The 57,671-nt window shown below is 67.3% G+C and carries 43 protein-coding genes and 1 tRNA gene; 19 read left to right on the top strand and 25 right to left on the bottom strand.

Features of this window, described 5'->3' with window-relative positions; all coding sequences use genetic code 11:
• Positions 1-89: 89 nt before the first annotated feature.
• Both ACERNI_RS12875 and ACERNI_RS12870 read right to left on the bottom strand, forming a co-directional pair.
• Positions 90-1,634 carry a porin gene (locus ACERNI_RS12875; protein WP_448833684.1) on the bottom strand — a complete coding sequence of 515 codons (1,545 nt, stop codon included), beginning with the start codon at positions 1,632-1,634 and terminating at the stop codon, positions 90-92.
• A 282-nt stretch (positions 1,635-1,916) separates the two neighbouring features.
• Positions 1,917-3,116 carry an ABC transporter substrate-binding protein gene (locus ACERNI_RS12870; protein ID WP_448833683.1) on the bottom strand — a complete coding sequence of 400 codons (1,200 nt, stop codon included), beginning with the start codon at positions 3,114-3,116 and terminating at the stop codon, positions 1,917-1,919.
• Between the two features lie 313 nt (positions 3,117-3,429).
• Here ACERNI_RS12870 and ACERNI_RS12865 point away from each other — a divergent pair, with 313 nt between their 5' ends.
• Both ACERNI_RS12865 and ACERNI_RS12860 read left to right on the top strand, forming a co-directional pair.
• Positions 3,430-4,923: an AMP-binding protein gene (locus ACERNI_RS12865; protein WP_448833682.1), complete on the top strand. Its 1,494-nt coding sequence runs from the start codon at positions 3,430-3,432 to the stop codon at positions 4,921-4,923.
• A 592-nt stretch (positions 4,924-5,515) separates the two neighbouring features.
• On the top strand, positions 5,516-6,826 hold the full coding sequence (locus ACERNI_RS12860) for an MFS transporter (protein WP_448833681.1): 1,311 nt from the start codon (positions 5,516-5,518) through the stop codon (positions 6,824-6,826).
• 163 nt (positions 6,827-6,989) lie between these two features.
• Here the strand turns inward: ACERNI_RS12860 and ACERNI_RS12855 are convergent, their stop codons facing one another.
• The 8 genes from ACERNI_RS12855 to ACERNI_RS12820 form a co-directional block, all read right to left on the bottom strand.
• The gene (locus ACERNI_RS12855) at positions 6,990-8,006 is read right to left on the bottom strand and encodes a cyclase family protein (protein WP_448833680.1); all 1,017 of its coding nucleotides are present in this window, start codon (positions 8,004-8,006) and stop codon (positions 6,990-6,992) included.
• A gap of 352 nt (positions 8,007-8,358) precedes the next feature.
• Positions 8,359-9,684 (bottom strand): MFS family transporter, encoded by a 1,326-nt coding sequence (locus ACERNI_RS12850; RefSeq protein ID WP_448833679.1) that lies wholly within the window; start codon positions 9,682-9,684, stop codon positions 8,359-8,361.
• Positions 9,685-9,969: 285 nt separating this feature from the next.
• Positions 9,970-10,827 (bottom strand): ABC transporter ATP-binding protein, encoded by an 858-nt coding sequence (locus ACERNI_RS12845; RefSeq protein WP_448833798.1) that lies wholly within the window; start codon positions 10,825-10,827, stop codon positions 9,970-9,972.
• A 135-nt stretch (positions 10,828-10,962) separates the two neighbouring features.
• Entirely contained in the window at positions 10,963-12,291 is a 1,329-nt protein-coding gene (locus ACERNI_RS12840; protein ID WP_448833797.1) for an ABC transporter substrate-binding protein, read from the bottom strand.
• A gap of 105 nt (positions 12,292-12,396) precedes the next feature.
• Entirely contained in the window at positions 12,397-13,473 is a 1,077-nt protein-coding gene (locus tag ACERNI_RS12835; RefSeq protein WP_448833678.1) for a branched-chain amino acid ABC transporter permease, read from the bottom strand.
• Positions 13,474-13,484: 11 nt separating this feature from the next.
• Entirely contained in the window at positions 13,485-14,435 is a 951-nt protein-coding gene (locus ACERNI_RS12830; protein ID WP_448833677.1) for a branched-chain amino acid ABC transporter permease, read from the bottom strand.
• A 128-nt stretch (positions 14,436-14,563) separates the two neighbouring features.
• Positions 14,564-15,379: an ABC transporter ATP-binding protein gene (locus tag ACERNI_RS12825; RefSeq protein ID WP_448833796.1), complete on the bottom strand. Its 816-nt coding sequence runs from the start codon at positions 15,377-15,379 to the stop codon at positions 14,564-14,566.
• A 26-nt stretch (positions 15,380-15,405) separates the two neighbouring features.
• On the bottom strand, positions 15,406-17,340 hold the full coding sequence (locus ACERNI_RS12820; RefSeq protein ID WP_448833795.1) for an AMP-dependent synthetase/ligase: 1,935 nt from the start codon (positions 17,338-17,340) through the stop codon (positions 15,406-15,408).
• A gap of 484 nt (positions 17,341-17,824) precedes the next feature.
• Here ACERNI_RS12820 and ACERNI_RS12815 point away from each other — a divergent pair, with 484 nt between their 5' ends.
• Both ACERNI_RS12815 and ACERNI_RS12810 read left to right on the top strand, forming a co-directional pair.
• Positions 17,825-18,466, top strand: a complete 642-nt coding sequence (locus tag ACERNI_RS12815; RefSeq protein WP_448833676.1) for a DUF1007 family protein — start codon at positions 17,825-17,827, stop codon at positions 18,464-18,466.
• 54 nt (positions 18,467-18,520) lie between these two features.
• Complete coding sequence (locus tag ACERNI_RS12810; RefSeq protein ID WP_448833675.1) at positions 18,521-19,570, top strand: nickel/cobalt transporter; 1,050 nt, start codon at positions 18,521-18,523, stop codon at positions 19,568-19,570.
• Between the two features lie 14 nt (positions 19,571-19,584).
• On the opposite strand, the gene ACERNI_RS12805 is transcribed toward ACERNI_RS12810, so the two are convergent.
• Positions 19,585-20,778 (bottom strand): amidase, encoded by a 1,194-nt coding sequence (locus ACERNI_RS12805; RefSeq protein ID WP_448833674.1) that lies wholly within the window; start codon positions 20,776-20,778, stop codon positions 19,585-19,587.
• A 457-nt stretch (positions 20,779-21,235) separates the two neighbouring features.
• Between ACERNI_RS12805 and ACERNI_RS12800 the strand changes: the two genes are divergently transcribed.
• Positions 21,236-21,493, top strand: a complete 258-nt coding sequence (locus ACERNI_RS12800; RefSeq protein ID WP_448833673.1) for a hypothetical protein — start codon at positions 21,236-21,238, stop codon at positions 21,491-21,493.
• A 135-nt stretch (positions 21,494-21,628) separates the two neighbouring features.
• Here the strand turns inward: ACERNI_RS12800 and ACERNI_RS12795 are convergent, their stop codons facing one another.
• The 5 genes from ACERNI_RS12795 to ACERNI_RS12775 all read right to left on the bottom strand — a co-directional run bounded on the left by ACERNI_RS12795 (position 21,629) and on the right by ACERNI_RS12775 (position 26,352).
• Positions 21,629-22,585, bottom strand: coding sequence for a 2-hydroxyacid dehydrogenase (locus ACERNI_RS12795; RefSeq protein ID WP_448833672.1), 957 nt, complete (start codon positions 22,583-22,585; stop codon positions 21,629-21,631).
• Positions 22,586-22,814: 229 nt separating this feature from the next.
• Entirely contained in the window at positions 22,815-23,642 is an 828-nt protein-coding gene (locus tag ACERNI_RS12790) for a MarR family winged helix-turn-helix transcriptional regulator (RefSeq protein ID WP_448833671.1), read from the bottom strand.
• Positions 23,643-23,799: 157 nt separating this feature from the next.
• Positions 23,800-24,582: an ABC transporter permease gene (locus ACERNI_RS12785; RefSeq protein ID WP_448833670.1), complete on the bottom strand. Its 783-nt coding sequence runs from the start codon at positions 24,580-24,582 to the stop codon at positions 23,800-23,802.
• The gene (locus ACERNI_RS12780) at positions 24,579-25,319 is read right to left on the bottom strand and encodes an ABC transporter ATP-binding protein (RefSeq protein ID WP_448833794.1); all 741 of its coding nucleotides are present in this window, start codon (positions 25,317-25,319) and stop codon (positions 24,579-24,581) included. The genes ACERNI_RS12785 and ACERNI_RS12780 overlap by 4 nt, the downstream gene beginning before the upstream one ends.
• Positions 25,320-25,365: 46 nt before the next feature.
• Entirely contained in the window at positions 25,366-26,352 is a 987-nt protein-coding gene (locus tag ACERNI_RS12775; protein WP_448833793.1) for an ABC transporter substrate-binding protein, read from the bottom strand.
• 345 nt (positions 26,353-26,697) lie between these two features.
• On the opposite strand from ACERNI_RS12775, the gene ACERNI_RS12770 reads away from it, so the two are divergent.
• Positions 26,698-27,498: a creatininase family protein gene (locus ACERNI_RS12770; protein ID WP_448833792.1), complete on the top strand. Its 801-nt coding sequence runs from the start codon at positions 26,698-26,700 to the stop codon at positions 27,496-27,498.
• 76 nt (positions 27,499-27,574) lie between these two features.
• Here ACERNI_RS12770 and ACERNI_RS12765 read toward each other — a convergent pair whose 3' ends face one another.
• Positions 27,575-28,171, bottom strand: coding sequence for a GNAT family N-acetyltransferase (locus ACERNI_RS12765; RefSeq protein WP_448833669.1), 597 nt, complete (start codon positions 28,169-28,171; stop codon positions 27,575-27,577).
• Between the two features lie 170 nt (positions 28,172-28,341).
• Positions 28,342-29,490 (bottom strand): type III PLP-dependent enzyme, encoded by a 1,149-nt coding sequence (locus ACERNI_RS12760; RefSeq protein ID WP_448833668.1) that lies wholly within the window; start codon positions 29,488-29,490, stop codon positions 28,342-28,344.
• A gap of 876 nt (positions 29,491-30,366) precedes the next feature.
• Between ACERNI_RS12760 and ACERNI_RS12755 the strand changes: the two genes are divergently transcribed.
• Together ACERNI_RS12755 and ACERNI_RS12750 are read left to right on the top strand one after the other, a co-directional pair.
• Positions 30,367-32,007, top strand: a complete 1,641-nt coding sequence (locus ACERNI_RS12755; RefSeq protein WP_448833667.1) for a glucan biosynthesis protein — start codon at positions 30,367-30,369, stop codon at positions 32,005-32,007.
• A gap of 120 nt (positions 32,008-32,127) precedes the next feature.
• A complete protein-coding gene (locus ACERNI_RS12750; RefSeq protein ID WP_448833666.1) occupies positions 32,128-33,567 on the top strand; it encodes an MFS transporter in 1,440 nt (479 codons plus the stop codon).
• 79 nt (positions 33,568-33,646) lie between these two features.
• Here the strand turns inward: ACERNI_RS12750 and ACERNI_RS12745 are convergent, their stop codons facing one another.
• Positions 33,647-34,249 carry a TetR/AcrR family transcriptional regulator gene (locus ACERNI_RS12745; RefSeq protein WP_448833791.1) on the bottom strand — a complete coding sequence of 201 codons (603 nt, stop codon included), beginning with the start codon at positions 34,247-34,249 and terminating at the stop codon, positions 33,647-33,649.
• A gap of 153 nt (positions 34,250-34,402) precedes the next feature.
• Here ACERNI_RS12745 and ACERNI_RS12740 point away from each other — a divergent pair, with 153 nt between their 5' ends.
• The gene (locus ACERNI_RS12740; protein ID WP_448833790.1) at positions 34,403-34,786 is read left to right on the top strand and encodes a VOC family protein; all 384 of its coding nucleotides are present in this window, start codon (positions 34,403-34,405) and stop codon (positions 34,784-34,786) included.
• A 168-nt stretch (positions 34,787-34,954) separates the two neighbouring features.
• Positions 34,955-36,733 (top strand): ABC transporter ATP-binding protein, encoded by a 1,779-nt coding sequence (locus ACERNI_RS12735; protein WP_448833665.1) that lies wholly within the window; start codon positions 34,955-34,957, stop codon positions 36,731-36,733.
• A 45-nt stretch (positions 36,734-36,778) separates the two neighbouring features.
• On the opposite strand, the gene ACERNI_RS12730 is transcribed toward ACERNI_RS12735, so the two are convergent.
• From ACERNI_RS12730 to ACERNI_RS12715, 4 genes are all read right to left on the bottom strand, one after another.
• Complete coding sequence (locus ACERNI_RS12730; RefSeq protein ID WP_448833664.1) at positions 36,779-37,624, bottom strand: MetQ/NlpA family ABC transporter substrate-binding protein; 846 nt, start codon at positions 37,622-37,624, stop codon at positions 36,779-36,781.
• 144 nt (positions 37,625-37,768) lie between these two features.
• Positions 37,769-38,434 carry a methionine ABC transporter permease gene (locus ACERNI_RS12725; protein WP_448833663.1) on the bottom strand — a complete coding sequence of 222 codons (666 nt, stop codon included), beginning with the start codon at positions 38,432-38,434 and terminating at the stop codon, positions 37,769-37,771.
• Positions 38,424-39,527 carry a methionine ABC transporter ATP-binding protein gene (locus ACERNI_RS12720; protein ID WP_448833662.1) on the bottom strand — a complete coding sequence of 368 codons (1,104 nt, stop codon included), beginning with the start codon at positions 39,525-39,527 and terminating at the stop codon, positions 38,424-38,426. The genes ACERNI_RS12725 and ACERNI_RS12720 overlap by 11 nt, the downstream gene beginning before the upstream one ends.
• Positions 39,528-39,896: 369 nt before the next feature.
• Entirely contained in the window at positions 39,897-40,079 is a 183-nt protein-coding gene (locus tag ACERNI_RS12715; protein ID WP_448833661.1) for a hypothetical protein, read from the bottom strand.
• Between the two features lie 201 nt (positions 40,080-40,280).
• Here ACERNI_RS12715 and ACERNI_RS12710 point away from each other — a divergent pair, with 201 nt between their 5' ends.
• The 4 genes from ACERNI_RS12710 to bluB are packed head-to-tail and all read left to right on the top strand — an operon-like array spanning position 40,281 to position 45,925.
• On the top strand, positions 40,281-41,792 hold the full coding sequence (locus tag ACERNI_RS12710; RefSeq protein WP_448833660.1) for an efflux transporter outer membrane subunit: 1,512 nt from the start codon (positions 40,281-40,283) through the stop codon (positions 41,790-41,792).
• 11 nt (positions 41,793-41,803) lie between these two features.
• Positions 41,804-43,063: an efflux RND transporter periplasmic adaptor subunit gene (locus ACERNI_RS12705; protein WP_448833789.1), complete on the top strand. Its 1,260-nt coding sequence runs from the start codon at positions 41,804-41,806 to the stop codon at positions 43,061-43,063.
• Position 43,064: 1 nt separating this feature from the next.
• Positions 43,065-45,071 (top strand): MacB family efflux pump subunit, encoded by a 2,007-nt coding sequence (locus ACERNI_RS12700; protein WP_448833659.1) that lies wholly within the window; start codon positions 43,065-43,067, stop codon positions 45,069-45,071.
• A gap of 38 nt (positions 45,072-45,109) precedes the next feature.
• Entirely contained in the window at positions 45,110-45,925 is an 816-nt protein-coding gene (bluB, locus tag ACERNI_RS12695; protein WP_448833658.1) for a 5,6-dimethylbenzimidazole synthase, read from the top strand.
• A 334-nt stretch (positions 45,926-46,259) separates the two neighbouring features.
• On the opposite strand, the gene ACERNI_RS12690 is transcribed toward bluB, so the two are convergent.
• A complete protein-coding gene (locus ACERNI_RS12690; protein WP_448833657.1) occupies positions 46,260-47,111 on the bottom strand; it encodes a MetQ/NlpA family ABC transporter substrate-binding protein in 852 nt (283 codons plus the stop codon).
• A gap of 733 nt (positions 47,112-47,844) precedes the next feature.
• On the opposite strand from ACERNI_RS12690, the gene leuA reads away from it, so the two are divergent.
• From leuA to ACERNI_RS12665, 5 genes are all read left to right on the top strand, one after another.
• Positions 47,845-49,518: a 2-isopropylmalate synthase gene (leuA, locus tag ACERNI_RS12685; RefSeq protein WP_448833656.1), complete on the top strand. Its 1,674-nt coding sequence runs from the start codon at positions 47,845-47,847 to the stop codon at positions 49,516-49,518.
• A 208-nt stretch (positions 49,519-49,726) separates the two neighbouring features.
• Positions 49,727-50,959: a bifunctional DNA-binding transcriptional regulator/O6-methylguanine-DNA methyltransferase Ada gene (gene ada, locus ACERNI_RS12680; protein WP_448833655.1), complete on the top strand. Its 1,233-nt coding sequence runs from the start codon at positions 49,727-49,729 to the stop codon at positions 50,957-50,959.
• Positions 50,960-51,137: 178 nt separating this feature from the next.
• Positions 51,138-52,193, top strand: a complete 1,056-nt coding sequence (locus tag ACERNI_RS12675; protein ID WP_448833654.1) for a hypothetical protein — start codon at positions 51,138-51,140, stop codon at positions 52,191-52,193.
• A complete protein-coding gene (locus ACERNI_RS12670) occupies positions 52,156-54,003 on the top strand; it encodes a Y-family DNA polymerase (protein ID WP_448833653.1) in 1,848 nt (615 codons plus the stop codon). The genes ACERNI_RS12675 and ACERNI_RS12670 overlap by 38 nt, the downstream gene beginning before the upstream one ends.
• The gene (locus ACERNI_RS12665; RefSeq protein ID WP_448833652.1) at positions 54,000-57,371 is read left to right on the top strand and encodes an error-prone DNA polymerase; all 3,372 of its coding nucleotides are present in this window, start codon (positions 54,000-54,002) and stop codon (positions 57,369-57,371) included. The genes ACERNI_RS12670 and ACERNI_RS12665 overlap by 4 nt, the downstream gene beginning before the upstream one ends.
• A gap of 85 nt (positions 57,372-57,456) precedes the next feature.
• Here ACERNI_RS12665 and ACERNI_RS12660 read toward each other — a convergent pair.
• A tRNA-Met gene (locus ACERNI_RS12660) sits at positions 57,457-57,533 on the bottom strand.
• Between the last annotated feature and the right edge of the window lie 138 nt (positions 57,534-57,671).

The raw sequence follows: 57,671 nt of genomic DNA, 5'->3' as shown, positions 1-57,671 counted from the left end.
ATCAGAGCCCCGACCGGCGCGACGCGCAAGATGGAAACCGGCCCCCGCCGCAACTGGAGCCGAAGCCGGGCGTGGGCCCTGGTCGTCCCTCAGAAGCTGCGCTCCACCCTAAGCTTGCCAACCCAGCCGCTATCCGACGCGCGCAGGGCTGGCGCCAGCCGGCGGCGCAGATCCGGACCTGGCCGGTTCAGCCGCAGCTCCGTCCAGGCAACCTCGGCCGCGACCGTCATTTCCCTGACCGGCGACCAGGCAAGGCGCGTGCCCGCCGCCCGCACCCGGTTGCCGGAGAGCAACCTGGGGAAGCCGGCGCGGCCCGCGACCGTCGCATCGAAGCCAGCCGGCGCGCCGCCGCCGAAGCTGACGCCGGAGATGCCGGCGAAGAAGCTCTGCGACAGGTCGGGCCGCCAGTAATGCTCGAACGCCGCGACGGCCGACCAGCTTTCCGAAAGGCGCAACCGGCCGCGGGGGCCCACATAGCCCTCGGCCATATCGGCGCCGACACAGCCAAAAACGCTGCCCGAAGCGCTGCCCTGCCCGGCCGGCGTGTTGGCGCCGGTGTAGCTGATGGCGCCGCGCGCCGCCGCCGCCTGCAGCCAGAGACGGTCGCCCGCGGCCAGCGCCGGCAGGCGCAGCATCAGGCCCGCCTGAACGGCAAACCCGTAACGGGCGCCCGGCCGCGCCGCCGCCACGGGAGCGCCCACTGCAGCGCCCGGATCCATGGTGGAGACGAACGGGCCAATGCTCACCTGGTGCATCGCGCCCGACAGTTGCGCCGCGCCCCAGTCTCCGTCCAGCCGCAGGGCGGCCGTCAGGTCCGGCGCGTTCAGGCGCTGCCGCACATCAACCAGGGCAAATGCCGGCGCCCCATTTGCCGGGCCGGCCGGAACCAGCGCAACCGGAACCCCGCCGCTCAGAAGCGTGCGCCCGCCCCACATGCGGGCAAAGGCAACGGGCGTGCGCCGCGATGTGGGATCTTCCGCCGCCACCGTGAGGCTGAGCCCGCCGGCAGCCTTGAATGTATAGGCCAGCAGGTTCACCGGCGGCGGATCCGAGGCGGGCGTGACCGCGGTCATCTCCGCGTCGTGCGCATAAAAATCATAAAAGGAATTGGCGCGGCCGGCGGTGAGGCCGCCAAACTGGACAAAGGCGCGATCCAGCAGCACGCCCTTTTGCGCCCGCCCGAAGGTATCGACGCCCGTGGCGCCAAAGCCGCCCGCCCGGCGCTCCAGCCCGCCCGAGAAACTGCGTCCCGTCAGGCTCTGCAGGCCAAAGCGGACGAAGGTGCGCGCCACGCCCCATTCCGTCGTGGAGCGGGCGTCGACGCTGATGCGGCCCAGCGTGGCAAGGCCGAAGCGGTCGCGCGCCTTCACCGGCAACGGCGCCGTGGCGTCCGCATCAAGCCTTGCGAGGCCCCCGATCCGCACGCAGGCGCCGGTTTCGGGAATGGCGAAGAAGCCCGCGCCATGGCCCCGGCACGCAGCCAGGGGCGGGGACTGTCGCCCCGGGATTTCCGGGCCTGGCAGATCCGCCGCCGCAGCGGCAGACAAGGTAACTGCGACAAACGGCGCAACAACGACGCCGACTCCTCGCCCGACCGCCCGCAGCGGCAGCAACAATGATACAGATTTTTTCATGTATATCACAATTGTTAGTAAAATTTTTTAAATATCTTCTATTTTATTTGAAAAATAACATCTATCAATGGCCTAATTTAACATTATTCGCGAAAATACGGTCATCAGAACAACATATCAACACCTACGTCGGGCAGGTCGATGCAAAAATTCCGCCGCGGCCCGGGCAACAAAAAACCGGGTCGCGACAACGTCGCGACCCGGCCAGCCCGATCAATCCATGCAGCCGCAAACAGGGTCTGGCGCCGTGGCGGCGTCAGACCCGCAAGCCTGCCCCGCCGCTCAGCGCTTCACCGGCTCGTTGCCGCGCACCCAGGTCTCGCCATTGAACTCGGCGAAGAAGAAAGTGCGCACCGGCTCATAGTCATCCGGGCTGATCTCGAACGTCACGCCCGGCAGGAAGTGGGCGGGCGCATAGCCGGACATGCCCATCAGTTGCTTCATCATGTTCTCGCGGGTCAGATTGTCGCCGCACCGCTTCAGCAACTCCTCGAGCATGCGGGCGCCGCCCCAGGCCATGAAGCCAACCGCGTCGCCGGGATCAACCGTCGGCGTATGCCTGGCGCGAAACGCCTGATATTCCTTCACCAGCGGATCGTTCTGCCATTCGGCGTCAGCCGGCTGCCGGATATAGACCAGCGAGCGCAGGCCCTTGGCGTTTTCAAAGCCGGCGGCCTTGAGCAGCGGCCGGCTGGTGGAGACGCCCACCAGATAGTGCAGCGGCTTCCAGCCCAGCTCCGAGGTCTTGCGGAGAGACTGGGACACGAACTTGCCGACGGTGACGTTGTAGAACACGTCGGCGCCGGAGTTGGCGAGCTTCACCAATTGTGAGTCGATGGTCGGATCGGTGATGTCGTAGCTCGCTTCGGCGACGATCATCCCCTTGGCTCTGTCGCCAAGCGCCTTCTTGAAGTCGGCGACGTACTCGCGGCCCAGATCATCGTTCTGGTACAGGATGGCGACTTTCGCATCCGGCTTGTGCCCGAGCAGCCAGCGTCCAAAGGCGCGCGCCTCGGTCGAATACAGCCCCAGGGCCGAGACGGTCAGCGGGAATTTCTTCGGCTCGTTCCAGTGCGGCGAGCCGGTCGAAACCATCAGCTGCGGCACTTTCTTCGAGAACAGGTATTTCTGGACAGCCACCTGCGGCGCCGTTCCCATGGAGAACCAGGTCGCGAGCACGCCATCGCTCTCGACCAGGCGGCGCGTCGCCTCCACGGTCTTGGGCGGGCTGTAGGCGTCGTCGAGCGAAATCAGCCTGACCTTGCGGCCATTAATTCCACCACGAGCGTTCAGATCTTCGAAATAGGGAACCTGGATGCGACCAATGGTGCCGCCATAGGAAGCCGGGCCGCTGTAGGGCACGGTCTGTCCGATGCGAATTTCTGTGTCAGACGCACCCTGATCGTATTTCTTTTCCGCCGCGTAGGCGGCGCTGGCCAGCATGGTCGCAAGGGCGACGCCGGCTCCAAACAAGGACTTCATGCTACCTCCCGTGGGCCGCTGCTATTTGACAGTCTGAGCCCAGGGCCTTCTGGCACAACGTCTGGTGAAAGTCACCGGCGCGGCGGCGCCGGCCCGCGCCAGTCAGCCAGGCCGGCGATGGAAACGCGCCAATTTATCGCGCGCGGGCTTTTCAGAAGGCCTGGAATGCGCTCTAGAACACGCCCCGGCCAAGCTGCTACTGTCCGGCCACAGAGCAACCACAAGCAAAAAATTCTGGCTCCGGGGCGCGCCCGCCGGTCTCACCGTGACCGGCGCATCCATCGCCACCAGCGCCAGATGGGCGAGGAAACACATGCTGCTACCCATGGGCGACACCCCGCGCTGGTACGCGGACCGCAAGGGTCACGACGCGCCAGCCATCATTCATTCCGGTGAGATCCTGACGTGGGGCCAGCTGGAGCGCGGCGCCAACCGTCGCGCCCGCGCCTTCATGGACCTGGGCGTGAAGCCCGGCGATTTCGTCGCCGTCGGCCTGCCCAACAGCAACACCTTCTACGAAAACACCTTCGCCATCTGGAAATGCGGCGCGACGCCCTGCTCCCTGTCATACCGCCTGCCGCCCGGCGAGGCGGCGGCCATTCTGGAGTTGCTGCGCCCCTCGCTGGTGATTGGCGGGGAATCCAACTGGAACGCGCCGAAATCCGTGCCGGCGAATTTTGTCCCGGAAGGTTATGACGACGCGCCGGTGGAGATGCCGGTGGCGCGCTACTGGAAGGCCATGACCTCCGGCGGCTCCACCGGCCGGCCCAAGGTGATTGTCGACCACATGCCGGCGATCCACGACACGGCGGCGGTCCCGGCGCTGGTGCATCAGGGCGCGCGCCTGCTCAATCCGGGGCCGCTCTATCACAATGCGCCGTTCATCATTTCCCACAGCGCCCTGCTTGGCGGCGGCCTGCTGGTCGGCATGCAGAAGTTCGACGCCGAAGAGGCCCTGCGCCTGATCGCCGAACACCGCATCGACTGGGTGAATTTCGTGCCGACCATGATGAGCCGCATCTGGTCGCTGCCGGAAGACGTGCGCAAGCGCTACGACGTCTCCAGCCTGAAGACCGTGTTCCATATGGCCGCGCCCATGCCGCAATGGCTGAAGGAGGCGTGGATCGACTGGCTGGGCGCGGAAAAGATCTTCGAGCTTTATGGCGGCACCGAGCGCCAGGCCTCAACCGTCATTCCCGGCACGGAATGGGTGAAGCGCAAGGGCTCGGTGGGGCGCGTCGAGAACGGCCAGGCCAAGGTGGTCGACGAAGCCGGCAATGAACTGCCGCGCGGCGAGGTCGGCGAAATCTTCCTGAAGGCCGCCGACGGTCCCGGAACGACCTACCACTACATCGGCGCCGACGCGAAGCGCGACGGCGACGGCTGGGAGTCGCTCGGCGATATCGGCCACATGGACGCGGAAGGCTACATCTGGCTGGCTGACCGGCGCTCGGACATGATCCTGCGCGGCGGCGCCAACACCTATCCCGCCGAGGTCGAGGCGGCGCTGATCGCCAATCCGGACATCCGCAGTTGCGCCGTCGTCGGCCTGCCCGATCCGGATCTCGGCGCGCGCATCCACGCCATCATCGAGATCGCGCCGGAAACCTTCGCCGACGCCATGCTGGCGGGACTGCCGGCGTTCCTCAGCGAACGCCTGAGCAAGCCCAAGCACCCGGAAAGCTACGAATTCACCAGCGCCACCGTCCGCGACGACGCCGGCAAGGTGCGGCGCACCATGCTGCGCGACGAGCGCATCCGCTGGATGGAGGAAGGTCGCGACTTCCGCATTCCTGCGCCGCGCTGAAGCGTGCGGCCATCAGCGCAACCGCTCGGCGGCCAGGCGAATGGCATGAACCGCCAAATGGCATAAATCGCACTGAGAAGCTGGACGGGCGCCCCAACCGGGGCGCCCGTTGTCGCATGCGCAATGCATGGTTGCCGGCGCGCGCGCCAGCCCCGACAAGAAGTCCACCGGCAAAGCCCGCGACCCAGCCCGCCATCCGGCTTGCCATCAGATCTGCCATGCCGTGCACGGGACCCTGCTGCTGCGAAAGAAGTATTGCAGCAGCGACGGCCGACATTTACGCAACGTGATGAACAGGTTTCCAGCAATCCGCGATGTTGCGGACGCAGACCATTCAGGTTGACGCGGCATTCTGTGCTCCGGCGATGACCCGGACTGCCATCCGCCCGGGAGCGGGCGATGGCAAAACGCCAGCGACAATCTGGTGCACAGCCGGCCTTGCGGCCAGTAATCTGCAAAGGCGACCTGTGAAATCAAGCCAGCCGGCGCCGGCCGGCGCGCAATCTCGTGCGCGTCCGCCCTGTTCCGGCTTTGCGTCGCCCAAAGAAACCCGTTTCCAGAAGCGGGCCGCCTCACCGCCGGAGCCCACAGCGTGTCCAGCCCGACAAAACCCCTGCCCGCCGGCAATTCCCCGGCGCGGGTTCTCGCCGCCAGCCTGATCGGCACGACGATCGAGTTCTTCGATTTCTATGTCTACGCCACCGCTGCGGTGTTGATCTTCCCGAAACTGTTCTTCCCCGCCAGCGATCCCACCAGCGCCCTGCTGCAATCCTTCGCCACTTTCGCCATCGCCTTTTTCGCCCGTCCCATCGGCGCGGCGATCTTCGGCCACTTCGGCGATCGCATCGGCCGCAAGGCCACCCTGGTGGCGGCGCTGATGACCATGGGCATTTCCACGGTGCTGATCGGGCTTCTGCCAGGCTATGAAACCATTGGCGTAGCGGCGCCGCTGCTGCTGGCCCTGTGCCGGTTGGGCCAGGGGCTCGGCCTCGGCGGCGAATGGGGCGGCGCGGTGCTGCTCGCCACGGAGAACGCGCCGCCCGGCAAGCAGGCCTGGTACGGCATGTTCCCGCAGCTGGGCGCGCCCATCGGCTTCATCCTCGCCAACGGCTCGTTCCTGGCGCTGGATCACATGATGACCAACGAGCAGTTCATGAGCTGGGGCTGGCGCCTGCCCTTCATCGTCAGCGCCGCGCTGGTGCTCGTTGGCCTGTACGTACGCCTGAAGGTGACCGAAACGCCGGCTTTCAACAAGGCGGTGCAGCACAACGAGCGGGTGCGCGCGCCCATGCTCGCGGTGCTGCGCGATCATCCCGGCGCCCTGCTGCTGGGCTCCATCGGCTCGATGGCCACCTTCGTGCTGTTCTATCTGATGACGGTGTTCTGCCTGAGCTGGGGCACCGCGCGCCTTGGCGTGCCGCGCGACACCTTCCTGCCGCTGCAGATGCTGGCCGTTGTGTTCTTTGGCCTCGGCATTCCGGTGTCCGCCGTGCTGGCTGACCGGCTGGGCCGGCTGCGGGTGCTGATCGGCGTCAGCCTGGCCATCGCCGCCTTCGGTTTCCTCACCGGCCCGATGTTCGGCTCCGGCAACCTCTGGCTGATTGGCCTTTACCTGGTGATCGGCCTTGCCCTGATGGGCTTCACCTACGGGCCGCTGGGCACGGCGCTGGCCGAACTGTTCCCGACCCCGGTGCGCTACACCGGCTCCTCGCTCACCTTCAATATCGGCGGCATTCTCGGCGCGTCGCTGGCGCCCTACATCGCCACCTCGCTCGCCGGCAATCACGGCCTCGCCGCCGTTGGCTGGTATCTGACCATCGCCGCCCTGCTGACCGCCGCCGCCCTTGCGATAGCGGCGCGGCGCATCGCCAGCTACAGCGTCGCCGTCAGCCCGGCGGAGTAAGCTGCGGCCGAAGCGCGCAAAGCGAAAGGGGCGGCCCAGGCCGCCCCTTTTTTGCTTTGCCGCCCCTTTTTGCCTTGGGGGGCCCGTCGCGATTTCCTCGCCCAGAGCCTTTGTTCTGAGCGAACTCCGGTCGATCAGAGGATCTCGTCTGATCGGAAAGCGCCTACCGCACCGCCACAGGCGTGAGAATGGCCTGGACGGAGCCGGTGATGCGTGGCGGCGACAGGATCACCATGAACTCGTTCGCCTTGTCCGCCGCCAGCTCCTTCGTGACGATGTTTTCCAGGATATAGGTGCCCTTGCGCGCCAGCAGTTCCTGGTGCACCGGGAACAGGTCCTTGGTTTCGCCCGGCAGCACTTCCAGCGCCGCCGTGTCCGAGCCGATGGCGATGACGCCCTTGCCGGTCAGATATTTGGCCCCGTCCATGCCGAGGCCAGGCTGCACGGCGATGTATTTCTTGTTGTCCTTGCCGATCATGTCGGCCCAGCCGGTGTGCAGCAGCACCACGTCGCCCTGGCGGATCTCGACGCCCTGCTTCTTCGCCGCCTCCTCGATTTCCTTGCTGTTGATCGGCGTGCCTTCCTTCAGCATGTCGACGCCCTTCAACGCCGCGATATCGAGCAGCACGCCGCGCGCCACCACGGGCGGGAACTTCTCAAGGCCGAGCTTCTTCAGGCCCTTGATGTCGGCGAATTCATGGATCTTGTGGCCATTGTAATAGACGTGGTCGACGCCCAGATGGCCAAGCCCGTCGATATGGGTGCCCGCGCCATTCCAGCCGACGATCATGTCGTCGTTGTAGGTGGCCTTGTTCGGGCCAAAAACGCCGTTTGGACCGGCCTGGGCCGGCTGCACCACCATGATCTCCATCTTGCGCGGCTCGTAAGCCGGCAGCGACAGGTTGGATTCCATGGCCAGGTTGTAGACCTTGCCGGTCTTGACCAGGTCGGCCGCCTTTTTCACCAGATCGGGCGTCTGGTAATTGGCCGCGCCCACCTCATCCTTTGGCCCCCATTTGGACTTCGTCCAGTCCTGTTCGGTTTTGCCAGCCGGAGCGGCGTCATCCTTCGCCAGAAGCGCCCCGCCCGGCGTCGCCGCCATGGCGAGCGCCAGCGCCGCCCCCAGACCTGCCCGCCTCGTGGCGGCTATCCGTCCCCTGGCCCCAAGCACAACCGTCATGCGATGTCCTCCCCGCAAACCTGTTTGTCCGCCCATCACGCCGGGCGGCTTGTGGTTCTTCGAGACGCCGTCGCGCTGCAGCGCTTCCCGCGCCTGTCCTGCGGCGCGCCGGCGCATGAAGTGTGCAGCGTCCGGCAAGCATTAATCAAGCTTCCCGCCGCCAAAACTTTCGTGTCCGACAAGGAAACCCGCCGTTTATGCCAGCCGCACCCACGTTTTCATGCATCAACACCTGAAATTTTTGTGATCACCGCCAAAACAAAACGGGCGCCCAGCCTGGCCGGAACGCCCGTTGTCGTTTGCCTGCTGTCACGATGGCCTCCGGCGGGCGCGCCGCCGCAGGCCGCCCGGCTTAGTGGATGCCCTCGCCGCGCAGATAACCTTCCTTGCGATTGTCCGGCATCAGCAAGCCAACCACCAGAACCAGCACGGCCATCACCGTGACATACCAGCCGAACCAGGACTCATGCCCGGCGTTTTTCAGCGCCAGCGCCACATATTCGGCGGTGCCGCCGAAGATGGCGTTGGCCACCGCATACGGGAAACCGACGCCAAGGGCGCGCACTTCCGGCGGAAACAGCTCGGCCTTCACCACGCCGCTGATCGACGTATAGAAGCTGATCATCAGCATGCCGGCCAGCACCAGCGCCCCGGCGACGAACGGCGTGGAAGCCGTGGCGATCCGCGTCAGCAGCGGCACGGTGCAGAGAATGCCGAGCACCCCAAAGATGATGATGCAGGTGCGCCGGCCGATCCGGTCCGAGAGCGCGCCGAACGCCGGCTGCGCCAGCATGAAAATGAGCAGAACCGAGGTCATCACCACGCTGGTGGCGGCGGCGGGCAGACCGGTGGTGTTGATCAGATATTTCTGCATGTAGGTCGACCATGTGTAGAACATGAGCGACCCGCCGGCCGTCAGGCCGAGCACCAGCAGGAATGCCTTGGGATGTTGCGCCAGCAAGGCCCTCAGCGAACCCGCCTCCTTGCGCTGGGCGTGATCGTCCGACAGCGTCTCGGTCAGGGAGCGGCGCAGGAACAGGGCGACGAGCGCGGCGATGGCGCCAATGAAGAACGGGATGCGCCAGCCCCAGGCCCGCATGTGCTCATCATCAATCGTGGCGTGCAGGATCAGCACGACCAGCGACGCCAGCAACTGGCCGCCAATCAGCGTCACATACTGGAAAGAACTGAAGAAACCGCGCCGTCCGGCCTTGGCCACCTCACTCATGTAAGTGGCGCTGGTGCCGTATTCGCCGCCAACCGAAAGCCCCTGCAACATGCGGGCGAGCAGCAGCAGGGCGGGCGCCAGAACGCCAATGCTCTGATAGGTCGGCAGCAGGCCGATCATCAGCGAGCCGCCGCACATCATCAGCACAGCGATGATCATTGAGCGCTTGCGGCCGTACCGGTCCGCGACCATGCCAAACAGCCAGCCGCCAATCGGCCGCATCAGGAAGCCAATGGCGAACACAGCCGCGGCATTCATCAGCTCAACGGTCGGATTGCTCTTGGGAAAGAAGGCGTGCGCGAAATAAACCGCCGTGAACGCATAGGCGTAAAAATCGAACCATTCGACCAGATTGCCGGAAGACGCGGCGAAAATCGAAAAAATGCGTTTTCCGTCAGACATTCCGCTGTTGTCGGACCCGGTCGCAATGGGCGTGGCGGCATGACTCATGAACAGCTCCTGCAATTCATTATCAACCCCCGCGCCCGGCATAGGGCCGTTCGCGGATAAATCAACAACAGGGTCCAGGTTTTCCCGGCCTGACGCCCATTCCTGAAGCAGTTCTCCAGAACCTGTCACAATCAAGCCACAAGCAGATCCAGACGGACACATTCAACATTGCCGGACTGCCTGACATATCCTGCCGCCGGCAAAGACGTCTGATCCGCCGCTTTCGCCACATGCTGCCAGATCACCGCCACAGGGCGCTGACGTCGCTTTTCTTTCCAAATTCCCCTACGTCAACCAGCGCTTGCGACGACGATAGCTCTTCACCGAACGGAAGGATTTCCGGTCGCCTTCCGACACCCCCAGATAAAACTCCTTCACGTCAGCGTTGGCGCGGAGCATGTCCGCATCGCCGTCCATCACCACCCGCCCGGTTTCAAGAATGTAGCCGTAGGTGGCGTATTTGAGGGCCATGTTGGTATTCTGTTCGGCCAACAGAAAGGATACATTCTCGCTGGCGTTAAGTTCCTTCACGATTTCGAAAATTTCGCCGACAATCTGCGGCGCCAGTCCCATCGAAGGCTCGTCCAGCAGCACCAGCGTCGGGCGCGACATCAGCGCCCGGCCGATGGCGCACATCTGCTGCTCGCCGCCTGACGTGTAGCCAGCCATGGATTTTCGCCGTTCGCGCAGGCGCGGGAAATAAGCGTAGACCTTCTCCAGATCCTGGCGGATCGCCGCCGCGCCATCGCGGCGGGTGAAGGCGCCGGTCAGCAGGTTTTCCTCGATGGTGAGGTGGCCAAAGCAATGGCGACCCTCCATCACCTGGATGCAGCCGCGCCGCACCAGTTCGTTGGGGCTCATCCGGTCAATCCGCTCGCCCTGGAACATGATGGAGCCGCGCGTCACCTCGCCCCGCTCCGCACGCAGCAGATTGGAGATGGCCTTCAGGGTCGTGGTTTTGCCTGCGCCATTGCCGCCGAGCAGCGCCACGACGCCGCCGCGCGGAACCTCGAGCGAGACCCCCTTCAGCACCAGAATGACATGGTCATAAATGACCTCGATATTGTTGACGGCCAGGATGACGTCGCGGGCGGCCTCGCGGTTGACGTCCCCTGGCGGCGCGGCGGCCGCGCCCGTATCCATCGCCATCGCCATGCTCCCCAGATGGAAAAGGCCGGCGGGCGGCGCGCCATGATCCGCCCGCCTTGCGGCCAGACCAGCGCATCGCCCGGCCGGGAGCTGGCGCCGGATTGCCGGCCCCAACTGTCCAGCCCCGGCCTATTTGCTGTCGCAGGCTTCCGAACGCTTCGGCCAGCCGGCGTTCTTCTCCACGTAATCCTTCGCCGCGGCGGCCGCGACCGGCCCCACCTTGTCTTCCATCGGTTTGATGGGACCGCCGATCTTCACATACTTCTCGCCGTCCCATTCCTGCACGAAGGCGGCGCCATGGCCGTTATGGTCGGCGCAGGACAGCTTCAGCGGATCGGTGAAGCCTTCCATGCCAAGCTCCTTCAGCCGCTCCGGCGTCAGGTTGATGGCTTCCAGGCCCCGGCGCACATCCTCGCCCGTCACCGCCTTCTTGCCGGTGAGCTTCTGGGCGTTGCGGATGCCTTCAGCAATCAGCATCGAGTTGTAGACGCCGCGATTGTAGAGCACCTCGCCTTCCTTGCCCTTGGCGACCTTGCTCAGCCCCTTGTCGACCACGTGTTTCTGGATGTCCTTCAGCACCGGGAAATCCGTGCCGACGCCGTGCCAGTTGAGCTCGCGAAACCCTTTGGCGCCAGCCCCGGCGGAGCGGGCGTCATCCTCGGACGGCCACCAGATCGAGATGAAGCGGTTCATCGGATAATTGATGCGCGTCGCTTCCTTGATCGCGGTGGGATTGAGCGCCCCCCAGCCATACATCACCATGTAGTCAGGCTTGTCGCGGCGCACGCCGAGCCATTGCGACGACTGGTTCTGCATGTCGGTGGCGGCCACCGGGTACAGTTTCAGCTCGAAGCCAAGGTCTTTGGCGAACTGCTCGAACATCGGGATCGGCTCCTTGCCGAAGCCGGCGTCGAGATAGATGTAGCCGATCTTCTTGCCCTTCAGCTTGTCGAGCCCGCCCATCTCATCGGCGATATGCTTGATGATGACGGAGAGGCCGTCCCAATAGGTGTTGGGCGGATTGAAGATCCACGGGAAGGTCTGGCCGTCAGCCGAGGCGGACAGGCCATAGGCCATCGACAGCACCGGGATCTTGTCAACGGCGGCGCGCGGGATCAGCGGCAGGGTGATGCCGGTGGACCAGGGGTTCACCATCACCGGGTTGCGGCCCTTCACCGCCTCGTAGCACTCCAGCCCCTTCTTGGTGTCGTAGCCGGTCTCGCATTCCTCGATGACGATTTTCGCCCCGCCGATGCCGCCGTCGCGCTGGTTCAGCATTTCCAGATAGTCGCGCATGCCGTTGGCGATCGGGATGCCGGAGCCGGAGAACGGCCCGGTGCGGTAGGTGAACAGCGGCACGAAATTGGCGTCCTTGCCGTCCTGCGCCTGCACCGGCGTCAGTTGCCCGCCCAGAAGCATGGCGGCGCCTGATGCGGCCGAAAGCAGAACCTTGCTCATGTAACCCATGGCTGTCGTCCTCCATGTGCGGCGCTGCGCCCCTGCCGTTGCTGCTGGCGCTGGCCCGTTATGTTTTTCACCGTTCGTTACGCTCCGCGCCGGCCTTCAGTAGGGGAATGGCCAGACGCGCAGTTTCTGCTTGATGGTTCGCCAGATGCTGGCGAGCCCGTGCGGCTCCACAATCAGGAAGCCAATGATCATGGCCCCCACGACCATGAAGGTGATGTGCTCGACGGTGGCGGCGCCGATGCTGAGCCCCAGCATGGGAAACAGCATCTTCAGCACGATCGGCAGGCCGTAGATCATCGCCGCGCCAAGGAACGAGCCGATGAGGCTGCCGAGGCCGCCAATGATCACCATGAACAGGATCAGGAACGACTGGCTGATGGAGAACACCTCCGGCTCGGCCGAGCCGTACCAGAGGAACACCATCAGGGCGCCGGCGACGCCGCAGTAGAAGGAGGACACGGCGAAGGCCAGCAGCTTGGTCGGCAGCAGGCGGATGCCCATCAGCTCGGCGGCGATGTCCATGTCGCGCACCGCCATCCAGCTGCGCCCCACCCGCCCGTGCACCAGGTTCGAAGCGATCCAGGTCAGCAGCGTGACGATCGACAGCACCACCAGATAGCGCAGCTCCGGCGTGGCGTGCGGCCCGGTGATCGGCATGCCGAACAGGGTGCGCACCGGCGCCTCGATCGCCCCCGACACATTGTTGTTGTAGAGCCACGGAATGCGGATGAAGCACCATTGCAGGAAGAACTGCGCCGCCAGCGTCGCCACCGCCAGATAGAAGCCCTTGATGCGCAGGGACGGCAGACCGAAAAACACTCCCACCGCCGCCGAGAAGAACCCGGACGCCAAAATCCAGACGATCAGGTTCACCTCCGGAAAAAAGGTGGTGAGCTTGTAGCAGGCGTAGGCGCCCACCCCCATGAAGCCCGCAGTGCCCAGCGACAGCTGCCCGGTGTAGCCGGTGAGCAGGTTCAACCCCAGCGCCGCCAGGGCGAACACCAGCAGCGGGATCATCACCGCGCTGAGCAGGAAGGCGCCGCCGAACAGCGGCATCGCCACGAAGGCGAGCAGCAGGATGATGGCGAGGCCGATCCGGTCCTGACGGATCGGAAACACCGCCATATCCGCCTTGTAGCTGGTCTTGAACTGGCCGGTTTCGCGATAGAGCATGGCGCGGCCCCTCAGATCCGTTCGATGATTTTTTCGCCGAACAGGCCCTGGGGCCGGAACAGCAGGAAGGCCAGGGCGATGAAATAGGCCAGCCAGGTCTCGATGCCGCCGCCCACCAGCGGCCCCCAGTAGAACTCGCCCAGCTTCTCGCCGACGCCGATGATCAGGCCGCCGACAATCGCCCCCGGCACCGAGGTAAACCCACCCAGCACCAGCACCGGCAACGCCTTCAGCGCCACGATCTCCAGCGCGAACGACACCTCGGAGCGGGCGCCCCACATGATGCCGGCGGCCAGCGCGACGACGCCGGCGGTGAACCAGACAATCACCCAGATCTGGTTGAGCGAGATGCCCACCGACAACGCCGCCTTGTGGCTGTCCGCCACCGCGCGCAGGGCCCGGCCAATGCGGGTTTTCTGAAAGAACACGGCCAAAGCGGCGACCATGATGGAAGCGATCACGGCGGCGGCGATGTCGATCTTCTGGAACGACACCCGCCCGCCCAGCATCTCCACGTCGATGACGCCGCGCGGCAGGCCGAGCTGTTCGGTGATCATCGCCTTGGGATTGCCGCCGAACACCAGCTCGCCGAAGCCGATGAGAAAATAGGTCAGCCCGAAGGTGGCCATGAACAGGATGATGTCCGGCTGGTTGACCAGCGGCCGCAACACCACCCGCTCCACCGCCACGGCGAGCAGGAACATCACCCCAAGGGTCAGGATCAGCGCGCCCCAGGCCGGCACGCCTTTCTCATACAGGCCAACCAGGGTCAGCGCCGCGAACACCACCATGATGCCCTGGGCGAAGTTGAACACGCCGGAGGCCTTGAAAATCAGCACGAACCCAAGGGCGATCAGGGCGTAGAGCACGCCGGAGACCAGCCCGTCCCACAGCGCCTGGACCAGCAGGTCCGGCGCGCCGGCCATCTGGACGAAGGGATCGATGAAGACGTTGTAGAGCATCGTCCCGCCTCCTGAAGCATTCCCGGGAAAAGTGGCGGCCACTTTTCGTGAAGGACAGCGCGCGAACAGCGTGCAAATGCGTCGAACAAAAAGATGGAGCGCTTCCGGCGCGTTCCGCCGGACGCGCGCTAGTGCGCCACGCCGAGATAGGCGTCGATAACGGCCTGGCTGGCCTTCACCTCATCCGGCGCGCCGTCAGCGATCTTGCGGCCGTACTCCAGCACCACAACCCGGTCTGACAGGTCCATCACCACGCCCATGTCGTGTTCGATCAGGGCGATGGTGACGCCGAAGGCGTTGTTGACGTCGAGGATGAAGCGGCACATGTCCTCCTTCTCCTCCAGGTTCATGCCCGCCATCGGCTCATCGAGCAGCAGCAGGTCCGGCTCCATGGCCAGCGCCCGGCCCAGCTCCACCCGCTTCTGCAGGCCGTAGGGCAATTTGCCGACCGGCGTCTTGCGCACCGCCTCGATCTCCAGGAAGTCGATGATTTCCTCGACGACGCGGCGGTGGCGGATTTCCTCGTCCAGCGCCGGGCCATGGCGCCACAGCTGCCAGAAGAAGCCGCGCTTCATGTGCAGGGTGCGCCCGGCCATGATGTTGTCGAGGGTGCTCATGCCCTTGAACAAGGCGACATTCTGGAAGGTGCGCGAAATGCCCTGGGCCGCCGCATGGGAGGGGCGCATGCGCCGCCGCGTCTGGCCGCGAAAGCTGATGCGGCCCTCCTGCGGGTGATAGAAGCCGTTGATGACGTTGAGCATCGAGGTTTTGCCGGCGCCGTTGGGGCCGATGATCGCCCGCACCTCGCCCTTGCGGATGTCGAAGGAAACGTCGCTGATCGCCTTGACGCCGCCAAAGCGCAGGGAAACATTCTCCACCGTCAGCAGGGGCTCGCCCTTCGCCACGCTGTCGTCCCTGCGGCTGAACAGCGCCTGACCATTCATGCCCTGACTGTTCATGGCCTGACCGTTCATGGCCGCCCCCCATTCGCCTGCGCTCGCGCCTGTTGCGGACCGCCGCCCAGGTCCTGAACCCGCAGCCGCGCCGACAGCCGGCCCTTGCGCCCGTCCTCGAAGGTGACTTCCGTGGTGATGTCCGCCTCGGCGGAACCGTCGTAGAGCGCCTGCACCAGCGGCGCATAGCGCTCGGCGATGAAACCGCGCCGCACCTTCTGGGTGCGCGTCAGCTCGCCATCGTCCGGGTCCAGCTCCTTGTGCAGGATGATGAAGCGGCGCACCTGCGAGGGCGCCATGGCCTCTTCCAGCGCCAGCGCGGCGTTGGCGGCGACGATGTCCTTGCGCAGCAACTCCGCCACCTGCGGATGGGCGGCGAGCTCCTGGTAGGAGCCATAGACCACGTTATTGCGCTCGGCCCAGGCGCTCACGGCCGTCAGGTCGATATTGATGAAGCAGGTCACATCCTGGCGGCCGTCGCCAAAGGCCACCACTTCCTTGATGTTCGGATAGAACTTCAGCCGGTTCTCGATGTATTTCGGCGCGAACAGCGCCCCGCCGGCCAGCCGGCCGACGTCTTTGGCCCGGTCGATGATCTTCAGGTCGCCATCGGCGGTGAAGAAGCCGGCGTCGCCGGTCTTCACCCAGCCATCCGCCGTCATCGCCTCGCGGGTCTTGTCGTCCTCGCGAAAATAGCCGGTGAACATGCCCGGCGAGCGGAACTGCACCTCGCCGTCATCGGCGATGCGCAGATCAACGCCGGGGGCTGGCGGTCCCACCGTATCAGGCCGCGCCCGTCCGTCCGGCTGGGCGGTGACGAACAGGAACGCCTCGGTCTGGCCGTATAGCTGCTTCAGATTGATCCCCAGCGCCCGATACCAGGAAAACAGTTCCGGGCCGATCGCCTCGCCCGCCGTGTAGGCAACGCGGATTTTTGAAAAACCCAGCGTGTTCTTCAGGGGACCGTAGATGAGCGCCTCGCCCAGCGCATACGCCAGCCGCCCGGCAGCGGGCGTCGGCCGGCCCTCGAGGATGGCTTCGCCATGACGGCGCGCCACGGCGATACAACGCCGGTAAAGCCATTGCTTGAAGCGGCCGGCGTCCTGCATGCGGATGGTGATGCGCGTCAGCAGGCTCTCCAGCACCCGTGGCGGCGCGAAATAATAGGTAGGGCCGATCTCGCGCAGATCCTCGCTCACCGTGTCGGCGGATTCGGGACAGCAGACGCAGAAGCCGGCGACCATGGCCTGGGCAAAGGTGAGATAATTGTCGCCGACCCACGCCAGCGGCAAATAGGCCAGCACCTCGTCGCGCTCCGTCAGCCTGTCGAATTCGCTGGTGCTGCGGGCGGCGGCGATGGCGCGCTCATGGCTGATCATCACGCCCTTGGAGCGGCCGGTGGTGCCGGAGGTGTAGAGAATGATCGACAGGTCGGGGCCGCGCCCGGCGGCGATCTCCGCGTCCAGCCAGGCCTCGCAACCCTCGCCCTGCCCCGCAAGGCGCTCGCGCCCCCGCGCCATCACCTGGTCGAGGTCGTGCAACTGGCCATGGTCATAGTCGCGCAGACCGCGCGGCTCATCATAAATGATGCCGCGAAGCTCCGGCAGCTGGTCGGCCACCGCCAGCAATTTGTCGACCTGCTCCTGATCCTGCACCACGGCAAAGCGGGCCTCGGCGTGGGCGCAGACAAAGGCCAGCTCGTCCGCCACCGCGTCGGCATAGACCGGGGCCGGCGTGGCCCCCAGCGCATGCGCCGCCATCACCGCCCAATACAGGCGCGGCCGGTTGAAGCCGATGATCGAGACGCAGTCGCCGCGCTTCACGCCCAGCGCCGCCAGACCGCTGGCCATGGCGCGCGCCTCGCGGCGGGTTTCGGCCCATGTCCAGGTCTGCCAGACGCCGCGGTCCTTGTGCCGCCAGGCCGGCCGGTCGCCGCGCCGGGCGGCGTGCATGTCGAGCAGCCGGGCGAAGGTTTCGCCACCAGCAGACGCCGCCGCCGTTACAGAAGCCTGAACGGATTGCGGCGCGAAATTTCCAGCCTCCGGAGCGACGGCTGCAGACACGCGTTACCTCCAGCCCTGTCGCGACGCGTCATGCTTCACAGAAGATTGCGGTCGCGTTTTTATCCTGCCAACACAGAGCCTTGCAGAAATACCTGCATGGCACAACACTGCCGGACGCCTGCATTTGCCATACTATCGTCCAATTGCCCCACTCATCCCGCCATGCGCGCACGCCTGCTTGCGCCGGCTGACGCCGGCAAGTAACCGGCAACAGGTAATCTCATTGATACATTGGCCAGACATGGCGGCGACTGTCGCGCCGCGCCGGCGACTGTCGCGTATGGCCTGACGCCAAGGACCGGATTACACCAGCCGGACAGAATCAGCGCCGGGGAGCTGCATGAGAGGCAACACATTCCGAAATGGGCGGCGCATGGCCGGGGTCGCGCTGGCGGCCGCCGTGGCGCTGGCGCTTCAGGCCCTGCCAGCGCTGGCGCACCCGCATGTGTGGGTGACCGCATCCGCGGCGCTGGTGTTCGACCAGGATGGCCGCCTCACCGCCATCCGCCATCGCTGGATGTTCGACAAGGCGTTCTCCGCCTACGCCATCCAGGGGCTGGACAAGAACGGCGACGGCAAGTTCTCGCGGGAGGAGCTGGCCGGGCTGGCGAAGGAGAACATTGATGGCCTCACCGAGTTCGGCTGGTTCACCAACCTGAAGATCAACGGCGCCAAAACCGCCTTCAGCCCGCCCAAAGAAGGGGCCATGGATCTCGTCGACGGCCAGTTGGCGCTCGGTTTCCTGCTGCCGCTCGAAAAGCCGGCCAGCCCCGGCAAGGCGCTGATGCTCGATATTTCCGACCCCACCTATTTCGTGGCCTTCTCGCTCGCCGATGGAGACGGCGCCATCACTCTGGCGCACGCTCCCGCCGGCTGCGTCACCAGCATCACCCGTCCCAAGGCTCCGCCGCAGCAGCAAACACAGAACCTGACCGAGGATTTTTTCAATGCCCTCAACCAGGCCTCCAATTTTGGCAGCCAGTTCGCCAACAAGGTGGTGGTGGCCTGCCCGTGAAACGCCCGCGCCAGGATCCCGCCAATGGCCAAACGCCGCCAATGACTGCCGCCAATGACTGAAGCCCCGCCCGACAGGGCCACCGCCGGCCAGTCTGGGGAAAGCAGGCCATGGAGCCGCCTTGCCCGGCGCATGCTGCTTATGGCGATCGCCGTGGCTTTCGTTTCCGGCGGCCTCGCCCTGCTGGCGCTGGCGTTCACCCAGGCCGCTCCGCCGCCACCCCGCAATCCGTTTGCCGGCGGCATGGCGGAAACCGCCGCGGGCGGGCGCATCGGCGCCGTCATCATCGCCATGCAATCGGCGTTTTACCGGGCGCTGACCCAGGGCCTGCAAGCCTTTTCGAGCGGCGGCGCCGGCCTGTGGGGCCTGCTCGGCGTCAGCTTCGCCTATGGCGTGTTTCACGCGGCGGGGCCGGGGCATGGCAAGGCGGTGATCTCGGGCTATCTCGTCGCCAATGAGCGCACCCTGGCGCGCGGCGCGGCGCTCAGCCTGGCCGCCGCCATGCTTCAGGCTGTGGTGGCCGTGGCCCTCGCCCTCACCCTGTCGCTGGCGTTCAACGCTACCGTCGCCATGGTGAAATACAGCACAACGGTGGTGGAGCTGGTCAGCTTCGCTTTGGTGGCGTTGCTCGGGCTGGCGCTGACCTGGCGCAAGGCCGGCGCGCTGGCAAACCTCGGCGGCTCCCAACCGCTCGCGGCCAGTTGCGGGCCTGACTGCGGCCACGCCCACATGCCGGGGCCGGATGCGGTGGACCGCGCCCGCGATCTGCGGGCCATGGCCGGCGTGGTGCTGGCCGCCGGCGTGCGGCCCTGCTCCGGCGCGCTGATCGTGCTGGCCTTCGCCCTGTCGCAACGGGCGCTGGCGGCGGGCGTTGCCGCCACCTTCGCCATGGCGCTGGGCACGGCGCTCACCACCGGAGCCATCGCGGCGCTGGCCGTGTTCGCCAAGCGGCTGGCGCTACGGCTGGCCGGCGGCGGCGGCATGGGCGGCGCGCGGGCGATGGCGGCGCTGGAGCTGCTTGCCGCGGCCTTCGTGCTGGTGACCGGCCTCGCCCTGCTCGCCGGCCTCCAGATCTCTGGCCTCCAGATCTCCGGCGCCAGCTGAGGCCTCGCCCGTTCTCAGGCGATGCGTTCGCGCACCGCCTCGGCGACGCGGGCGGCAAGCTGGATCAGCGAGCGGTCGGAGCCGGCGGGGCCGAGCAGCGACAGGCCGAGCGGCCCGGTCTCGCCATCGTGCACGGGAATGGTGACCTGCGGGAAACCGGACAGGCTGGAGGGGCACATCAACCGCAGGGTGCGGTTGCGGAAATCTTCCATCGAGGCTTCCGCCTCGGCCAGGAATGGCGGCGGCGACGGCATGGTCGGCAGCACCAGCACGGCGCCTTCACCCAGCAACTCGGCCAGATGATTGCGGAAGCGCGCCGCGAGCGCGCGTGAATCGGCCAGCAGCGTTTCGGTGACGTCCTTGCCCGAGGCAAACCGTTCAGCCAGCGAGGCGTTCATCGGCGGCGCATGGCGCTCGATGAAGCTCTTGTGGGCTTCCCAAGCTTCCCAGGACTGCAGATGACGCAGCGCCCAGCACAAATTGTCCAGATTGGGCGCCGCAGCAGCAATGTCGAAGCAGCCGAGGCGCAACTCCACGCGGCGCAACGCCACCTCAAGCGCCGCCGCCGCGTCGGGGCGCGCCAGGCCAAAGCAGGCCCGGTCCACAAGGAAGCGCGCCGCGCCCGGCAACGGCGCCGGATCATCGCCCAGCAGCACATCGCCAACCGCCGCCAGGGTTTCGGCGCGGCGGGCGAACCAGCCCACCGTGTCATAGCTCGGCGACAGCGGCTCCACGCCGGCGTTGTCCACCCGCCCCCAGGTGGGGCGAATGCCGAACACGCCGCAATAGGAAGCCGGCGCGCGCAGCGATCCGGCCGTATCGGTGCCCAGCGCGAAATCGACCTGGCCCGCAGCCACCGCCACCGCCGAACCGGACGACGAGCCGCCGGAAATCCGGCCGGGCGCCGCCGGATTGACCGGCGAGCCGAAATGGATGTTGCGCCCCAAAATCGAATAGGCGAATTCGTCGGTCTGGGTCTTGCCCGCGAACCGCGCGCCCGCATCGAGCAGGGCCTGCACGACCGGCGCCGTTTTCGTCCGCACGCCTGACGCGGCGAGCTTCACCGGATTGCCGCATCCCGTGGGATAACCGGCCACATCGATCACATCCTTGACGGCGAAAGAAAGGTCCCGGAGCGCGCCATCCGGCGCGAAGGGCGCCGGCGCCTCGGGATAGGGCATGAAAGCTTTGAAGGGGTCCTCGCGCATGGGCGGTCCTGGTTCCTTGCCTGGTCGTCAGTGATTGGCGGCGGACAGGGCCCGCCAGACCTGATGCGTTGCGCGGTCAGCCCATTGATCCCGGGCTGCCGGACGTGGCTCCCCTGCTCATACCAGAATGCGAAGATGCTGACGCATCCGCATTCTGAATTGCTCAAGCGCCGCACGGGCTTCACCAAGGCCCGGTGAGTCAAGCTCACCGGGCCTTGGTATCAGCATGAGCCTCCCCGTCGCCGCAAGCATAAAGCCCCCGGCGCTTCAGCTTAAGACCCGACAGCGGGCAACGCCCATGCGTGCGCCGCAAACCGCGCAGCCGCAGCACCGTTTCAGAACGCCGGACTGCCCATCATTGCAAACGCCGCCTGCGACCAAATATAGACATTGGGCGGCCCCATGGGGTAATCAGCACAATGGTTTGGCGCGATCGCGCAGCAACAGGAGACGACAGGTGGCGAACACAAACGCGACGGCAGGTTCCGGCGGCGTCAACTGGCGTAATCTGGTCACCCTTGGTTCGCTGACCGTGCTGGTGGGCGTCGAGGTGATCGGCGCGGCGATCGCTGGCGGCTGGGCCCTGGCCGGCCTGCTCGATCTGGGCACGACCATCGAATACGCCTTCATGGCCATCTTCGCCGCCATCGCCATCTGGGGCATGGTGAAGTTTGTCCGCGCCGGCCTCAAGGTCGAGCCAATCATCCGGCGCTAGGGCGCTTTCCGGTCAGCTGGAACCGGCTGGTCGACCAGAATTCACTCAGAACACGGAAAATTTGGAGCAGTTTGCGGTCCAGAGTGACCGCGCGCCGCTCCACAACACTCGCCGCTCCCGGGGCTGCGGCGCTGGTCAGGCGCGCTTCCACGGCGTTTCGGGCACGGGCGTCAGCGGACCCGCGCCATCGAACCAGCTGAACAGATTGTCCACCACCAGCTGCGACATGGCGTTGCGGGTATCGACCGACGCCGAGCCCACGTGCGGCAGCAGCACCACATTGTCCATGGCGACCAGCGCGTCAGGCGCGCGGGGCTCATCGGCGAACACATCGAGGCCAGCGGCGGCAATCGTTCCGTCCTGCAAGGCGCGCACCAGCGCCGGCTCGTCCACCACGGATCCGCGCGCCACATTGATGAGCACGCCCTGCGGCCCCAGCGCCGCCAGCACCTCCGCGTTGACCAGATTGCGCGTGGCCTCGCCGCCTGGCGCCACCACGATCAGGAAATCGCAGGCCTGCGCCAGGGCGACCGGGCTTTCGCGCCAGCGCCAGGCTATGTCCGGGCGCGGACGCCGGCTGTGCCATTCGATGGTCAGGCCAAAGGCGGCGCAACGGGCGGCGATGGCCTCGCCAATGCGGCCAAGGCCGAGGATGCCCACGGTCTTGCCGCGCAACGAAGCGGACAGGGGAAACGCACCCTGCAGCCATTTACCGTCACGCAGGAAGCGGTCGGCCTGGGGAATGCGGCGCACCGTGGCGATCAGCAGCCCGAGCGTCAGATCAGCCACCTCGTCGGTCAGCACGTCGGGCGTGTTGGTGACGACCACATGGCGCGCCGCCGCCGCCGCCACGTCGACACCATCATAGCCAACGCCGATATTGGCAATGATCTCCAGCGCCGGCAGCCGCCCGATGAGCCCGGCGCTGACGCCGCCGAAGCCGGCGACCGCGCGCACGCGCGGCCCCACCTCCGCCAGCAGCGCCTCCGCATCGGCCGCGGCGCGCAAATCGTGCACCTGGCAACGCTGCTGCAACGCCTGTAGCGGCGCGGGCATCATCGGGCTGACCAGCAGTACTTCGGGACGGGACATGACATCTCCAGAGAAGGACGTCTCAACTCCATGTGGGCTGAAACGGCCTGTGACATTGGCTGGCGCGGCGGCGCGCCTGGGAGAGCGGGCGCCTTGCGCCCGGTTTCGCCGGCGGACGGCCTTGCCGGTCCGCGTTTCACCGGGTCAGCCCCGGGCAGAGCCGGATATGGCTTGTGGGAGAAACGGTCGGGAACCTTGCCCGAATCCCGGCCAGATTATCGCATGAGCCTCAGGGAGCGCGATTGTCGGCCGGCGCGTCCTGGCCATTGGCCGGCGCGCCGCCCTCCTGATCATGGTGAAAATTGTCGGCGGCCCGACGCAGGAACTTGCGCAATTTCTTGCGTTCGCGCGGGTCGAACCCGGCCAGCAAACGTTGCTCCGCGTCGCTCCAGATCGCCGCCAGCGTCGCGGCCCGCCGGTAGCCCTCCTCCGTCAGGCGCACCCGCACCAGCCGCCCGTCGCCAGCCGCGCCGCCGGCGCGCTCCACCAGGCCCTGGGCCGTCAGCCGCGCCACCGCCTTCGAGGCCGTCGGCGGCCGCACCCGCATCAGTTCGGCCAGCGCCCCCATGGTCATGGCCTGATGATCGTGCAGCGCCTGCAGCAATTGCTCCTGGCCAGGAAACAGGCCAAGCGCCGCCAGCCGCTCGCCAAGCTCGACCCGGTGCACCCGCGCCAGCACCGTCAGCGCCCAGCCAACGCTCTTGTGCATGGCCTGGCCGCTCACGGGCGCGTCCGCGCGCCCGGGCTCCACGCTGGCGGCGGATTGCTGGCTTTCGCCCCTGGCGGCCGCTTTGGCCACGGGCTTCCCGGTTTCGCGGGGCGCGGCCGGCAATTCCCCGGCCGGGCGCGCCTTCGCCACGAGCGCCTTCGTTTGCGAGGGCCTGTCTTGCAGGGTTTTGGCCTGCGGGGCCCTGGTTTCCGAACTCCTGACTTCAGAAGCCTTCATTTCAGAAGTCTTCACTTCAGCAGCCCTGGCCTTGCCGGACTTTTTCCGCGATGCGGCGCTGGCCGGCGCGCCAGGCGACGCGTCGCCGGCTGTCTTGACTGGCTTGCTCACGGCCATAATGCCTCCAGAAACCATGTCCGGCGAAGCAACTGCGCGCCGCGCGCCACTGCCTCCAGCCAGCCCATCCTTGGACAGCTATTATGAACATATTGACAGTGCGGTGAAAACGGCGGCGACGACGAAAACCTGGTTGCAGCCATCACATTTATCAGGCTACCCCACGCTGGCCCGGCAGCAGCCGCGTCAGCAGCGACAGGCCAGCGTGGATCAGCACGCCGCTCACCGAAATCAGCAGCAGGGCCGCGAACATGCGCGGGATGTTGAGCCGGTAGCCGGCCTCGACGATGCGCCAGGCCAGGCCGCTGCCCTGCCCCGCCGCGCCAGCGGCAATTTCGGCGACGATGGCGCCGATCAGCGCGAGGCCTCCGGCAATGCGCAGGCCGGCGAGGAAATGCGGCGCGGCGGTCGGCGCCTCCAGCCGCACGAGCCGCTGCCAGCGACTGGCGCCATAAAGCCGGAACAGCTCATCGAGACCAGGATCGACCGCCTGCAAACCGGCGGCGGTGTTGGACAGCACCGGAAAAAAAGCGACGAGAAAAGCGCAGACCAGCACGGCGGAGCCAGGCTCCAGCCAGACCAGCAACAGCGGCGCGATGGCGATCACCGGCGTCACCTGCAACACCACCGCGAACGGATACAGCGCCGCCGACAGCAACCGCGAGCGGGAGAACAGCAGCGCCAGCAGCACGCCGCCAGCCACGGCCAGCGCCAGGGCCCTGGCCGTGGTCAACAGCGTGACGCCGAGCGCCGGCAGCAGGATCGCCCGATCGCTCCACAGGGTCTGCAACACCTGCGTCGGGGCGGGCAGGATGTAGGATGGAATCGCCTGCCAGCGCACCACAAACTCCCACAGCGCCAGCGCGGCGAAGCCGGTCAGCAGCGGCGTCAGCAGGCGCAGCGCCGGCGCGAACCCGGGCGCACGGCCGCTCATGCGGCGGCCCCGCTGGCGGCCGCCGCCCTGGCGAGCACGGCGGCGCACTGGCTGGCGTAGGCGGCGCTGGCGCGAAACGACGCGCCCCGACCGGGCGGGGCCGTGACGCTGACCTCATCCAGAACGCGCCCTGGCCGGGCGGTCATGACGACGATGCGATCCGCCAGATAAACGCTTTCCCAGCTTGAATGGGTGACGAAGGCGACGGTGAAGCCAAGCCGCGCCCGCAACGCCAGCAAATCGTCGTTGAGCCGCGCCCGGGTGAACTCGTCCAGCGCGGCGAACGGCTCATCCATCAGCAGCAGATCCGGATGGGTGGCGAGGGCGCGGGCGATGGAAACCCGCATGCGCATGCCGCCTGAAAGCTCATGCGGCCACGCCCGCTCAAATCCGGCCAGCCCCACCAGCGCCAGCATCGCCGCCGCCCGCTCACTGGCCTCGGCCCGGGCGACGCCGGCCAGATCCAGCGGCAGGCGCACATTGGCGAGGGCGCGCGACCACGGCGTCAGCGTCGGATCCTGGAACACGAAACCGACGCGGCCTGTCGCCGCCAGCCCTTCATCGCGCCGGACAAGGCCGCGCGTTGGCGTCAACAGCCCGGCCATCAACCGCAGCGCCGTCGATTTTCCACAACCGGAAGGGCCAAGAATTGCCAGAAACTCGCCGGCCCGCACGTCCAGCGTCAGCCCGTCCAGCGCCGTGACGCCATTGTCCCAGGCCAGCGCCACGTCCTGCATCCGCACCAGCGCCTCGCGAGACGTCTCGCGAATCCTGGCGTTCTGCTCATGGTCTGGTTTCAAGCCCGACGCCCCTGTTGACGAATTGCAGGGTGTAGCTGGCGCGCCAGTCGAGGTCCGGCTTGTACAGACCCGCCTTCGCCATGCGCCGGAAGAAGCTCTCCATGCGCGCATCGGTCATGGCGCCGATGCCCAGCTTCAGGGCGTCGCCCGATTCCACCAGGCCATATTCTTTCATGCGCGCCCGGGAAAAATCGATCTGCTCCTGGGTCATGTCCGGATTGTCTTTCAGGATCAGTGCATTGGCGGCGGACGGGTCGCCGTGCAGATAATTTCGCCAGCCAAGGATCGAGGCGTCGACGAAGCGCTGCGCCAGATCTGCGTTGCTGGCGATGACATCGGCGCGCGTCTCGATGGTGGTGGAATAGGTGTCAAAGCCATGGTCGGCCAGCAGGAAAACATTGGGCTTGAAACCGCCCTGCTTTTCCACCGCCAGCGGCTCGGACGTGGCGTAGCCCTCGGTGACCGAACCGCGATCGGCAAGGAACGGCGCCAGATTGTGGGTGTAGGGCCGGGTGTTTTCCTCCCGGAAACCATGCTCCGCCTTCAGCCACTGGAAATAGGAGGCCAATCCTTCGCGGCCCACGAAAATCCGCGCCTTCTTCAGATCGTCCCAGGCGTCCAGCCCCTGCCCCGGGCGCGACATCAGCACCTGCGGGTCTTTCTGGAAAATCGCCGCGACCACCTTGACCGGAATGCCCTCCGCGACGGCCGAGAACGGCTGCAACATGTTGCCGCCCATGTAAAAATCCAGCCGTCCCGCCGCCAGCAGCAAGCGGTTGTTGTGCTGCGGCCCGCCGGGAATGATGCTGACGTCGAGGCCGTATCGGGCATAAGTGCCGTCCGCCAGCGCCTGATAGAAGCCGCCATGCTCGGCCTGGGCCAGCCAGTTGGTCCCAAAACGCACCTTTCGCAGCTCGGCCGCCGCTGCCGGCGCCTGGCTGGCAAGGCAGGCGACCGCCAGGGCGAACATGGCCAGAACGAACCGGACCGGACCCAGCGGAGCCAGAATGACGCCGGCGTGAAGCCGCCACATGCCGGAAGCGCTTGCCCGCCAGAAAACGCCCGTCCGGCGACCAGCCGCGCCAGGCCCGGCCATGGGTAATTGTCCAGACGCCATGTTCACCCCGCCCCCTGCCTGTCCGGCCTGTTTCCCGCCGCGCGGCCGTTACGGTATCCTGCCGCCCCGATGCGGGCGGATCGCAGGATCGCCGCAGAATGCGCCGCGCCGCCGGCGCTCGCAATACTGATGAAGGAAAGCCCCGCCGTGCCACACACCCGCGCCGCGCCCCTGATCCGCAGCCGCCTCTGGCGCGAGATGCCGGCGGAGGCCTTCGGAGCCGCCCCCATGGCCGACGCCGTCGCCGTGCTGCCACTGGCGGCGGTGGAGCAGCATGGCCCGCATTTGCCCACCGGCGTCGACGCCATGATCATGGAGGGCATGCTGGAGCGGGTTCGCGCCCGCATCGAAACCGCGCCGGAGGGAACCGTCCCGCTCACCGTGTTGCTGCCGGTGCAGGAAATTGGCCTGTCCACCGAGCACATCGCCTTTCCTGGTTCGCTGACCCTGGCGCCGGAAACGGCGATTCGCGCCTGGCGGGAGCTGGCCATCGGCGTCAGCCGCGCCGGCTTCCGCAAGCTGGTTCTGGTGTCCTCCCACGGCGGCAACAGCCCGGTGATGGATGTGGTGGGCCGCGCCATGCGCGCCGAGGCCAACATGCTGGTGGTCCAGACCTCCTGGCAGCGCTTTGGCTACCCGGAGGGCCTGTTCGACGTCCAGGAGATCCGCCACGGCATCCATGGCGGCGAGATCGAAACCTCGCTGATGCTGGCCTTCCGGCCCGATCTGGTGCGGATGGAGCGGGCGGAGAACTTCGCCCCGGCCAGCCTGGCGCTTGAGCAGGACTACGAACTGCTGCGCGCCGACCGCCCCGCCGGGTTCAGCTGGCTGGCGCAGGATCTGCATCCCTCCGGCGCCATGGGCGACGCCAGCCGCGCCACGGCGGACAAGGGCGAAGCGGCGGCGGCCCATGCGGCGGCGGCCTTCGTCCGGCTGCTTGGCGAAATCGCCCGTTTCGAACTGGGCGACGGAACCCGCAGCCGGCCAGGATTTTTGTAAGGGGAGCATACGAAAACGGGCGCGGAATTTCTGCGCCCGTCGTCAGGAACATTTGCCGGCGGCGACGCCTGAGACGTCAGGCTGCGTGGGGAAGCAGATCGGCGCCCCATCGAAGCGCGCCGCTTTCGCGGGCAACGACGCCCGCCTCCAGGGCGTCATCGCTGGCCACGACATCCGGCGCGGCAATCATGCCGGCGGCGCCAGCCATGGCGCCGGGAACCAGCTCCAGCGCCAGCAGGCGGCGCTGCTCATAGGCGCCTGGCATGGCCAGCCCCGCGGTCACTGACGCGGAGAAACCGAACCGCACGTAATATTCCGGATCGCCAACCAGCAGGATCGCGCCATGGCCGGCCGCGCGGGCGCGGGCGATGGCCACGCGCATCAGTGCGCCGCCAACGCCGTCGCTCTGCCGCTCCGGCGCCACGGCCAGCGGACCGAGCAGCAGGGCGGGCTTGCCGCCGGCCAGCACGTGCCACAGCCGCACCGTGCCGGCGAGCCGGGCCGGGCCGTCTTCTGAAATGTCGCGGGCGACCAGCGCCAGGCCGTCAGCCGGGTTCTGGCCTTCACGCAGCCGCTCGCTGGATTTCAGCTTGCGATCGGGGCCCATGGCCACGTCGAGCAACGCCTCGCGCGCCGCCACATCGAAGAGAGTTTCATCGCCAATGCAGATCATGGCGCCATTCCTGCACATGCCGCCGGCGTGGCCGGGCGGAGAAAAGGGGCATGCAGCGCCCGTCCAGATACGGGCGCGTGTGAAAAAGCCCGCAGCGCGGGATGGCGCTGGGGGCAGGAACAGCCGGTTGTCCGGGTGGGCTGGCCCCGGGGCCAGCCGTCAAATCCGCGTCAGATGACGTAGGATTTCAGGGGTGGGAAGCCGTTGAACGCCACCGCCGAATAAGTGGTAGTGTAGGCGCCCGCGCCCTCGATCAGCAGCTTGTCGCCAATCTCGATGCTGACCGGCAGCATGTAAGGCTGCTTTTCGTACAGCACGTCAGCCGAGTCGCAGGTCGGACCGGCCAGGATGCACGGCGCCTTCTCCCCGTCCTGATCGCGCTCGGAGCGGATCGGGTAGCGGATCGATTCATCCATGGTTTCAGCCAGGCCGCCGAACTTGCCAATGTCGAGATAGACCCAGCGCACCTCATCGGCGTCGCTCTTCTTCGACACCAGCACCACCTCGGTCTCGATCAGGCCGGCGTTGCCGACCATGCCGCGGCCAGGCTCGATGATCGTCTCGGGGATGCGGTTGCCGAAATGTCGTCGCAGCGCGTTGAAAATCGAACTGCCATAGGCCTCGACCGCCGGCACGTCCTTCAGATATTTCGTCGGGAACCCCCCGCCGAGATTGACCATCGACAGGATAATGCCGCGCTCGCCGCAGGCGCGGAACACGTCGGCGGCCATGGCCAGCGCCGCATCCCATGCCTCGGTGTTGCCCTGCTGGGAGCCGACGTGGAACGACACGCCATAGGCTTCCAGCCCCTGACGGTGGGCGTGCTCCAGCACGTCCGGCGCCATCTGCGGGTCGCAGCCGAACTTGCGCGACAGCGGCCATTCGGCCCCGGCGCCGTCGCACAGCACGCGGCAGAACACCTTCGCGTCGCCGATGCCGGCGGCGGCGGCGGCGCGGGCGATCTTGTCGACCTCCGCCTGGCAGTCGACCGCGAACAGGCGCACGCCGAGCGCGAGAGCGCGGGCGATGTCGCGTTCTTTCTTGATGGTATTGCCGAAGGAGATGCGGTCAGCGGTGGCGCCAGCGGCCAGCGCCATCTCGATTTCCTGCACCGACGCAGTGTCGAAGCATGAGCCGAGGCTGGCGAGCATGTGCAGCACTTCCGGCGCCGGATTGGCCTTCACCGCGTAGAACACGCGCGCATCAGGCAAAGCCACGGCGAACTTGGAATAATTGTCGCGCACGACCTCAAGGTCCAGCACCATGCACGGACCATCTTCACGGCGGTTACGCAGGAACTCACGAATACGCTGGGTCATAAGCGTATCTCCCCACACAGCTGGTGGAACGCCTGAAGCGTCGGCTTCCTGGAGCGTCGGCTCTTGTGGCGTTCGGCAAGATGCGGATGAAGAATCGCGCTCCGGCGCGCTGTGGAGACGCGAGCGGAACAGCAGTTCTCTACCGACCGTGCTGCCTTGGTTCGAACTGGGGAGTCCCCGGTCCGCACGCGCGGCAATGATGGACAAGCCTCTTCGGCGCCAACCTTTGGAGAGTCGGCGAGACCAAAAAAGCCCGTTCCGTCGTTGCTTTAAGCTGCGTCCCCCGTGGAGAGCGGGGTTCGCCGGTTTCGCCTCCGGCTGCCGGTTTGATGTTGGAGTCCGGTCGAAACCGGGGCCGCCAACGCAGGTTTCCCACCTTGCGTCGATCGACCCTTTAAACTCCGGGCGGCTGTCCGGCCTCTTGTCCGGATACCCACCAACCGGCACGCGGCCACAGGCACGTGCGAAATTGGGCAAGGGGTGAGATAGGACCCATGGCCCGGGGTGGCAAGGTTTTTTTGCCCCGGAGCGGCCTGGATCGGCAAAAAAACACAAAACCGACGCGAACGGCGGTCATCAGGCGAAAAAACGCCCATCCGGGACAGGCCCGAGGGGTTTCGAGGCCCCTGTTTCGGCCAGGAAATCGCTCCGCGCCCCAGATGAAACCCGTTTTGCGCCGAATCGCGCGATACGGCAGCCAGAGGAGACGGGATTGCCATTCACATGAGCCGGCGCCGCCATTCCGCCACGTGAGGAAGCGGCTATGATCGCCGCACAACATCACGCATCATCACGCATCGTTACGCGTCGCTCCGGCCACAGGACCGGACCCCGGGCAGAATGCTTCTCCGCATGTTTCTCCGCCCGGCGCGCGCCATGAACCAGTGGGTCAGTATGTCGACATTCTCGCGCAGAAGTTTCGTTGAAGGTCTCGTCGCCCTGGCGACGTTCGCCGCCACCGCCGCCACGGCGAAGGAGGCAGCCGGCTCCCGGCCGGCGGCCGGCGGCCAGCCTGCGGACGATCCTGCGCGCGCCGACGCGGCGATGAAGGAGGCCGGCCTCTCGCCCTTCGGCTATGGCGACGTCATCAAGCGGGCCCGGGAACTGGCGGCGCTGCCCTTCGTCGAGAAGCCCTCCCAGGCGCCGGAAGCGCTGGCCAAACTCGGCTTTGACCAGTGGCGCGACATCCGCTTCCGCCCGGACAAGGCGCTGCTCGGCAATTCCGACACGAATTTCCGCATGCAGATGTTCCACCTCGGCTTCCTGTTCCAGCACGCGGTGACCGTGAACATCATCCGCGACGGGGTCGCCACGCCGGTTCCCTATTCGCCGCAGATGTTCGATTTCGGCCAGAACAAATTCGCCAAGCCGCTGCCGGTGAACGTCGGTTTCGCCGGCTTTCGCCTGCATTATCCGCTCAATGATCCGACCATTCGCGACGAGCTGATCTCCTTCATCGGCGCCAGCTACTTCCGCTTCCTCGGCCAGGGCCAGGTCTACGGCCTGTCAGCCCGCGGCCTCGCCATCAACGCCGGCGGCCAGGAGGAGTTTCCGGCGTTCCGCGAGTTCTGGGTCGATGTGCGCAAGGGCGACGACAGCCGCGTGACCGTCTTTGCCCTGCTCGACAGCCCGTCCGTGTCGGGCGCCTACCAGTTCAATATCTATCCGGCAAAACAGACCGTGGTCGACGTCGAGGCGACGCTGTTCCCGCGCAAGACCATCGAGAAAATCGGCATCGCGCCGCTGACATCGATGTTCTTCATTGGCGAGAACGACCGTCGCTTCACCGATGACTACCGGCCGGAAGTGCACGATTCCGATGGCCTGCTGATCCATTCCGGCTCGGGCGAGTGGATCTGGCGCCCGCTGCACAACCCGCGCGCGCCGTCGATCTCGTCGTTCACCGAGAGCAATGTGCGCGGCTTCGGGCTGATGCAGCGCGACCGGGTGTTCGAACATTATGAGGATCTCGACATCGCCTATGAACGGCGCCCCGGCTACTGGGTCGAGCCGCGCAATCCCTGGGGCGAGGGCCGCGTCGAACTGATCGAACTGCCCACGTCGGACGAGACCAACGACAATATCGTCGTTGCCTGGGCGCCGAAGGAGGCGGTCGGGCCGGGCCAGCAACTGATTTACCGCTATTCCATCACCGCTGTCGGCGCGACCGACGGCATGCATGCGGGCGGCCAGGCCATCAACAGCTTCCAGTCGGCGCCCCGGGCTCTCGGTTCGGCCGAGCCGCTGCACCCCAACACCCGCCGCCTGATGGTGGACTTCGCCGGCGGCGAGCTGCCCTACTGGCTGAAGGCGCCGGACCGGGTGAAAGTGGACGCCTCCGCCTCCAGCGGCCGCATCCTGCGCACCTTCATCGCCCCCAACCCGAAGGTCGGCGGTTTTCGCGCGGGCGTCGACGTGGAGGCGCCTCCCGGCCAGACCGTCGACGTGCGCGTGTTCCTGCGCGCCGACAACAAGGCGCTGACCGAAACCTGGATATTCCCCTGGCGCGCTGAATAACGCGCCCGATAGCGCGGCGGACAGGCTCCAGGGGCCTTGCCCGTCGCGACGTTGCGATCAAACAGGGAGCCACGCCGCCCGTTGCCTGCTTTCAGGCAGCGCCGCGCCGGGACCGGACACATGAGCGATATTGACGCGCGGGCGCCTGGATGGGGCGCGTTGCTGGGCGGCCGCAATGGCGTTCTGGCGCTGGCGCTCGCCGGCGGCGTCGCGCTGCACGCCATCAACGTCTACATCACCACGACGATCCTGCCGTCGGTGGTCGCCGACATCGGCGGCATCGATTATTACGCCTGGAACACCTCGCTGTTCATCATCGCGTCGATCCTGGCGGCGGCGGTTTCGCCTGGCCTGCTGGAGCGGTGCGGCCCGCGCGCCGCCTATCTGCTCAGCGCCGTGATCTTCGCGGCCGGATCGCTGGCCTGCGGCTTTTCCCCCTCCATGGCCGCCATGCTGGCCGGGCGCGTGGTCCAGGGCATTGGCGGCGGTTTCCTGCTCGCCCTCTCCTACGCCATGATCCGCATCGTGTTCGATGAAGCATTGTGGCCGCGCGGCATCGCCCTGGTCTCGGGCATGTGGGGCGTGGCCACCCTGATCGGCCCGGCGGTTGGCGGGGTGTTCGCGGAGTATGGGCTGTGGCGCGCCTCGTTCTGGGCGCTGGCCCCGGCGGCGATCATGTTTGGCGCGCTGGCGGCGCTGGCGCTGCCAGCGCGCGACGCCGTGTCCGGATCGTCGGGCGCCGGCGGCGCGCCGATGCTGCAGATCCTGCTGCTGACCGCATCGGTCATGGCGATTTCGGCCGGCAGCGTGATGGAGGCCGCCTGGGCCAATGTGGCGGGCGCGCTCGTCGCCCTGATCCTGGTGGCGCTGATCGCCGTCATCGAGAAACCGGCGTCACGCCGCCTGCTGCCCACAGGCTCTTTCAGCCCACGCGGGGCGCTGGGCGCGGTTTACGCCTCGATGATGCTGCTGAGCATCATGGTGACCAGCAGCGAGATCTTCATCCCGCTGTTTCTGCAAACCCTGCATGGCCAGACGCCGCTGGTCGCCGGCTATCTGGCGGCGGCGATGAGCGCCGGCTGGACCCTCGGCTCGATCGGCGGTTCCGGCGCGACCGGCCAGCGCATGCGCCGCCAGTTGCGCTTCGCGCCGCTGCCCGGCCTCATTGGCATGGTCATGCTGGCCATTCTGGTTCCGCCGGGCAGTTCAGGATCATGGCTGGCCATGGCCCCGTTGTGCGTGGCCATGCTCATGGTCGGCGTTGGCGTTGGCCTCGCCTGGCCGCATCTGCTGACGCGGGTGCTGCAACTGGCCCCACCAGGCGAAGAAGCGGTGGCTTCGGCCTCGCTCACCACCGTGCAGTTGTTCGCCACCGCCTCGGGCGCGGCGCTCGCCGGCATGGTCGTCAACCTCGCCGGCCTCACCAACCCCGGCGGCGCGGCCGGAACCGCCGCCGCCGCCCTGTGGCTGTTCGGCGCGTTCGCCATCGCGCCGCTGCTGTGCCTGTTCACCGTGCGGCGCGCCACCCGCCCGGCTGCGGGGAAGGCCCGCGCGTCCTGATCGCCGCCCTCCCGCTCGCGGCAACTTGCGCCTGACCAGACCTGCGACCAGCAATGCAGCGCTGGCGTCAGGGACATGCTCAGGCGAGGCGGCGCGTCGCCAATCCCTCCAGCAGGGCGTCCATCACGGTGATCCAGACATCGACATCCGCGCCGCCGGCAATGGCGAGCGCCGCGCGGTCGTAGCCGGCTGAGAGCGCCTGCGCCGTCGCCTCGGGCGGCAGGGGCCGCAGCAGCCCCTGGGCCATGGCCTCCGCCAGTCCGGCGCCCAGGGTTGCGCCGCCCGTGGCGGCGTCGATGGCGGCCATGGTCTCCGGCCCCAGCACCGCCGGCCCGTCCACCAGCAGCAGGCGGGCGCGGCCTGGCGCCGTCATCGCCTGCAAAAACACCCGCCCACCCGTGCGCAGCGCCTCCAGCGGGTCATCGCAGGCGACGGTCGCCGCGTCGATCGCCGCCGCGACGGCGGCGGCCTCGGCCCGGACAATCGCCCCGAACAGCGCCGTCTTGTCAGCGAAGTGGTGATACAGCGCGCCGCGCGTCACGCCGGCGGCGGCCACGATGGCCGGCGTTGTCGCGGCGGCAAAACCCGCGTTGACAAAAATCTCCCGCCCCGCCGCCATCAGCGCCGTCCGCATGGCGCCGGATCGCGCCTCGTTGCTGCGCCGCATCAATGTCTCCATTATTTACAAACATTCTGTATGTATGTTATATGATAATCATTGCCGCCACGGCCGTCCACCAGGAGAAACGCCATGAGCCAAGCTACAGGCCACCCCGCCAGCAGCGCCGCCGCTGACCACGCCCCGCTCGCTCTCACCAGCTTCTATCCGGTGCTGATGACCGCCGACGTCGGCGCCACCGCCGCATTTTACCAGGACATGTTTGGTTTCCGTCCCCTGTTCGCGGCTGACTGGTATGTTCACCTGCAGGCCACCGGCGACAGCAACGTCAATCTGGCCATCCTGCATGGCGATCACGACACCATTCCCGCCATGGGGCGCGGGCGCGCCGCTGGCCTGCTGCTGAATTTCGAAGTGGCCGACGTCGACGCCGTGCATGCGCGGCTGGCGGCGGCCGGGGCCGAGATCGTGCTGCCCCTGCGCGACGAGGATTTCGGCCAGCGCCACTTTATCATGGCGGCGCCGGACGGCGTGCTGATCGACGTCATCACGCCGATCCCGCCATCGGAAGCGTTCGCGGCGCTGTATAAGGACCAGTGACCGCCGCGTTACGTCGCGACTGAACCGTTTGTGACCTCGGCGTCGCCGGAAAAGTGCACTAAAATGCTTCGGGATTCGCCCGCCGGCGCAGGCTGCGTCCGGCGGGCGCCGCGCCTGCGCGCCAGGCCGCCCCGAACCGGAATGCCGGCGAAACGCTCCAGAGGTCGCATGGAAACCCAACGTCGCGGAAATGACGCCGCCCTGCGTAGCGTCCTCAGCTTCACCTTTGCCCACTGGCGCCGGCAGGGCTGGCTGGCGGCCTCGCTTGGCCTGTCCGTCTGCCTCGCCACCCTCACCGAGATTTTCGCCCCGGTCTATGCCGGGCGGATGATCGACGCGCTGACGGCCGGAGAAGGCGCGACGCAGGCGGCGGTTTACGCCTTCGCCGCCATGACCCTGCTTGGCCTCGCCACCGTGGGCCTGCGCCATCTCGCCTGGTGGGGCGTGGTGCCGTTCACCCTGCGCATGATGCGCGACGTGGCCGGGGAAAGCTTCGCCCGGGTGCAGCGGTTTTCGTCGAACTGGCACGCCAACAGTTTCTCCGGCTCCGTCGTCCGCAAGATCACCCGCGGCATGTGGGCGCTGGATTCGCTCAACGACGTGCTGCTGATGTTCCTGCTGCCGTCGGTGGTGGTGCTGGTCGGCGCCGTGGCGCTGCTGGCCTGGCGCTGGCCGCTGATTGGCCTGCTGATGGGGGCTGGCGCCGCCATCTATATCGGCGCCACGGTGCTGCTGGCGACGCGCGTCATCGCGCCGGCGGCGCGGCTTTCCAACGCCTGGGACACCCGCATGGGCGGCGTGCTGGCCGACGCCATCGGCGCCAACGCGGTGGTGAAGGCCTTCGGCGCCGAACACCGGGAGGACGCCCGCCTCGCCCACGTGGTCGGCAAATGGCATCGCCGCACCTGGCGCACCTGGATGCGCTTCACCTGGATCGGCACCGGCCAGATGGCCATGCTGTGGCTGCTGCGCGCTGTTGTCACCGGCGGCGCCCTGTGGATGTGGCATCGCGGCCAGGCCTCGCCCGGCGACGTGGCTTACGTGCTCACCACCTATTTCATGCTCAACGGCTATCTGCGCGACATCGGCCAGCACGTGAACCATTTCCAGCGCGCCGTGAATGAAATGGAGGAAATGGTCCGCCTGCACGACCTGCAACCGGATGTGAAGGACCGGCCAGGCGCCCCGGCGCTCGCCGCGCCCCACGGCGAGATCCGCGTCGAGCACGTGGATTTCCGCTATGGCGACCACGTCACGCCACTCTACCAGGATCTCAATGTGGTCATCGCCGCCGGCGAACGCGTCGGCCTGGTCGGCCGCTCCGGCTCCGGCAAGACCACCTTCGTCAAGCTGATCCAGCGGCTGCACGACGTCACCGGCGGGCGCATCGTCATCGACGGCCAGAACGTCGCCGACGTCACCCAGCAGTCATTGCGCGCCCAGATCGCCATCGTGCAGCAGGAGCCGATCCTGTTTCACCGCAGCATCGCCGAGAATATCGCCTACGGCCGCCCTGGCGCCTCGATGGCCGCCATCGAGCGCGCGGCGGAGCAGGCCAACGCCCACGCGTTCATCATGGGGCTGCCGCGCGGCTACGCCACGCTGGTGGGCGAGCGCGGCGTCAAGCTCTCCGGCGGCGAGCGCCAGCGGGTGGCCATCGCCCGGGCGTTTCTCGCCGACGCGCCGATCCTGATTCTCGACGAGGCCACCTCCAGCCTCGATTCAGAATCGGAGCTGATGATCCAGCAGGCCATGGAGCGGCTGATGCAGGGGCGCACCTCGCTGGTCATCGCCCACCGGCTTTCCACCGTGCGCGAGATGGACCGGATCCTGGTGTTCGACAAGGGGCGCATCGTCGAGGAAGGCCCCCACGACGACCTGGCGCGGCGACCGGACGGCGTCTACCGCGCCCTGTTCGAACACCAGAGCGGCTCCGTCATCCGCTGAGGGGCCTTACTGGGCGCGCCAGGCAAGACATTACCTGGCAAGACGTTACCAGGCGGGAATGTAGACGCCCTTGTAGCGCGCAAGAATGAACTGGCGGATTTCGTCGCTCTGATAGGCGCCAACCAGCGTCTTCACCCAGGGCTTTCCGGCGTCCGCCGCCCGCACCGCGATGATATTCACCCAGGGGCCGTTGATATCCTCGCGGGCCAGCGTCCCCTGCACCGGATCGAGCCCGGCCTCGACGGCGTAATTGCCGTTGATGGCGGCGGCGTCCACATCCGGCAGGCTGCGGGCGATCTGCGCCGCGTCCAGTTCGATGATCTTCAGCTTTCGCGGATTGTCGGTGATGTCGCGCGTGGTGGCGGCGACGGTTTCGCCGTCTTTCAGGCGGAACAGGCCGCGATCCGCCAGCAGGCGCAGGGCCCGGCCGCCATTGGTCGGGTCATTGGGAATGGCGATGGTCCCGCCGGCGGGAATGGCGTCAGTGGATTTGTGACGGGTGGAATAAAGCCCCAGGGGCGAGGTGATGGTTTCGCCGGCCTTCACCAGTTGCCAGCCGGCCCTGGCGATCTGGGCCTGCAGATAAGGCTGGTGCTGGAAGGCGTTGGCCTCGATCTCGCCGCTGGCCAGCGCCTGGTTGGGGATGACATAGTCGCTGAACTGGACCAGTTCGACCTTGAGCCCGCGCCCGGCGGCGACTTTCCTGACCTGTTCGAGAATCTCCACATCCGGCCCCGGCACAACGCCAACGCGCACCACGGCGGGCGCATCGGCTGTCGCCCCCGCTGCTCCCGGAAACATGACCGGAGACATGACGCTTGCGGCAAGCATGGCGAGCGCGGCGCGGCGGGTTGTTCCGGCGGCGCGCGCCGCCCGGGCTGACGGATTCATACACTTCCCTCCAGTTATCTGATCTTCATGTATCTGGTCTTCAGGCATCAAGGCCCCCCGGCCCTGGGAACACCAGGGCAGCGGGAGGACCAGGAGAATGGAGCGCTTGAGGAAAACGGAGCGCTTGCGAGAGCGGGGCAAATGTCAGCCCTGGCGCAGGCGCCGGTTGAGCCGCCGCGCCAGCCAGTCGCCGATGCTCTGCACCCCCTGCACCAGCACGATCAGCACGACCACCACAGCCAGCATCACATCCGGCATGAAGCGCTGGTAGCCGTAGCGGATGCCGAGGTCGCCAAGGCCGCCGCCGCCCACGGCGCCAACCATGGCCGAGTAGCCAATCATCGACACCACCGCGAGCGTCAGCGACAGCACGATGGCGGGAATGGCCTCGGGCAGCAGCACCTTACGCACGATCTGCAGGGGCGTCGCCCCCATGGCGCGCGCCGCCTCCACCAGTCCCTGATCGACCTCGCGGATCGCCGTCTCGATCAGGCGGGCGATGAACGGCGTGGCGGCGATGGTCAGCGGCACGATCGCCGCCTTCGTGCCAATGGACGTGCCGGCGACCAGCCGGGTGAACGGAATGATCGCCACCACCAGAATAATGAACGGCGTCGAGCGCGTGGCGTTGACGACCAGGCCAAGCACCCGGTTCAGCAGCGGCGCCGCCAGCAGTTCGCCCCTGCCGCTGGTGGCGAGGAACACCCCGAGGGGAATGCCGACCAGCGTGGCGATGATCATGGCGATCGCCACCATCCAGACGGTGTCGAGGGTGGCTTCCCAAATGAGCCAGGCGATATCAGCCGACATGACCAAGCACCTCCGCGTCCAGTCCATGGCCGGCGAACCAGGCCAGCGCCAGCGTCAGCGGCGCCGGATCGGCCGGCAGGCCGAGCACCAGGGTTCCGAATGGGCGGCCAGCCACCTCATCCACCGCACCGGAAAGAATATTCACGTCCACGCCATGGGTCTTCACGAGGCCGGACACCAGCGGATCGGTGGCGATCGGGCCGCGAAACACCACGCGCACCACGGCCTGGTCGCCGGGCCGCGCATCGGCGTGCAGACGATCCGCGAGCCAGCCGGGCAACTTCTGGCCGCTGACGGCGCCAAGGAACGACCTGGTCGTCGCATGCCGCGGACGGGTGAACACGTCGTAGACATCGCCCTGCTCGACGATGCGGCCGGCGTCGAGCACGGCCACCTGGCGGGCGATGCGCGCCACCACCGACATTTCATGGGTAATCAGCAAAATGGTCAGGCCCAGTTCCGCGTTGATCGACCCCAGCAGATCGAGGATGGAGCGGGTGGTTTCGGGATCCAGCGCCGAGGTCGCCTCGTCGGACAGCAGCGCCTTGGGCCTTGTGGCGAGGGCGCGGGCAATGCCGACGCGCTGTTTTTGCCCGCCCGAGAGCTCCGCCGGATAGCGGTCGCGCTTGTCGGCGAGGCCCACCAGTTCCAGCAGCGGCTCCACCTGCTTGCGGATGTCGGCGGCGGAGACGCCGGCGATCTCCAGCGGCAGCGCCACATTGTCGTAGGCAGTGCGCGACGACAGCAGGTTAAAATGCTGGAACACCATGCCGATGGAGCGGCGCACGCCGCGCAATTCACGCTCGCCCATGCCGGCGATGTCGACGCCATCGACAATCACCTTGCCGGCGCTGGCCTTCTCCAGACCATTGACCAGACGGATCAGCGTCGACTTGCCGGCGCCGCTGCGGCCGATCACGCCAAGCACCGAGCCACGCCCCACTGACAGGTCAATGTGATCGAGCGCGACGAAAGCGTCGCCGCCGGCGCGGGGCGGATAGACCTTGCGCACGCCTTCGAAGCGCACCAGAGCATCGCCGGGCGGCAGGGACGGCGCGACGCCCCTCTCCAGCGGGGCAGTTGGCGACAACATGTTCATCCGGTCCTCGCAAAAGCCGCCTGGCGGCCGGGGCTGACGCCGTTGCGGGTAAAGGCGCGCCGCGCCTCGGGAAAAATTTCGGTGAAGCCAGCGCGCCCGGCGCATCCGCGACCTGTCCGGACCAGCGCCCCCAGGCAACGACGATTGCTCCCAAATGCAGACTGGCGCGCCGCGCGCCTGACCGCCAGAAAGGGTCGCGGCGGTCATGTGGCTGCGGCGCCCTCTAAATACACTTCATTATTTGTTATTTGTCAATAAATACATTTTAATATGTTATTTCTTGATAACGCGGTTCGCAGAATAATTTTCCCTGGCCTGGAAGCAGGCGCGCCCGCCAGGGGCGCCTGCAAGGGGACGCGCCCATCAGAGGATGTGGACCTGGATGCGCGTTTGGCCCGCGCCAAATGGCGCCGCCCGACGCTTCCGGTTAACAATGGCTGAATCGTCAGGCTGATTCCCCAAAACGGTCTTGCCGGTTGGATTGGGAGCCGGCGTGGCTCCGGTCGCCAGTTGCAATGGGAAACATTCCAGCCACAGAAACGCCATGGCGGACCTCCAGATCATGCACACCCAGCCGGGCGCTCACGACATCGCCCGGATAAACGACATAACTTCAACACCATGGACGAAATCCAGCTGCGGCGAAGGGGATTTTCCTGGCGTGGCTCCGTTGATAATGGACACCGCAGCGCCATCCGGAGCCCGCATCCGCCCCATGCCTGTCCCGCCTGTTTGTGAAAGATGTTCATGGCGTTGATCGCCCCGTCACCGTCCGTCACACGCCGCCGCCGGCATCGCGCCCTGGCGGGGCGCATGGTCGCGCTCGCCTGCGCGGCGACGCTGGCTGGCTGCGCCGTCGGCCCGGACTACAACGGCGCAAGCATGGCCCTGCCCGCCGCGTGGAGCGGCGCCGGCAAGTCCACCGCCACCAGGGCGGGAACGCCGCAACTGGCCGAATGGTGGACGCGGCTCGGCGACCCCACGCTCAACCGCCTGATTGACGGCGCCGTCGCCGGCAACCTCGATGTCGCCGCCGCCAAGGCGCGCGTGCGCGAAGCCCGCGCCAGCTATGACCAGGCCGTCGGCGCACTGTTCCCCGAGGTCAATGGCTCAGGCGCCGCCGGCCGCAGCCAGGCGGGCGCGACGCGGCCGGTCAACAATGTGCGCGGCCTCGCCAGCGCCAGCTGGGAAATCGACCTGTTCGGCGCCAATCGTCGCGCTGTGGAGGCAGCCCAATATGGTCTGGACGCTGCGACCGATGATCTGCGCAACACCCTGCTGGCGCTGATCGGCGATATCGCCTCGAATTATGTGCAGGCGCGCGGCTACCAGGCCCGCATCGCCCTGGCGCAGCGCACCGCCAGATCGCAGCGCGAAACCGAGGCCCTGACCCGCACGCGGCTGGCGGCGGGCGGCGCCACGGCGCTCGACGTCGCCAACGCCACTGGCCAGGCGGCGAGCACCGAGGCCTCGATCCCGACGCTCGAGACCGGCCTCACCCAGACCATCAACCGCCTTTCGGTGCTCTCGGGGCAGCCGCCATCCGCGCTCGCCGACGCGCTCCGAAAAATCGCCCCGATCCCCTCGCCCACATGGCGGGTGCGGACCGGCATTCCGGCCGAAGTACTGGTCAACCGGCCGGACGTGCGCCTCGCCGAGCGGCGCTTCGCCCAGGCGACGGCCCTCATCGGCCAGGCGACGGCGGCGCAGTACCCGTCCATCAGCCTGACAGGCGACATTTCCACATCGGCGGCGCGGCTCGGCGATCTGGGGCGCAATTCGTCCGTCAGCTGGGCCTTTGGCCCCACCCTGTCCGTTCCGCTGTTCAACGCCGGCAAGCTGCGCGCCGCCGTGCAGATCACCGAAGCGCAGCGCGACCAGAACTTCATCGCCTGGCAGGCCTCCGTGCTCAATGCGCTGGAAGAGGTGGAGAACGCCCTTGTCAGCCTGAACCAGGAAGGCGTGCGCATCGCCAAACTGGCCAGTTCCGCCCGCAGTTACGGGGAGGCGCTGCGCCTGTCCCGCGATCTCTATCAATCCGGCAATGTGAGCTTCCTCGACGTGCTGACCGCAGAACGCTCCGCCTACAGCGCGGAAAGCGCCCTCGTCGACAGCCGCGTCACCCGCGCGCTGGCCTGGGTGAGCCTCAACAAGGCGCTCGGCGGCGGCTGGAACGGCCTGGTTGACGCCTCCCGTCCGGTGATCGTCGACCACAACACCGGCCCCCATTTCATCAACGTCAACGGAAGCCGCCCGTGAGCCAGCCAGACATGTCGCAGCCGGCGGCGCGCAGGACGCAACCGCCGCGCTCCCGCCATCGCATCAGACAGGCGCTGGTTCTTCTGGTCCTGCTGGGGCTCGCCGCGCTGGCCTGGCGTTATCTTTTCCCGGCGAAGCCCGAGGCGCCGAAATACCTCACCTCGCCGGTGACGCGCGGCGACGTGGATGAAACCGTACTCGCCACCGGCACGCTGAAGCCGGCGCGACTGGTCGCCGTCGGCGCCCAGGTCAGCGGCCGCGTGCTTTCGGTGAAGTTCAAGGTGGGCGACCGGGTGAAGAAGGGCGATCTGGTCGCCCAGATCGACTCGATCACCCAGGAAAACAAGCTGCGCACCGCCGAGGCTGACCTCGCCCGCCTGCGCGCCCAGCGCGACGAGAAAATCGCGACCCTGAAGCTCTACGAGCAGAACCTGGCGCGCCAGCAGACAATGGTCGCCCGCAACGCCGTGTCGCGCATCGACTACGACACGGCCGTGGCCAATGTGGACACGACAAAGGCGCAGATCGCCGCCCTGGAGGCGCAGATCCTCTCCGGCAAGGTGGCCGTGGACGACGCCCGCGCCAACCTCGGCTACACCCGCATCAGCGCGCCGATCGACGGCACGGTGCTGGCGGTGGTCACCCAGGAAGGCCAGACGGTCAGCTCGATCCAGACCGCGCCCACCATCGTGATCCTCGGCCAGCTCGACACCATGACCGTGAACGCCGAGATTTCGGAAGCGGATGTGGTCAAGGTGCGCCCGGGCCAGAAGGTGCAGTTCTCGATCATCGGCGCGCCGGACCGACGCTATGACGCCACGCTGGAATCGATTGATCCAGCCCCGGATTCCATCCGTTCCGACGAGAGCATCACCACCTCCAGCTCCGCCTCATCGTCCAGTACGTCCAACACCGCGATCTACTATAATGGCGTCTTCAACGTGCCCAATCCGGACGGCAGCCTGCGCACCTATATGACGGCCAACGCCCATATCGTGCTGGGCCAGGCAAAGGGCGTGCTGACGATCCCCTCCGCAGCCATTCACGGCTCGGCGGAGCGCGGCTTCGTCGTGCGGGTGCTGGACATGGACGGCGCCGTGGAGCGCCGGCGCGTGAAGATCGGCCTGAACGACAAGGTCACCGCCGAGGTGCGCGAAGGCCTGAAGGAAGGCGAACTGGTCATCGCCGGCGACGGCGCGGGCGCTACAGCCGCGCGCCAGGGCGGCCCTGGCGGCCCCGGCGCCCGTCGCCGCCCGCCCATGGGGCTGTGAGATGGCGCGCGATGCGGCGGACACAGCCGGAGCGCTGATCCAGCTGACCAGGCTGCGCCGGGAGTATCCATCCGGCGACGGCGTGCTCGCGGTGCTGAAGGACGTCGATCTCACCATCGCCGCAGGCGAGATGGTGGCGATTGTCGGCGCCTCCGGCTCCGGCAAATCGACGCTGATGAACATCCTGGGCTGCCTCGACACGCCTACCTCCGGCAGCTACCGCATCTCCGGGCGCGAAACCGCCGCCCTGGCGCCGGATGAGCTGGCCCAGCTGCGTCGCGAGCACTTCGGCTTCATTTTCCAGCGCTACAACCTGCTGCCGGAGCTGACCGCCGAGGGCAATGTCGAGGTGCCGGCCATCTACGCCGGCCGCACGCCGGCGGCGCGGCGCGAGCGGGCCGCGGCGCTGCTGCAGCGGCTCGGCATGGAAGACCGCCTTGAGCATCGCCCGAGCCAGCTTTCCGGCGGCCAGCAGCAGCGCGTCTCCATCGCCCGCGCCCTGATGAACGGCGGCGAGGTCATCCTGGCCGACGAACCCACCGGCGCCCTCGACAGCCACAGCGGCCAGGAAGTGCTGCGCATTCTCGATGAGCTGCACGCCGAGGGCAAAACCGTCATCATCGTCACCCACGACATGGGGGTGGCGCGCCGGGCCGAACGCATCATCGAGATCAGCGACGGCGTCATTCTCTCCGATACGCGCAATGACGCGCGCCGCGATGCGCCCGCCGCGCCGGCGCCGGCGGGCGCCCGGCTGGAGGCGCGCAGCGCCCCGCCCGGCCGCGCCATGTCGCCCCTGCGCGCCGCCGCCAGCCGGCTGGGCGAAGCTTTTCGCATGGCGGTGCTGGCCATGGCCGCCCATCGCCTGCGCGCCTTCCTCACCATGCTCGGCATCATCATCGGCATCGCCTCGGTGGTATGCGTGGTGGCGCTCGGCGAAGGTTCGCGCCAGAAGGTGCTCGCCAACATTTCCGGCCTTGGCACCAATACGCTGGAGATTTTCGCCGGCCGCAGCTTCGGCGACACCCGCTCCGGCAAAGTCACCACGCTGGTGGTCGACGACGCGGAACAACTCGCCCGCCAGCATTATGTGGCGGCGGTGACGCCCACAGTCTCCTCGTCGCAGAACACCCGCTTTGGCTCCTCCGAGGCCAGCGCCCTCATCAATGGCGTCAACGAGCAATACTTCGCCGCCAAGGGCGCGAAACTGGTGGAGGGCGCGCTGTTTGACGCCGGCGCGGTGCGCACCTACGCCCAGGACGCGGTGATCGACGAGAACACCAGAACAGCCCTGTTCAAGGACTTTGGCCGCAGCCCGGTCGGCCAGGTCATCATCGCCGGCAAAACGCCGCTGCGGGTGGTGGGCGTGGTCGCCCGCCAGCAGGGGGGCTTCGGCTCGTCGCAAAACCCGTCGATCTTCGCGCCATACACCACCGTGCAGGCGCGCATTGTCGGCGGCCATTCGCTGCGCAGCATCACCGTGCGGGTGCGCGATGACATCAGCACCGACCTGGCCGAAAAGGCGGTGACCGAATTCCTCGAGCGCCGCCACGGCCAGCAGGACTTCTTCATCATCAACACCGACGACATCCGCCAGACCATCACGGCGACGACGCAGACCCTCACCCTGCTGATCGCCGCCATCGCGGTGATCTCGCTGATCGTCGGCGGCATTGGCGTGATGAACATCATGCTGGTGTCGGTGTCGGAGCGCGTCGCGGAGATCGGCGTGCGCATGGCGGTCGGGGCGCGCCAGAGCGACATCCTGCAACAGTTTCTCATCGAGGCGGTGCTGGTGTGCCTGATCGGCGGCGTGCTCGGCATCTCGCTGGCGCTCGGCTTTGGCGCCGTGTTCGCGCGGTTCAGCTCGGATTTCCAGCTGATCTATTCAACCAGTTCGATTATCGCCGCCGTCGCCGTCTCGTCGATCATCGGCATCGTCTTCGGCTGGCTGCCGGCCCGCAACGCCTCCCGGCTGAACCCGGTGACGGCGCTGGCGCAAGCCTGATGTATGATGAACAGGAACGGCGATTTGCGGAGGCCATCATGACGGACGAGCCGGCCGGGCCCGGATTTGCTGGCGCGCCCCCTGGCGCGACGACCGATACGCCCGCCGATGCGACGGAAGCGCCGGACCTCCTGCGCGCTCCCGCCGGCCCGTTTTCGCGGGAGGATCGGGAGGCGCTGTGGCGCGCCATCACGGGCCGCCGCGACGTGCGCAACGAGTTCGCCGCGCGGCCGGTGCCGGACGACGCGCTGGCCCGCATCCTGACTGCGGCCCATTGCGCTCCGTCGGTGGGCCTGTCGCAGCCGTGGAATTTCGTCGTGGTGCGCGATGCGGCCAAACGGCGCGAGGTGCATGAACTGTTCAGCCGCGCCAACGCCGAAGCCGCCAACCTGTTCGATGGCTCCCGTCAGGCGCTGTATCGCAGCCTGAAGCTGGAGGGCATTCTCACAGCGCCGCTCGGCATTTGCGTCACCTGCGACCGCACGCGCGGCGGCCGCGTCGTGCTCGGCCGCACCCACCAGCCGGACGTTGATCTGTACAGCGTCGCCTGCGCCATCCAGAACCTGTGGCTGGCGGCGCGGGCCGAAGGCCTCGGCGTTGGCTGGGTCAGCATTTTCGATACGGAAGAACTGAAGCCGCTGCTCGGCATCCCGTCGCATATCGTCGTCATGGCCTGGCTGTGCGTCGGCTATGTGGACGAGCTGTTCACCTCGCCGGAACTGGAGGCCCGCCGCTGGGCGCGCCGCCTGCCGCTGGAAGAGCTGGTGTTCAATGGAGCCTGGGGCGAACCCGCTGGCGACCTCGCCCCCGCCCTGCGCGCCGCCGCGCGGGATCAGGGACAGGCAAAGGGCTGACGCCGCTCCCCCAGCGCTCCAACGGCCATGTCACGGCGATGCAACGCCATGTCGCGGCCACGAGAACCGCCGCTCCCTTGCGCTTCCGCCGTCCCACCCTCCGCCTCTCCCCCTCCGCCGTCATGCCCGCACTTGATGCGGGCATCCACGCCTTTGCCGCCTCATCTGGGAGGCGACGGCAGGCGCGGGCCGGCGTGGATGGCCGGAACAAGCCCGGCCATGACGGGTGGAAGAGGCGAGAGACGGCGGGAGCAGGCAAGCGGACGTAAACGCAACAGCCCGCGGGCGCGCCCCCGCCTGATGAACGCCTTCACCAGCGGACCCACCGGGCGTCTCAGAACGCCGGCAAAATCGCCCCGTTGAATTTCTGCGTGATGTATTGGCGCACCGGCTCCGAGCGGTAGGCGGCGATGTATTGCCGGATTGCCGGATCGTCCCTGCGATCGGCGCGCGCGGCGAACACCAGCACCCAGTCATTGTCAGCCCCTTCGGCCTTCAGGGCGTCCTTCAGCTTGAGCCCGGCAAGATGGGCGTAATTGCTGGAGACCCAGGCCACGTCCACGTCATCGAGCGAACGCGCCAGTTGCGCCGCGTCGATCTCGCGGAACGTCAGCTTTTTCGGGTTGTCGACGATATCCCGGATCGTGGCGTTGACCCCGGCGCCGTCACGCAATCTGATCAGCCCCGCCTGCTGGACAAGAAACAGCGCCCGGGCGCCGTTGGACGGGTCGTTGGGCAGGGCGATGCTGGCGCCGTCCGGGATGCTCGCCAGCGATTTGTGCCTTGCCGAATACAGGCCGGCCGGCACGGCGATGGCGGCGTCCAGCGGCACGATGTCATAGCCGCGCGCCTTCACCTGGGCGGCGAGATAGGGCCGGTGCTGGAAGGCGTTGAAGTCGATATCGCCGGATTGCACGGCGGCGTTCGGCAGGTTCCAGTCCGAGAATTCGATGACCTCGACCTTGACGCCGTCCTTCGCGGCCAGCTTCGCCGCCTCGCGCAGGATATCGCCATAGGGCCCGGCGGAAACGCCGACCTTCAGGGTCTTCCGCAAGGTTTCCTGGGCGGCCTGCGCGGCGCCAGTTGCGAACGCCAGCCCAAAACCCAGTCCAAAAACCAGCGCTGGCAGCGCCACCCGGCGCGACAGCCGCCGCCAGGGCGCTCCAGATGCATTGCGGCTTCTCATGGCTGTTTCCCTCATCACATTTTCCGGTAACCGACCCGGCAGCGCCGGCCTGTCCGGATCGCGCAAAGTCTGTCTGCCATGAGGTTATGGAGCGTGGCGCCGGGCCGGCAACAGCGCCGGAACAGTTTGAAACAACCTGCTCCTGAAAGCCGGAGGCGCTCCTGTTTGCAGCGAAATTCAGCGCAATTTCCGGAAAAATATTCTCCGCCCGCGTCCCGCTGGCCAGGTGATCGCCTGACCTGGCCGCGCGGCCAGGTCAGTTCAGGCCCGCCGCGTCCAGGCGTTGACGCGCGTCATCGCCTGTGACAGTCTCCGGCCATGATCCACGCCACTGGCCTCACGCTTCGACTTTCCGGCCCGTCCTTCTGAGGAAGGCGGGGTTTGTCGCGTGTCATGTAAAGCGCCAGTGGATTGTGTGATGTTTCCCGAAAATTGTATCTGGTCGACCGCCGCCGTTGCTGGCGTCATGAGCCATGCCTTGTGCAACCACGGCTTGAGCAACAACCTCCCGGACAGCAATATCCTGGACCTGCGTGCTTTCGCGCCCCGACTTTCCGGCGGTCGCCGGGACTGACGGCTGCCCGGCGGCTGTAGCAACGGAGCGGACGGTTCATCGTCCCGGCTTCGAGGCCCGCACGCTTCTTCCATGATTTCTGAATTTTTGACGCGCGCGCGTGCTGGAATTGCGCCGGAACCTGGCGCCGCCGCCCCGTCTGTCACCGGATGACGACCCATGCTGAACAACCCGCAGAGCAAATATCAGCCCTACGCGCCGGGCTTTGACCTGAACAACCGCCAGTGGCCGTCAAAGCGCATCACGAAGGCGCCGCGCTGGCTGTCGAGCGACCTGCGCGACGGCAACCAGTCGCTGGCCAACCCGATGAACGTCGAGAAGAAGACCCGGTTTTACAACACCCTGGTCGACATCGGCTTCAAGGAAATCGAAGTCGGCTTTGCCTCGGCCTCGCAGACCGATTTCGACTTCGTGCGCAGCCTGATCGACAACAACATGATCCCGCCGGACGTCACCATCCAGGTGCTGACCCAGTCGCGCGAGGACCTGATCAGCCGCACATTCGAGGCGCTGGAAGGCGCCCACAGCGCCATCGTCCATCTGTACAACGCCATCGCGCCGCTGTTCCGCCGCGTGGTGTTCGGCATGGAGAAGCAACAGATCATCGACCTGGCCATCGCTGGCGTCGCCCAGATGAAGGCGGAAGCGGCGAAGCGGCCGGAAACCCGCTGGACCTTCGAATATTCGCCCGAAACCTTCAGCATGGCCGAGCCGGAATTCGCCCTGGAGATCTGCGAGCGCGTGCTGGACGTGCTGCAGCCGACGCCGGACAACAAGGTGATCCTGAACCTGCCGGCGACGGTCGAGGTTGCCCTGCCCAATGTCTACGCCGACCAGATCGAATGGTTCTGCCAGCGGATTTCGCGCCGCGACAGCGTCGTCATCTCGGTGCATCCGCACAATGATCGCGGCACCGGCGTCGCGGCGGCGGAACTGGCCCTGCTGGCCGGCGCGGACCGCGTCGAGGGCTGCCTGTTCGGCAATGGCGAGCGCACCGGCAACGTCGACCTGGTGACCCTGGCCATGAACATGTACACCCAGGGCGTCGATCCGGAGCTGCGCTTCGAGGACATGCGCGCCGTGGTGAAAACCGCCGAGCATTGCAATGAACTGCCGGTGCACCCGCGGCACCCTTATGCCGGCGAACTGGTGTTCACCGCTTTCTCCGGCTCGCATCAGGACGCCATCAAGAAGGGCTTCGACGCCCACGCGAAGCGCAACGACGGCGTCTGGGAAATGCCCTATCTGGCGCTGGACCCGGCCGACATCGGCGAGAGCTATGAGGCGGTGATTCGCGTCAACAGCCAGTCCGGCAAGGGCGGCGTCGCCTGGGTGCTGGAGCAGGATCACGGCCTGAAGCTGCCGCGCCGCCTGCAGGTGGACATGAGCCGCCGCGTCCAGGCCCGCGCCGACGAGACGGCCCGCGAGATGACCTCCGCCGACATCTGGGAGATCTTCCAGGACGCCTACCGTCTGGACGGCCCACAGCGTTACGAACTGGTTGAATATGAAGGCGGCGGCGTGCGCCGGGGCGGCGGCGAGCGCGCCTTCACCGGCCGCATCCGCGTCGATGGCGAGGAAATCCAGATCGCCGGGCGCGGCAACGGCCTGATTTCCAGCGCGGTGGACGCCATCAACGCCCGCTTTGGCACCGGCATCGAGGTGGTCAATTACGACGAGCACGCCCTGCGGCGCGGCGCCGACTCCCAGGCGGCGGCTTATGTCGAATGCCGCACGGCGGACGATCGCAGCGTGTTCGGCGTCGGCGTCGACCCAGACGTGGCCACCGCCTCGCTGAAGGCGCTGGTCAGCGCGCTGAACGGCGCGCAATAACCAGAAGAAATCCCGGATCTTCCGGACCGGCGCGATGCAGATCGCGCCGGTTTTGCTTTTTGGAACAGCGCGCATGGCGGAACGGCGCCATGCTCCATATGCTGGAGCCTGATCGCCGGATTTGCGCCGGCAGATTTGAAAGCAGCCCCCGGAGTGTGCGACCGGGGCCGGGGCGCCACAGTCAGCGTCGACCAGAGGCCATCCCCCGATGACCTCCACCGACAACGGGATGCACGCCATGACCGACGCCCGCAACATCGACAACGCCCACAGGGACATCGCGCCCGGCGCATCCGACGGAGTCGCCGATGGAGCCAATGATGACGCCCGCTGGCGCGCCGTGCTGGCCCGCGACGCGGCCGAAGACGGCGCCTTCGTCTATGCGGTGCGGACCACGGGCGTTTACTGCCGCCCCTCCTGCCCCTCCCGTCACGCCCGGCGGGAAAACATGCGCTTTTTCGCCGACGGCCCGGCGGCGGAAGCGGCCGGTTTCCGCCCCTGCCTTCGCTGCCGCCCCGACGGCCCTTCCCTGGCGGAGCGCCACGCGACGGCGATTGCCCGCGCCTGCCGGCTGATCGCCGGAAGCGAAACGCCGCTGACCGTCGCGCGGCTGGCCGCTGCGGTCGGCATGAGCCCCTTTGCCTTTCACCGGCGCTTCAGGGCCATCACCGGCGTGACGCCGGTTGCCTGGCGCGCCGGCCTGCAGGCGCAGAAGATGCGTGAGGGCCTCGGCGCCAGCAGCGGCGTCACGGAGGCGATTTACGACGCCGGTTTCGGCTCCAGCAGCCGCTTCTATGAGAAATCAGGCGCGATGCTGGGCATGACGCCGACGGCCTTCCGCAAGGGCGGCAAGGACGAGCGCATCCGCTTCTGCATCGCCCGATGCACGCTGGGCGCATTGCTGGTCGGCGCCAGCGACCGGGGCGTCTGCGCCATCAGCATGGGCGATGACCCGGAGGCGCTGATCCGCGCCTTCCAGGACCGCTTCCCCAACGCCGCCCTCGTCGGCGACGATCCGGATTTCGGCGCCCTGGTCGCCCGCGTCGTCGCCCTGGTCGAGAACCCGTCCGCGCCGGTCGACCTGCCGCTGGACATGCGCGGCACGGCCTTCCAGCAGCGGGTCTGGCAAGCGTTGCGCACGATTCCGGCCGGCGAGACGGCCACCTACGCCGACATCGCCCGCCACATCGGCCAGCCCAGGGCCGTGCGGGCCGTGGCCCAGGCCTGCAGCGCCAATCCGGTGGCGGTGGCGACGCCTTGCCATCGCATTATCCGCACCGATGGCGATGTCTCTGGCTATCGTTGGGGCGTGGCGCGCAAGCAGACCCTGCTGGCGCGCGAGCGCGAGGCGATGGCGGCGGAAGCCCGCGCCGGCCAGGGCCGCCAGCGGCATGCCGCGCGCGGCGCGGCGGACGGGACATGCAGAAAAAACGTATATTAAACAAATTGATAATGACAATCCCCGTCTGATCGCGCTTGTCTTCCATCCGCCAGCACGGGCGGGCAACCAGGACCGGCAGCGGAGACGGGCAGCCCGCGTTGCCTGCCCCCGCGGCCCGCCCCTGATATTTGACTCTTGTGCTTGACTCAGGCCCGGCAGGCGGCGCTATAAAGAACAAATGGAGAACAATTTCGCTTCATATCCGCCCGAAACACCGGCGCTGGAGGCCCGCCAGCCCGCGCGCCGTCTTGCGCCAGGCAGGCAGGCCGGCGGCGACAGGCGCCTGCATGACGCGCAGGCGCGGGACGGCGCCCTGGCCCGGCTGAAAGCGGACATGGCCCTGCGCCACGCCACAACATCGACGCCCGCAACCACCCCGTCATGGCGCCAGGCTGACCACGTTCGCCAGGGCGGGGCGGGTTCTGGCGAAGCGTTTTCTGGCGAAGCAATTGCTGTTGAAGCAATTTCTGGCGCAGCGCTGCCCGGCGGAACGGGCGTCGATCCACGCCAGATCCATTCGCCAGCCGCCAGGGACGGCGGCATGACCAGCCCAGAGATGACGCACCCAAGCATGGCTCCCTCTGGCATGCCTCCCTCCAGCCTGGCCACATATGATCCGGCCCCGCGCGACGGCCATCCGGCCTGGCTGCATCCAGGGGCCCTGCACGACATCTTCGCCGCCAGCGCCGCCGATGGCCCCACCGCCCACGGTTTCGCCATCGGCCACGCCATCCGCATCGCCGCGGGGCGGCCGGTGGTGTGGGCGTTTCACGACATGGCCGGGCGGGAGCTTGGCCGCCCTCATGGCGAGGGGCTCGCGGATCTGGGGCTCGACCCAGGCGACCTGCTGCTGGTCCGCGCCCGCACGGTTCCAGAATTGCTGGGCGCCGCCGAGGAGGCCGCCCGCCACAGGGCCGTCGGCATCGTCATCATCAGCGCCTGGGGCGCGGCCAAGGCGTTCGATCTCACCGCCAGCCGCCGCCTCGCCCTCGTCGCGGCGCGCAGCGGCGTCGCCATCCTGTGCGTGCGCATCGCGGCGGACCCGGTCCCCGGCGCGGCCTGGAGCCGCTGGCTGGTGCGGGCGGCCGCCTCGCGCCGGCTGGAAGGCGGCGCCCCAGGCCATCCCGCCTTCTCCATCACCCTGCTGCGCCATCGCGGCGGCGCAGTCCCCGCCACATGGATACTGGAGTGGGATCGTGCGCAACGGACGTTTCGCGAGCACATCTTCAGATAACGCCGCCGCCACGCTTTGGCAGGACGATGCGGCGGGCGAAAGCGGCAGAACGCGCCTTCGCGCGGCCGACGCCGCCCGCCACCATGGGCAACGCCCTGCCCGGCGCCGCTATCTGGCCCTGTGGTTTCCATTTCTGCCGGCGGACCGCCTGCGACGCCAGAGTGGCGGGGCAGCCGCGCCCGAAGCTGGCAAGCTTCAGGATAGCAAGCCTGGAGATGGCAAACCACGAGATGGCAAGCCCGGCGACGGGGCAACGGGCGATGCCCGTCAGGCCGCGCCGCCGCTGGTCTTCGTCGCTCCGGTCAAGGGCGCCATGCGTCTCGCCGCCGTTTCACCGGAAGCGCTGGGCGCCGGCCTGCGGCCCCGGATGACGCTGGCCGATGCCCGCGCCCTGTTGCCGGCCCTGCGCGCCGCGCCGGCGCGGCCGGACCTGGACGACGCCCTGCTGGCCCGCCTGCGCGATGATTTCGAGCGGTTCACCCCGTTGCTGGCCATTGATCCGCCGCACGGCCTGGTGCTGGACGTGACCGGCTGCGCCCATCTGGCGGGCGGCGAAGCGCCGCTGGCCGCCCGGGTGCGCCAGCGCGCCCGCGCCGCCGGTCTGCACGTGCATTGCGCCCTGGCGGCGACCCCCCAGGCCGCCCGCGCCCTGGCCCGCTTCACCCTGGCCGCCAGGGATGCGCCGCTGATCGTGGCGGAGGGAGACGACCGCGCCGTTACCGCCCGCCTGCCCATCGCCGCGCTGGAACTGTCCGAACGTCACCATATGACGTTGCACCGCGCCGGGCTGAAGCGGCTTGGCCAGATCATCGATCGCGACAGCGTCAGTCTCGCCTCCCGCTTCGGCGCAGGCTTCCCGGCGCGGCTGGCCCGCATCACCGGCGCTGAAGATACCCGCATCACGCCGGAGCGGCCCTTGCCGCCATGCGTCATTGACCGCATCCTGGCCGAGCCGGTGGCCCGCCAGGAGCATGTGGCGACGCTGCTCACCGGCCTGCTGCAGGAGGCCGCGCAACGCCTCGAACGCGCCGGGCTGGGCGGGCTGCGCTTCACCGCCCTGTTCTACCGGACAGATGGCGTGACGCGCGCTGTCACCGTGGCCACCAGCCAGCCGACGCGTGACCCGGCGCTTGTCGGCCTGCTGTTGCGCGAACGGCTGAACGCCCTGGACGATCCGCTGGACCCGGGATTCGGCTTTGATCAGATCCGCCTCAACGTCAGCGAAACCACGTCATTGCAGACGGCGCAGTCTGGTTTTTCTGAAGATATAATGCCGGCTAATTATAAACACAAAGCCGACCAGGAAGATATCAGCCGCCTGGCGGACCGGCTGGCGGCGCGGCTGGGGCCGGAAGCCGTGCTGAAGCTGGTTCCAGGCGGCTCGCATCTGCCGGAGCGGGCGGCTGCATTGCGCCCGGCGCGCCTTGCCAGCGTGGACGCCAGCTGGCGCGCCTTCTCGCCCGAAGATCCGCCAGTGCGGCCGCTGCACCTGTTCCGCACGCCGCAGCCGGTGGATGCCCTGGACGAGGCGCCAGATGGCTATCCGCTGCGCTTTCGCTGGCGCCGCATGGCGCACGATGTCACGGCGGCGGAGGGACCGGAGCGGCTGTCGCCGGAATGGTGGCGGACATGGCCAGCGCCCGCCGCCCCACAACAGGACGCCACCCCGCCTGATGACATCGATGTCCTCCACTGCGAACGCGATTACTACCGGATCGAGGACCGCGAGGGACGACGTTTCTGGCTGTTCCGTCCCGGCAGCGCTGGCGCGCCAACGCCGCGCTGGTTCATCCACGGCCTGTTCACATGAGCCACGACGCCCCGCGCCCCGCCGCATACGCCGAACTGGCGGCGACCAGCAATTTCTCGTTCCTGCGCGGTGCCTCGCACCCGCGCGATCTGGTGCTGGCCGCCATATTGCAGGGGCAGCGCGGCCTTGGCGTGGCTGACCGCAACACCGTTGCCGGCGTTGTGCGCGCCTGGAGCGCGCTCCGGTCCCTGCGCGAGGAAGGCCTCGACGCCGCCACCACATCGGAGGACCTGGCCGGTGATCCGGCTCTGGCCACAGCAATCCGCCAGCGCGCCGCCGCCTTCCATCTCATCACCGGCGCCCGGCTGGCCTTCAGCGACGGCGCGCCGGATGTGCTGGCCTATCCGGAAAATCTTGCCGGCTGGAGCCGTCTGACCCGGCTGCTGACCCTGGGCTCCCGGCGCACCCGCAAGGGCGGCTGCGACCTGACGCTCGACGATTTGCTGGCCGACATTCGCGATTTGCAGCTGATCGTTATGCCGCCGGCGCGATTGGGGGAACTGACGCAGCCGCTGCAGCGGATCGCCGAAGCGGCCCCTGGCGCCGTATGGCTGGGCGCCTGCATGTGGCGGCGCGGCGACGACCGGCGCCGGCTGTTCCGCCTGCGCGACATGGCGGCGCGCGCCGGCGCGCGATTGCTGGCGGTCAATGACGTGCTTTATCACGCGCCGGGGCAACGCGACCTGCATGACATCATCACCTGCATCCGCGAGAAAACCACCGTCGCGGCGGCGGGCCGGCTGCTGGAAATCAACGCCGAACGCTGGCTGAAAGCGCCGGACGCGATGGCGCGCCTGTTTCAGGACGCCCCCGACGCCATCGCCGCCACCGGCGATTTTCTGCAACGCATTCACTTCGACCTGTCGCAGATTGCCTACCAATATCCCGACGAGCCGGTTCCGCAAGGATATGAGCCCCAGGGCTGGCTGGAAGAACTGGTGCGAAGGAAGGTGCAAACCCTTTATCCGCAAGGCGCGACGGAAAAGGTGCAACGTCTGTTGCACGAAGAGCTGACGCTCATCGCTGAACTGCGCTTCGCGCCCTATTTCCTCACCGTCCATGACATTGTGCAGGAGGCGCGGCGGCGCGACATTCTCTGTCAGGGGCGCGGCTCGGCCGCCAACTCCGCCGTCTGTTACGTGCTCGGCATTACCAGCGTCGACCCGGACAAGCATGAGCTGCTGTTCGCCCGCTTCCTCTCCTCCGACCGGGGCGAGCCGCCAGACATCGACGTGGACTTCGAGCATGAGCGCCGCGAAGAAATCATCCAGTATATTTATGAGCGCTATGGCCGCCATCGCGCCGGCATCGCCGCTACGGTCATCCGCTACCGGCCGCGCAGCGCCATTCGCGAAGTCGGCAAAGCGCTGGGGCTGACGGAGGACGTCACCGCCCGCATCGCCGGCAGCCAGTGGGGCAGCTACGGCGAAAACATTCCCGACAGCCACATCGCCCAGGCCGGGCTCGACGCCGGCAATCCCGCCATCCGCCGCGCCGTGGCGCTGGCCACGCGGCTGATCGGCTTCCCCCGGCACCTGTCACAGCACGTTGGCGGCTTCATCCTGACCCGCGACCGGCTGGATGATCTGGTGCCCATCGGCAACGCCGCCATGGCCGAACGCACCTTCATCGAATGGGACAAGGACGACATCGACGCCCTGCGCCTGCTCAAGGTCGACGTGCTGGCGCTCGGCATGCTCACCTGCATCCGCAAGGCGTTCGACCTGCTCCGCCAGCACAGGGGCGAGGCGCATGATCTGGCCAGCGTCGCCCTGACCAGCGAACAGGAGGCCGGCGCGCCGGTCTACGCCATGCTGAAAACCGGCGATTCCATCGGCGTTTTTCAGGTGGAGAGCCGGGCGCAGATCAACATGCTGCCGCGCCTGAAGCCGGAGAGGTTTTACGATCTGGTGATCCAGGTGGCGATCGTCCGCCCCGGGCCGATCCAGGGCGACATGGTGCACCCCTATCTGCGTCGCCGCGCCGGCGTTGAGACGGTTGATTATCCTTCGCCGCTCCCGCCGCATCCCCCCAACGAATTGCGCGGCGTCCTGGAGCGAACGAAAGGCGTGCCGCTGTTTCAGGAGCAGGCCATGCAGGTCGCCATGGTCGCCGCCGGCTTCAGCGGCGCCCAGGCCAATGGCCTGCGCAAGGCCATGGGCACATTTCGCGGCGACGGCACGCTGCACCGCTATGAAACGCTGATGGTCGGGGGGATGACGGCGCGCGGCTACGACCGGGATTTCGCCGAACGCTGCTTCGCCCAGATCAGGGGCTTCGGCTCCTATGGCTTTCCCGAAAGCCATGCCGCCGCCTTCGCCCTGCTGGTCTACGTTTCAGCCTGGATCAAGTGCTACCATCCGGCGGCCTTCGCCTGCGCCCTGCTCAACAGCCAGCCCATGGGATTCTATGGACCAGCCCAGATCATCGGCAACGCCAAAGACAATGGCGTCACCGTGCTGGCGGTCGATGTGGCGCACAGCCATTGGGACAACACCCTGGAGGCCATGGAAAGCGGCCTGGCCCTGCGCCTCGGCTTTCGCCAGATCGACGGCTTCCGCCAGGAATGGGCCGACGCCATCGTGAGGTTCCAGGCTGAACAGAGCGCCATCCGGGCCGGAGCATCGCCAGCCGGACCAGCCGCAATGCGCCAGAACAGCAACAATCCGCCGCCAGACATGCAGATGCTCCAGCAGCGCGCCCTGTTGCCTCGTCAGGCTATCCTGCGGCTGGCGGAAGCCGACGCCTTTCGCTCCATGGGGCTGGACCGGCGCGCGGCCCTGTGGGCGGCGCAGCGACTGCCCGACGATGCGCCGCTTCCCCTGTTCCTCGCCATGGCGACGCCGGAGCAGGCGGAAGAAGTCACCCAGCGCTTGCCCCAGATGACCCTGGGCGAACACGTCGCCGCCGACTACCAGACGTTGCGCCTGTCGCTCAAAGCCCATCCCATGCAGATCCTGCGCCCGCTGCTGGCGCAAAGCCTGACCTGCGATCAATGCAATAACAGCCGTCAGGGGGTCTGGGTGTGCGTCACCGGCGTGGTGCTGGTGCGCCAGCGCCCCGGAACCGGAAATGCCATCTTTATTACCCTGGAGGACGAAACCGGCGTCATCAATGCCGTGCTCTGGGCCAGCATGTTCGCGCGGTTCCGTCGGGCAGTCATGAGCGCGCGCGTGATGGAAATTTCCGGCGTGATCGAGCGCAGCCCGGAGCACGTGGTGCATTTGATGGCAAAGCACATCACCGACAGAAGCGAACTGCTCGGTCACCTCAGCGGCGACATCCGGACAGACGGCCCGGACGCCACCCTGATGCATCGTCATCCGCGCGATATCCGGATCCTGCCCGGCTCCCGGGACTTTCACTGAAGGCTGCGGGCAAAACGGAATCGGAAGCCAAGTTCTAGCCCCAGAACGCAAAAACCCGCCGCGGTTGCGACGGGTTGTTTTATCCTGGTTGCGGGGGCTGGATTTGAACCAGCGACCTTCAGGTTATGAGCCTGACGAGCTACCGGGCTGCTCCACCCCGCGTCAACTTTTGTGGAAGCTTTGAGGTGCATCCCGGTTATTTTGGGTTGCCAGTTCCGCTTCGCATCACAGGGCGGCTGCTCCACCCCGCGTCAACTTTGTCACTTGAGTGTGTCAGGTCTTCGGTCCCTTTGCAGGGAA

This window comes from Camelimonas sp. ID_303_24 (assembly GCF_053543495.1).
The sequence above is the reverse complement of the archived record's forward strand: the minus strand, read 5'-3'. Positions and strand labels throughout refer to the sequence as shown.

What these genes read in the sequence shown, in the direction of transcription:
- ACERNI_RS12855 (WP_448833680.1), bottom strand. Translation starts at nt 8,006, where the DNA reads ATGACGGTTGTGCTTGGGGCCAGGGGACGGATAGCCGCCACGAGGCGG.
- ACERNI_RS12830 (WP_448833677.1), bottom strand. Translation starts at nt 14,435, where the DNA reads ATGCTCTACAACGTCTTCATCGATCCCTTCGTCCAGATGGCCGGCGCG.
- ACERNI_RS12740 (WP_448833790.1), top strand. Translation starts at nt 34,403, where the DNA reads ATGACCGCCGACGTCGGCGCCACCGCCGCATTTTACCAGGACATGTTT.
- ACERNI_RS12710 (WP_448833660.1), top strand. Translation starts at nt 40,281, where the DNA reads ATGGCGTTGATCGCCCCGTCACCGTCCGTCACACGCCGCCGCCGGCAT.
- ACERNI_RS12755 (WP_448833667.1), top strand. Translation starts at nt 30,367, where the DNA reads ATGAACCAGTGGGTCAGTATGTCGACATTCTCGCGCAGAAGTTTCGTT.
- ACERNI_RS12810 (WP_448833675.1), top strand. Translation starts at nt 18,521, where the DNA reads ATGACTGAAGCCCCGCCCGACAGGGCCACCGCCGGCCAGTCTGGGGAA.
- ACERNI_RS12715 (WP_448833661.1), bottom strand. Translation starts at nt 40,079, where the DNA reads ATGGCGTTTCTGTGGCTGGAATGTTTCCCATTGCAACTGGCGACCGGA.
- ACERNI_RS12865 (WP_448833682.1), top strand. Translation starts at nt 3,430, where the DNA reads ATGCTGCTACCCATGGGCGACACCCCGCGCTGGTACGCGGACCGCAAG.
- ACERNI_RS12835 (WP_448833678.1), bottom strand. Translation starts at nt 13,473, where the DNA reads ATGCTCTATCGCGAAACCGGCCAGTTCAAGACCAGCTACAAGGCGGAT.
- ACERNI_RS12840 (WP_448833797.1), bottom strand. Translation starts at nt 12,291, where the DNA reads ATGAGCAAGGTTCTGCTTTCGGCCGCATCAGGCGCCGCCATGCTTCTG.
- ACERNI_RS12730 (WP_448833664.1), bottom strand. Translation starts at nt 37,624, where the DNA reads ATGAATCCGTCAGCCCGGGCGGCGCGCGCCGCCGGAACAACCCGCCGC.
- ACERNI_RS12785 (WP_448833670.1), bottom strand. Translation starts at nt 24,582, where the DNA reads ATGAGCGGCCGTGCGCCCGGGTTCGCGCCGGCGCTGCGCCTGCTGACG.
- ACERNI_RS12780 (WP_448833794.1), bottom strand. Translation starts at nt 25,319, where the DNA reads ATGCAGGACGTGGCGCTGGCCTGGGACAATGGCGTCACGGCGCTGGAC.
- ACERNI_RS12690 (WP_448833657.1), bottom strand. Translation starts at nt 47,111, where the DNA reads ATGAGAAGCCGCAATGCATCTGGAGCGCCCTGGCGGCGGCTGTCGCGC.
- leuA (WP_448833656.1), top strand. Translation starts at nt 47,845, where the DNA reads ATGCTGAACAACCCGCAGAGCAAATATCAGCCCTACGCGCCGGGCTTT.
- ACERNI_RS12750 (WP_448833666.1), top strand. Translation starts at nt 32,128, where the DNA reads ATGAGCGATATTGACGCGCGGGCGCCTGGATGGGGCGCGTTGCTGGGC.
- ACERNI_RS12815 (WP_448833676.1), top strand. Translation starts at nt 17,825, where the DNA reads ATGGCCGGGGTCGCGCTGGCGGCCGCCGTGGCGCTGGCGCTTCAGGCC.
- ACERNI_RS12845 (WP_448833798.1), bottom strand. Translation starts at nt 10,827, where the DNA reads ATGGATACGGGCGCGGCCGCCGCGCCGCCAGGGGACGTCAACCGCGAG.
- ACERNI_RS12720 (WP_448833662.1), bottom strand. Translation starts at nt 39,527, where the DNA reads ATGTTGTCGCCAACTGCCCCGCTGGAGAGGGGCGTCGCGCCGTCCCTG.
- ACERNI_RS12820 (WP_448833795.1), bottom strand. Translation starts at nt 17,340, where the DNA reads ATGCACGCCGCCCGGCGCGGCGACCGGCCGGCCTGGCGGCACAAGGAC.
- ACERNI_RS12735 (WP_448833665.1), top strand. Translation starts at nt 34,955, where the DNA reads ATGGAAACCCAACGTCGCGGAAATGACGCCGCCCTGCGTAGCGTCCTC.
- ACERNI_RS12700 (WP_448833659.1), top strand. Translation starts at nt 43,065, where the DNA reads ATGGCGCGCGATGCGGCGGACACAGCCGGAGCGCTGATCCAGCTGACC.
- ACERNI_RS12870 (WP_448833683.1), bottom strand. Translation starts at nt 3,116, where the DNA reads ATGAAGTCCTTGTTTGGAGCCGGCGTCGCCCTTGCGACCATGCTGGCC.
- ACERNI_RS12770 (WP_448833792.1), top strand. Translation starts at nt 26,698, where the DNA reads ATGCCGGCGGAGGCCTTCGGAGCCGCCCCCATGGCCGACGCCGTCGCC.
- ACERNI_RS12805 (WP_448833674.1), bottom strand. Translation starts at nt 20,778, where the DNA reads ATGCGCGAGGACCCCTTCAAAGCTTTCATGCCCTATCCCGAGGCGCCG.
- ACERNI_RS12765 (WP_448833669.1), bottom strand. Translation starts at nt 28,171, where the DNA reads ATGATCTGCATTGGCGATGAAACTCTCTTCGATGTGGCGGCGCGCGAG.
- ACERNI_RS12725 (WP_448833663.1), bottom strand. Translation starts at nt 38,434, where the DNA reads ATGTCGGCTGATATCGCCTGGCTCATTTGGGAAGCCACCCTCGACACC.
- ACERNI_RS12825 (WP_448833796.1), bottom strand. Translation starts at nt 15,379, where the DNA reads ATGAATGGTCAGGCGCTGTTCAGCCGCAGGGACGACAGCGTGGCGAAG.
- ACERNI_RS12705 (WP_448833789.1), top strand. Translation starts at nt 41,804, where the DNA reads ATGTCGCAGCCGGCGGCGCGCAGGACGCAACCGCCGCGCTCCCGCCAT.
- ACERNI_RS12665 (WP_448833652.1), top strand. Translation starts at nt 54,000, where the DNA reads ATGAGCCACGACGCCCCGCGCCCCGCCGCATACGCCGAACTGGCGGCG.
- ada (WP_448833655.1), top strand. Translation starts at nt 49,727, where the DNA reads ATGACCTCCACCGACAACGGGATGCACGCCATGACCGACGCCCGCAAC.
- ACERNI_RS12775 (WP_448833793.1), bottom strand. Translation starts at nt 26,352, where the DNA reads ATGTTCGCCCTGGCGGTCGCCTGCCTTGCCAGCCAGGCGCCGGCAGCG.
- bluB (WP_448833658.1), top strand. Translation starts at nt 45,110, where the DNA reads ATGACGGACGAGCCGGCCGGGCCCGGATTTGCTGGCGCGCCCCCTGGC.
- ACERNI_RS12760 (WP_448833668.1), bottom strand. Translation starts at nt 29,490, where the DNA reads ATGACCCAGCGTATTCGTGAGTTCCTGCGTAACCGCCGTGAAGATGGT.
- ACERNI_RS12850 (WP_448833679.1), bottom strand. Translation starts at nt 9,684, where the DNA reads ATGAGTCATGCCGCCACGCCCATTGCGACCGGGTCCGACAACAGCGGA.
- ACERNI_RS12675 (WP_448833654.1), top strand. Translation starts at nt 51,138, where the DNA reads ATGGAGAACAATTTCGCTTCATATCCGCCCGAAACACCGGCGCTGGAG.
- ACERNI_RS12795 (WP_448833672.1), bottom strand. Translation starts at nt 22,585, where the DNA reads ATGTCCCGTCCCGAAGTACTGCTGGTCAGCCCGATGATGCCCGCGCCG.
- ACERNI_RS12875 (WP_448833684.1), bottom strand. Translation starts at nt 1,634, where the DNA reads ATGAAAAAATCTGTATCATTGTTGCTGCCGCTGCGGGCGGTCGGGCGA.